General features: G+C 51.1%; 56 protein-coding genes, 1 pseudogene and 2 riboswitches (2 of these 59 cut by a window edge). Of the genes and pseudogenes, 15 read left to right on the forward strand and 42 right to left on the reverse strand.

What is annotated here, in order from left to right; genetic code table 11:
- The 15 genes and pseudogenes from lonB to CHM34_RS05495 all read right to left on the reverse strand — a co-directional run.
- Positions 1-249: the beginning of an ATP-dependent protease LonB gene (lonB, locus tag CHM34_RS05425; RefSeq protein WP_094263597.1), read on the reverse strand. The gene continues 1,431 nt to the left of window position 1, outside the view; only the first 249 of its 1,680 coding nucleotides appear in the window; it begins with the start codon at positions 247-249; its stop codon lies off the left edge, out of view.
- 154 nt (positions 250-403) lie between these two features.
- Positions 404-1,624 carry an alanine racemase gene (locus CHM34_RS05430; protein ID WP_094263598.1) on the reverse strand — a complete coding sequence of 407 codons (1,221 nt, stop codon included), beginning with the start codon at positions 1,622-1,624 and terminating at the stop codon, positions 404-406.
- Between the two features lie 12 nt (positions 1,625-1,636).
- Entirely contained in the window at positions 1,637-2,764 is a 1,128-nt protein-coding gene (locus CHM34_RS05435) for a lipid II:glycine glycyltransferase FemX (protein ID WP_240511891.1), read from the reverse strand.
- A gap of 240 nt (positions 2,765-3,004) precedes the next feature.
- Positions 3,005-4,267: an ATP-dependent protease ATP-binding subunit ClpX gene (gene clpX, locus CHM34_RS05440; RefSeq protein ID WP_094263599.1), complete on the reverse strand. Its 1,263-nt coding sequence runs from the start codon at positions 4,265-4,267 to the stop codon at positions 3,005-3,007.
- Between the two features lie 23 nt (positions 4,268-4,290).
- Positions 4,291-4,896, reverse strand: coding sequence for an ATP-dependent Clp endopeptidase proteolytic subunit ClpP (gene clpP, locus CHM34_RS05445; protein WP_276207682.1), 606 nt, complete (start codon positions 4,894-4,896; stop codon positions 4,291-4,293).
- Positions 4,897-4,977: 81 nt separating this feature from the next.
- Positions 4,978-6,270: a trigger factor gene (tig, locus tag CHM34_RS05450; protein WP_094263600.1), complete on the reverse strand. Its 1,293-nt coding sequence runs from the start codon at positions 6,268-6,270 to the stop codon at positions 4,978-4,980.
- Positions 6,271-6,878: 608 nt separating this feature from the next.
- Positions 6,879-7,397, reverse strand: coding sequence for a metallophosphoesterase family protein (locus CHM34_RS05455; RefSeq protein ID WP_094263601.1), 519 nt, complete (start codon positions 7,395-7,397; stop codon positions 6,879-6,881).
- 31 nt (positions 7,398-7,428) lie between these two features.
- On the reverse strand, positions 7,429-8,067 hold the full coding sequence (locus tag CHM34_RS05460) for an XTP/dITP diphosphatase (protein WP_094263602.1): 639 nt from the start codon (positions 8,065-8,067) through the stop codon (positions 7,429-7,431).
- Positions 8,068-8,083: 16 nt separating this feature from the next.
- Positions 8,084-8,809 (reverse strand): ribonuclease PH, encoded by a 726-nt coding sequence (rph, locus tag CHM34_RS05465; protein ID WP_094263603.1) that lies wholly within the window; start codon positions 8,807-8,809, stop codon positions 8,084-8,086.
- 201 nt (positions 8,810-9,010) lie between these two features.
- The gene (locus tag CHM34_RS05470) at positions 9,011-10,057 is read right to left on the reverse strand and encodes a GerMN domain-containing protein (RefSeq protein ID WP_094263604.1); all 1,047 of its coding nucleotides are present in this window, start codon (positions 10,055-10,057) and stop codon (positions 9,011-9,013) included.
- A 103-nt stretch (positions 10,058-10,160) separates the two neighbouring features.
- Positions 10,161-11,006 carry a glutamate racemase gene (gene racE, locus CHM34_RS05475; protein ID WP_094263605.1) on the reverse strand — a complete coding sequence of 282 codons (846 nt, stop codon included), beginning with the start codon at positions 11,004-11,006 and terminating at the stop codon, positions 10,161-10,163.
- A 195-nt stretch (positions 11,007-11,201) separates the two neighbouring features.
- On the reverse strand, positions 11,202-11,648 hold the full coding sequence (locus CHM34_RS05480) for a MarR family winged helix-turn-helix transcriptional regulator (RefSeq protein WP_094263900.1): 447 nt from the start codon (positions 11,646-11,648) through the stop codon (positions 11,202-11,204).
- 256 nt (positions 11,649-11,904) lie between these two features.
- Positions 11,905-11,994, reverse strand: a pseudogene (locus tag CHM34_RS05485) (helix-turn-helix domain-containing protein); the annotation flags it as partial.
- Positions 11,995-12,313: 319 nt separating this feature from the next.
- Positions 12,314-13,786: a recombinase family protein gene (locus tag CHM34_RS05490; protein ID WP_094263606.1), complete on the reverse strand. Its 1,473-nt coding sequence runs from the start codon at positions 13,784-13,786 to the stop codon at positions 12,314-12,316.
- A 75-nt stretch (positions 13,787-13,861) separates the two neighbouring features.
- On the reverse strand, positions 13,862-14,041 hold the full coding sequence (locus CHM34_RS05495; protein ID WP_094263607.1) for a hypothetical protein: 180 nt from the start codon (positions 14,039-14,041) through the stop codon (positions 13,862-13,864).
- Between the two features lie 615 nt (positions 14,042-14,656).
- Between CHM34_RS05495 and CHM34_RS05500 the strand changes: the two genes are divergently transcribed.
- From CHM34_RS05500 to CHM34_RS05510, 3 genes are all read left to right on the forward strand, one after another.
- Positions 14,657-16,024, forward strand: coding sequence for an amidohydrolase family protein (locus CHM34_RS05500; RefSeq protein ID WP_094263608.1), 1,368 nt, complete (start codon positions 14,657-14,659; stop codon positions 16,022-16,024).
- Positions 16,025-16,181: 157 nt separating this feature from the next.
- Entirely contained in the window at positions 16,182-16,388 is a 207-nt protein-coding gene (locus CHM34_RS18930) for a hypothetical protein (RefSeq protein ID WP_141201634.1), read from the forward strand.
- Between the two features lie 388 nt (positions 16,389-16,776).
- Positions 16,777-17,808, forward strand: a complete 1,032-nt coding sequence (locus CHM34_RS05510; RefSeq protein ID WP_206093752.1) for a zinc-dependent alcohol dehydrogenase family protein — start codon at positions 16,777-16,779, stop codon at positions 17,806-17,808.
- Positions 17,809-18,148: 340 nt separating this feature from the next.
- Here CHM34_RS05510 and CHM34_RS19775 read toward each other — a convergent pair whose 3' ends face one another.
- The 6 genes from CHM34_RS19775 to CHM34_RS05535 all read right to left on the reverse strand — a co-directional run bounded on the left by CHM34_RS19775 (position 18,149) and on the right by CHM34_RS05535 (position 21,073).
- Positions 18,149-18,373 carry a hypothetical protein gene (locus CHM34_RS19775; RefSeq protein ID WP_240511892.1) on the reverse strand — a complete coding sequence of 75 codons (225 nt, stop codon included), beginning with the start codon at positions 18,371-18,373 and terminating at the stop codon, positions 18,149-18,151.
- 48 nt (positions 18,374-18,421) lie between these two features.
- Positions 18,422-18,664, reverse strand: a complete 243-nt coding sequence (locus tag CHM34_RS19780) for a hypothetical protein (RefSeq protein WP_240511893.1) — start codon at positions 18,662-18,664, stop codon at positions 18,422-18,424.
- A 23-nt stretch (positions 18,665-18,687) separates the two neighbouring features.
- On the reverse strand, positions 18,688-19,389 hold the full coding sequence (locus CHM34_RS05520; protein ID WP_094263610.1) for an ABC transporter ATP-binding protein: 702 nt from the start codon (positions 19,387-19,389) through the stop codon (positions 18,688-18,690).
- Entirely contained in the window at positions 19,382-19,774 is a 393-nt protein-coding gene (locus CHM34_RS05525) for a GntR family transcriptional regulator (protein ID WP_094263611.1), read from the reverse strand. Before CHM34_RS05525 ends, CHM34_RS05520 begins: the two co-directional genes overlap by 8 nt.
- 3 nt (positions 19,775-19,777) lie before the next feature.
- Positions 19,778-20,536 (reverse strand): hypothetical protein, encoded by a 759-nt coding sequence (locus CHM34_RS05530; protein ID WP_094263612.1) that lies wholly within the window; start codon positions 20,534-20,536, stop codon positions 19,778-19,780.
- 375 nt (positions 20,537-20,911) lie between these two features.
- Positions 20,912-21,073, reverse strand: a complete 162-nt coding sequence (locus CHM34_RS05535) for a helix-turn-helix domain-containing protein (RefSeq protein WP_094263613.1) — start codon at positions 21,071-21,073, stop codon at positions 20,912-20,914.
- 331 nt (positions 21,074-21,404) lie between these two features.
- Here CHM34_RS05535 and CHM34_RS05540 point away from each other — a divergent pair, with 331 nt between their 5' ends.
- Both CHM34_RS05540 and CHM34_RS05545 read left to right on the forward strand, forming a co-directional pair.
- The gene (locus tag CHM34_RS05540; RefSeq protein WP_094263614.1) at positions 21,405-21,770 is read left to right on the forward strand and encodes a hypothetical protein; all 366 of its coding nucleotides are present in this window, start codon (positions 21,405-21,407) and stop codon (positions 21,768-21,770) included.
- 219 nt (positions 21,771-21,989) lie between these two features.
- Positions 21,990-22,550: a DUF421 domain-containing protein gene (locus CHM34_RS05545; RefSeq protein ID WP_169713605.1), complete on the forward strand. Its 561-nt coding sequence runs from the start codon at positions 21,990-21,992 to the stop codon at positions 22,548-22,550.
- 137 nt (positions 22,551-22,687) lie between these two features.
- Here the strand turns inward: CHM34_RS05545 and CHM34_RS05550 are convergent, their stop codons facing one another.
- Together CHM34_RS05550 and CHM34_RS05555 are read right to left on the reverse strand one after the other, a co-directional pair.
- On the reverse strand, positions 22,688-23,497 hold the full coding sequence (locus tag CHM34_RS05550; RefSeq protein ID WP_094263616.1) for a DUF2935 domain-containing protein: 810 nt from the start codon (positions 23,495-23,497) through the stop codon (positions 22,688-22,690).
- A 74-nt stretch (positions 23,498-23,571) separates the two neighbouring features.
- On the reverse strand, positions 23,572-23,955 hold the full coding sequence (locus CHM34_RS05555) for a hypothetical protein (RefSeq protein WP_094263617.1): 384 nt from the start codon (positions 23,953-23,955) through the stop codon (positions 23,572-23,574).
- Positions 23,956-24,091: 136 nt separating this feature from the next.
- Here CHM34_RS05555 and CHM34_RS05560 point away from each other — a divergent pair, with 136 nt between their 5' ends.
- Positions 24,092-24,757 (forward strand): CAP domain-containing protein, encoded by a 666-nt coding sequence (locus CHM34_RS05560; RefSeq protein WP_094263618.1) that lies wholly within the window; start codon positions 24,092-24,094, stop codon positions 24,755-24,757.
- Here the strand turns inward: CHM34_RS05560 and CHM34_RS05565 are convergent.
- On the reverse strand, positions 24,747-24,947 hold the full coding sequence (locus CHM34_RS05565) for a hypothetical protein (protein WP_094263619.1): 201 nt from the start codon (positions 24,945-24,947) through the stop codon (positions 24,747-24,749). The genes CHM34_RS05560 and CHM34_RS05565 overlap by 11 nt on opposite strands.
- Positions 24,948-24,967: 20 nt before the next feature.
- On the opposite strand from CHM34_RS05565, the gene CHM34_RS05570 reads away from it, so the two are divergent.
- Positions 24,968-25,792 (forward strand): hypothetical protein, encoded by an 825-nt coding sequence (locus CHM34_RS05570; protein WP_141201636.1) that lies wholly within the window; start codon positions 24,968-24,970, stop codon positions 25,790-25,792.
- A 75-nt stretch (positions 25,793-25,867) separates the two neighbouring features.
- Here the strand turns inward: CHM34_RS05570 and CHM34_RS05575 are convergent, their stop codons facing one another.
- Positions 25,868-27,487: a M2 family metallopeptidase gene (locus CHM34_RS05575; protein ID WP_169713606.1), complete on the reverse strand. Its 1,620-nt coding sequence runs from the start codon at positions 27,485-27,487 to the stop codon at positions 25,868-25,870.
- A gap of 148 nt (positions 27,488-27,635) precedes the next feature.
- Here CHM34_RS05575 and CHM34_RS05580 point away from each other — a divergent pair, with 148 nt between their 5' ends.
- From CHM34_RS05580 to CHM34_RS05595, 4 genes are all read left to right on the forward strand, one after another.
- On the forward strand, positions 27,636-27,890 hold the full coding sequence (locus CHM34_RS05580; RefSeq protein ID WP_094263622.1) for a DNA alkylation repair protein: 255 nt from the start codon (positions 27,636-27,638) through the stop codon (positions 27,888-27,890).
- Between the two features lie 177 nt (positions 27,891-28,067).
- Complete coding sequence (locus CHM34_RS05585; RefSeq protein WP_094263902.1) at positions 28,068-29,612, forward strand: fumarate hydratase; 1,545 nt, start codon at positions 28,068-28,070, stop codon at positions 29,610-29,612.
- A gap of 137 nt (positions 29,613-29,749) precedes the next feature.
- Complete coding sequence (locus CHM34_RS05590; protein ID WP_094263623.1) at positions 29,750-31,813, forward strand: penicillin-binding transpeptidase domain-containing protein; 2,064 nt, start codon at positions 29,750-29,752, stop codon at positions 31,811-31,813.
- A gap of 204 nt (positions 31,814-32,017) precedes the next feature.
- Positions 32,018-32,899 (forward strand): DUF1002 domain-containing protein, encoded by an 882-nt coding sequence (locus tag CHM34_RS05595; RefSeq protein ID WP_094263624.1) that lies wholly within the window; start codon positions 32,018-32,020, stop codon positions 32,897-32,899.
- A gap of 137 nt (positions 32,900-33,036) precedes the next feature.
- Here CHM34_RS05595 and sdhB read toward each other — a convergent pair whose 3' ends face one another.
- The 9 genes from sdhB to CHM34_RS05645 form a co-directional block, all read right to left on the reverse strand.
- Positions 33,037-33,807 carry a succinate dehydrogenase iron-sulfur subunit gene (gene sdhB / locus CHM34_RS05600; RefSeq protein WP_094263625.1) on the reverse strand — a complete coding sequence of 257 codons (771 nt, stop codon included), beginning with the start codon at positions 33,805-33,807 and terminating at the stop codon, positions 33,037-33,039.
- Positions 33,804-35,573, reverse strand: coding sequence for a succinate dehydrogenase flavoprotein subunit (gene sdhA, locus CHM34_RS05605; RefSeq protein WP_094263626.1), 1,770 nt, complete (start codon positions 35,571-35,573; stop codon positions 33,804-33,806). Before sdhA ends, sdhB begins: the two co-directional genes overlap by 4 nt.
- 17 nt (positions 35,574-35,590) lie before the next feature.
- A complete protein-coding gene (locus tag CHM34_RS05610) occupies positions 35,591-36,241 on the reverse strand; it encodes a succinate dehydrogenase cytochrome b558 subunit (protein WP_094263627.1) in 651 nt (216 codons plus the stop codon).
- Positions 36,242-36,454: 213 nt separating this feature from the next.
- Positions 36,455-37,558 carry a homoserine O-acetyltransferase MetX gene (gene metX / locus CHM34_RS05615; protein ID WP_094263903.1) on the reverse strand — a complete coding sequence of 368 codons (1,104 nt, stop codon included), beginning with the start codon at positions 37,556-37,558 and terminating at the stop codon, positions 36,455-36,457.
- A gap of 96 nt (positions 37,559-37,654) precedes the next feature.
- A riboswitch (SAM riboswitch) is annotated at positions 37,655-37,770 on the reverse strand.
- A 133-nt stretch (positions 37,771-37,903) separates the two neighbouring features.
- Positions 37,904-38,932: an ABC transporter ATP-binding protein gene (locus CHM34_RS05620; RefSeq protein WP_094263628.1), complete on the reverse strand. Its 1,029-nt coding sequence runs from the start codon at positions 38,930-38,932 to the stop codon at positions 37,904-37,906.
- 18 nt (positions 38,933-38,950) lie between these two features.
- The gene (locus tag CHM34_RS05625; RefSeq protein WP_094263629.1) at positions 38,951-39,871 is read right to left on the reverse strand and encodes an ABC transporter permease; all 921 of its coding nucleotides are present in this window, start codon (positions 39,869-39,871) and stop codon (positions 38,951-38,953) included.
- Between the two features lie 5 nt (positions 39,872-39,876).
- A complete protein-coding gene (locus tag CHM34_RS05630; RefSeq protein WP_094263630.1) occupies positions 39,877-40,806 on the reverse strand; it encodes an ABC transporter permease in 930 nt (309 codons plus the stop codon).
- Positions 40,807-40,888: 82 nt separating this feature from the next.
- On the reverse strand, positions 40,889-42,502 hold the full coding sequence (locus CHM34_RS05635) for a peptide ABC transporter substrate-binding protein (protein WP_094263631.1): 1,614 nt from the start codon (positions 42,500-42,502) through the stop codon (positions 40,889-40,891).
- A gap of 393 nt (positions 42,503-42,895) precedes the next feature.
- Positions 42,896-44,140, reverse strand: a complete 1,245-nt coding sequence (locus CHM34_RS05645) for an aspartate kinase (RefSeq protein ID WP_094263633.1) — start codon at positions 44,138-44,140, stop codon at positions 42,896-42,898.
- A gap of 121 nt (positions 44,141-44,261) precedes the next feature.
- A riboswitch (Lysine riboswitch) is annotated at positions 44,262-44,450 on the reverse strand.
- Positions 44,451-44,946: 496 nt separating this feature from the next.
- On the opposite strand from CHM34_RS05645, the gene CHM34_RS05650 reads away from it, so the two are divergent.
- Positions 44,947-45,195: a twin-arginine translocase TatA/TatE family subunit gene (locus CHM34_RS05650; protein WP_094263634.1), complete on the forward strand. Its 249-nt coding sequence runs from the start codon at positions 44,947-44,949 to the stop codon at positions 45,193-45,195.
- A 68-nt stretch (positions 45,196-45,263) separates the two neighbouring features.
- Here CHM34_RS05650 and mobA read toward each other — a convergent pair whose 3' ends face one another.
- Together mobA and uvrC are read right to left on the reverse strand one after the other, a co-directional pair.
- The gene (mobA, locus tag CHM34_RS05655) at positions 45,264-45,905 is read right to left on the reverse strand and encodes a molybdenum cofactor guanylyltransferase (protein ID WP_169713607.1); all 642 of its coding nucleotides are present in this window, start codon (positions 45,903-45,905) and stop codon (positions 45,264-45,266) included.
- Between the two features lie 5 nt (positions 45,906-45,910).
- Positions 45,911-47,713 carry an excinuclease ABC subunit UvrC gene (gene uvrC, locus CHM34_RS05660; RefSeq protein ID WP_094263636.1) on the reverse strand — a complete coding sequence of 601 codons (1,803 nt, stop codon included), beginning with the start codon at positions 47,711-47,713 and terminating at the stop codon, positions 45,911-45,913.
- Between the two features lie 225 nt (positions 47,714-47,938).
- On the opposite strand from uvrC, the gene CHM34_RS05665 reads away from it, so the two are divergent.
- From CHM34_RS05665 to CHM34_RS05675, 3 genes are all read left to right on the forward strand, one after another.
- Positions 47,939-48,898: a hypothetical protein gene (locus CHM34_RS05665; RefSeq protein WP_094263637.1), complete on the forward strand. Its 960-nt coding sequence runs from the start codon at positions 47,939-47,941 to the stop codon at positions 48,896-48,898.
- A 154-nt stretch (positions 48,899-49,052) separates the two neighbouring features.
- A complete protein-coding gene (locus tag CHM34_RS05670) occupies positions 49,053-50,159 on the forward strand; it encodes a hypothetical protein (protein WP_094263638.1) in 1,107 nt (368 codons plus the stop codon).
- A 150-nt stretch (positions 50,160-50,309) separates the two neighbouring features.
- Entirely contained in the window at positions 50,310-51,230 is a 921-nt protein-coding gene (locus CHM34_RS05675) for a hypothetical protein (RefSeq protein WP_094263639.1), read from the forward strand.
- Between the two features lie 47 nt (positions 51,231-51,277).
- Here CHM34_RS05675 and trxA read toward each other — a convergent pair whose 3' ends face one another.
- The 6 genes from trxA to CHM34_RS05705 all read right to left on the reverse strand — a co-directional run.
- Positions 51,278-51,592, reverse strand: a complete 315-nt coding sequence (gene trxA, locus CHM34_RS05680; RefSeq protein WP_094263640.1) for a thioredoxin — start codon at positions 51,590-51,592, stop codon at positions 51,278-51,280.
- A 179-nt stretch (positions 51,593-51,771) separates the two neighbouring features.
- Positions 51,772-52,755: an electron transfer flavoprotein subunit alpha/FixB family protein gene (locus CHM34_RS05685; RefSeq protein ID WP_094263904.1), complete on the reverse strand. Its 984-nt coding sequence runs from the start codon at positions 52,753-52,755 to the stop codon at positions 51,772-51,774.
- A gap of 22 nt (positions 52,756-52,777) precedes the next feature.
- Positions 52,778-53,548 carry an electron transfer flavoprotein subunit beta/FixA family protein gene (locus tag CHM34_RS05690; RefSeq protein WP_094263641.1) on the reverse strand — a complete coding sequence of 257 codons (771 nt, stop codon included), beginning with the start codon at positions 53,546-53,548 and terminating at the stop codon, positions 52,778-52,780.
- Between the two features lie 46 nt (positions 53,549-53,594).
- On the reverse strand, positions 53,595-54,179 hold the full coding sequence (gene fadR / locus CHM34_RS05695) for a fatty acid metabolism transcriptional regulator FadR (protein WP_094263642.1): 585 nt from the start codon (positions 54,177-54,179) through the stop codon (positions 53,595-53,597).
- Positions 54,180-54,353: 174 nt separating this feature from the next.
- On the reverse strand, positions 54,354-56,072 hold the full coding sequence (locus CHM34_RS05700; RefSeq protein WP_094263643.1) for a long-chain-fatty-acid--CoA ligase: 1,719 nt from the start codon (positions 56,070-56,072) through the stop codon (positions 54,354-54,356).
- Positions 56,073-56,265: 193 nt separating this feature from the next.
- Positions 56,266-57,671, reverse strand: the 3' portion of a protein-coding gene (locus CHM34_RS05705) for a spore germination protein (protein WP_094263905.1). The gene runs 67 nt beyond the window's last position; 1,406 of the gene's 1,473 nt are visible here — the last part of the coding sequence; its start codon lies off the right edge, out of view; it ends in the stop codon at positions 56,266-56,268.

The raw sequence follows: 57,671 nt of genomic DNA on the forward strand, positions 1-57,671 counted from the left end.
CGCTTTCAGCGCCCGAATACCCTCCCTTTGACCCACGATTTCTTCAAAAGAAGAAGGACGGGTTTTCTCCGACAGCGGCTCCGTCAGGGAGACGGTGCGCATTTTTCGGAGTTTATCCATCTCCTTTCGCGATTCGCGATCCACGGCCGACCGGTTAGACTGCTGATTCCGCAGCAGATTCCAGAAATAAAGACCGATGACGACCGAGAAAAAAACCTGGAGTAACATGATGAGCACTGTCCAGTTCATAATATCTCCATTACCTCCCCGTCTTCGGGACACGGAAGGAAATTCACCGCGTCGTATTCTGGGCTTAGTATGACCGGAGGAAATGGGGGATAGTCAGGGACACAAAAAACCCGCCGCTCCCGAAAACGGGCATTCGGCGGGCAAAAATCGAGGATCAGGAAGTGACATCCAGGGTCTTGCCTTTTTCTTCTTGGTTTGGCAGCAAAGCGGCCGCTTCATAATCCGCGGCCTCTTCCTCCTTTTCTTGATCCGAACCCAGTTCGACACATCGATCAAAATGCGCGGTTGTCATGCGCAGTTGAACCTTGAGTTCCTCTCCCGGTTGAGGTGTTTTTGCTCCCTTGGGAAAAAAGAGAACGCTGGTTTGCATATGGGGAGGTTCCGCAAACCAGAGCCGTTTCCCCTGATACGTAAAGGGGCTCAAATGACGATTGGTCAATTGAAGAAGCCAAAACACCGTCAGCTTGGCGCGATCCTTCCACCCCTTCACTGCCGTCGGGGCATCCAGAGCGACTCCGTTAGCGGTGCCGCCGGCGACAATCACCAGCCGCCCGCTTTTTTTGGCCCGGTTCTGCTTATAACCGAAACGCTCTCCTTTCACGACATCCTTCACATCCAGAACCGTTGTTCGCAGACTGAAAAAGGACTTATCGTGAAGCCACAGGTCCGTTCCCAGGCGCATATGAAAACGGATGGACGGGTATTCCTTTCTCAGTTTCCCATACAGATCCGAAGAGATGTGACTGACATACATCCGGTTACAGGGCAGTCCCACTTTCTTGATTTGTTGCACCCAAGCGTGGATGCTCTCTTCTTTGGCCGTCACAGACAGCCCCTCGGTCGGAAAGTGGATCGAATAGCCCGCGATTTCCAGGCGAAGGGAATCCGAGCGGTTCCAATCATCGATCAACGTTTGAACCTTCGATAGTTCTTCCGGCTCAAAACCGTATCGTTTCATTTGGGATTCACATTTGATCAGGATCCGCAGATGAAAAGGTTCACCGCCGTTGTTCCAAATGCTGGACTGCCGCCGACACAGGGAGTCGAAACCCTCAACCAACCGTTTTAATTGGGCTAAATTGCCCACGGTATAGACCCGGCTTTCCGCCATGTCCGCATACTCCGGGGCCGCCAGCACAGGGGTGAGAATCAGCATTTCTTCAAAGGAATACACTCCTTCCAACTCCCGAGCCTCTTCGACGGTCCCGACTGCGACGGTCCGTTTACCCGACCGAATGGCAGCGTCAGCTAAAAATTCATTGCCAAATCCGTAACCGTTCCCCTTGATTACGGGAACATAGTCGGGAAACCGCTCTTCCGTGTTCCGGATATGATCCAACCATTCTCGCCGGTTTAAGTACAGGGTTAGGCTCAATGTTTGAACACCTCAACGTTTTTTCATATACATGTCGAAGGCCCAGTGCAACAGCGGTTGCAGGGGATAATCCCATTCTCCGATCAACTGGCAAGCTTCCCCTCCGAATCCCAGTTTAAACCGGAGCAAACCGTACAAAGGATCCGATTCGTCCAGCGTGTGACTGATCCCGCGAAAATCGTAAGTATGTGCTCCCATGGCGTGAGCATCCTGGATCATTTTCCACTGGATCGCATGATTCGGCATCTTGTTGCGATGTTTGTTGCTACTGGCTCCGTAGAGATACCAAGTGTGCCCGTTGGAGTAGGTGGCGATCGTGGAGGCCAGCAACTCACCTTCGAACCGCGCCATATACAGTTTGATTCGGTCCGGATTCTCCCGGCTCAAAGCATAGTACATCTTTTCGAAATAGGAGAAATTGCGGACGGCAAATTGATCTCGCTCAGCGGTCACCTTTAACAGCTCGTAGAACTCTTTCAGTTCTTCCTCGCCGCCGACAGTCACTTCCACACCCTGCTTGTCCGCTTTCCTCACATTACGCCGCCAATTGGTGTGAAAATCGCCAAACACTTCATCCAGCGTCCGCTCATTGAGGGGCAACCGGAACACATACTGCGGCTGAATCGCGGAGAAACCCCCGTCCTCCTCTTTTTTCTTCCACCCGATGTCCCGGAGTGCTTGCTGAACGTAGTCCGCCTGGCCATCCACTTCATCCGGTCCGAGATCGTTCAACGTTTTCCCTTTCAGTTCATGTTCCCGGATTTGTTTCAAGTATTTTTTGATCGTGGGAGTTTTCCATCGGGCTCGTGTCACCGGAGGCTCCATTTTGACGGAAAAGACATTTTTCTGGCGAAGGAACTCAAAGAGAGGTTCAAACCATTCGCTCAGATTTTTGGATGTCCAATCGATCACCGGGCCTCGGGGTATGTATGCCAAAAACTTGTTCAGGCCGGGAAGTTTTCGATACAAAACAAGCGAACAACCGACCATCTGCCGCTCTTCATTGAACCAACCCAACAGATCGTTCTTCCACTCCGTTTTCACCTCGGCCCAGGAGGGATATTGCATAAAATTACCCAGCGGCTGCTTTTCGATAAAGGATAAATAGTCCTCGCGGGATACGGCTTCCACTTGCATCATGCAAACCACAACTCCACTTCTGCAGTATTCTTTCTTCCGATGATAAGACCCGTCGAAAAAACAACATGATAATGACTGCAAAACTGTAACAACCTTCAACAAACAAAAGCGGAATTCTTCTATTCGCCATTAGTCATTCTACCATAAAACCCCCTGTGTGCGGGTAAAAACCGCTTGTATTCTGAGGGATCGACAAGTTTCAGACAAAAAAAAGCACCCGGTGTCGGGTGCTAAAGCTTTTTAGGCGCTTTCTTCTTTTTTGTCAACGTTGCGCCCTTCCTCGGTCGTCAGGCGCGGAGCCACTTTGTTTTTTACCGTCTCCTCGGTCACCGCGCATTCCGTGACGTCCTCCCTGGAAGGAAGATCAAACATCACATCCAGCATGATCGCTTCAATAATCGCCCTCAAGCCCCTTGCGCCGGTATTTCGATTGATCGCCTCGTCAGCGATCGCCTTGAGAGCGTCAGTTTCGAAGGTGAGATTGACGTTATCCATCTCCAACAACTTCTCGTACTGCTTAACCAGAGCGTTTTTCGGCTCGGTCAAGATCCGTACCAAGGCATCCTGATCCAGGGGCTCCAGGGTGGAGATGACCGGCAAACGTCCGACGAATTCCGGGATCAAGCCGTAGCGCAACAGATCCTCCGGAAGCACCAGTTTCAGGTATTCGCCGGGCTTCAGATCGGCAGTGGTGCTGTCTGTACCAAAGCCGATCACCTTTTTACCGATGCGACGTTTAATGATCTGCTCCAAACCGTCAAAGGCTCCGCCGCAGATAAACAGGATATTGCCGGTATCGATTTGAATAAACTCCTGATGGGGGTGTTTCCGTCCACCTTGAGGCGGAACACTTGCCACAGTCCCCTCCAGGATTTTCAGCAAGGCCTGTTGCACACCTTCGCCGGAAACATCGCGGGTTATCGAGGGGTTTTCCGACTTGCGGGCCACCTTGTCGATCTCATCGATGTAGATAATCCCGCGCTCCGCTTTTTCCACATCATAGTCTGCCGCCTGAATCAGCTTCAGCAGGATGTTTTCCACATCCTCACCCACATAACCGGCCTCTGTGAGAGAAGTGGCATCAGCGATAGCGAAGGGCACGTTAAGAATCTTGGCCATCGTTTGAGCCAGCAGGGTTTTCCCGCTTCCGGTCGGCCCCACCATCACGATGTTCGATTTCTGCAACTCCACGTCTTCCATCTTTTGAGACGAGTTGATCCGTTTGTAGTGGTTATATACAGCCACTGCCAGAGACTTCTTGGCCTGATCCTGGCCGATGACGTATTGGTCGAGGATTTCGTTGATTTCCTGCGGCTTCGGCAGGTTTTCCAGATCGATATCCTCTTCTCCGCCCAGCTCTTCTTCGACAATCTCGTTGCAGAGCTCAATGCATTCATCACAAATATAGACACCGGGACCGGCCACCAACTTGCGCACTTGGTCCTGGGATTTACCACAGAAAGAACACTTCAACTGTCCTTTTTCCTCGTTGAATTTAAACACGCGTCTCACCCCTCTCGAAGGTCTTAACGGGTGATCACTTGATCCACCAAACCGTACTCTTTGGCTTCCTGAGCACCCATGAAATAGTCGCGATCCGCATCGCGTTCAATCTTCTTCAGAGGCTGACCCGTACGCTCGGATAAGATCCGGTAGATTTTTTTCCGGGTCTTTAGAATCCAGTCAGCGTGAATTTCGATATCCGCGGCTTGACCTTTCACTCCACCCAGCGGTTGATGAATCATCACCTCGCTGTTGGGAAGCGCGAAACGTTTTCCTTCGCTTCCGGCCGCCAGCAGGAAAGCACCCATACTGGCAGCCATCCCCACGCAGATCGTGGAGACGTCGGATTTTATGTACTGCATGGTATCGTAAATCGCCATCCCCGCTGTAATCGAACCACCCGGGGAGTTTATGTACAAGTGAATATCCTTTTCCGGATCATCCGCCGCCAAAAAAAGGAGTTGGGCGACTACGACATTGGAAATCGCATCGTTAATCGGGGATCCGATAAAGATGATCCGATCTTTCAGCAGGCGGGAAAAGAGATCAAACGCCCGCTCACCGCGATTGGTCTGTTCAACAACCATGGGAACCAGGTTGGATCCGTATACTCCGTCCGTTTCGTGCACCGTTCGAGAAACCCTCCCTTCAATCTTTTTTAAAAACAAGGCACGCGTGGACACGTGCCTCGTTTTTCCGTCCTATTCTCATTATGCCGCATTTTTACTATTGGATACAAGTAGGTCGATCGTTTTTCGGACCTTTAATTCTTCCTTCATCTGATTGACTCCGCCCTGGGCATTCAGCAGACGACGCACTTCTTCCACATCCCGTTCCATCTGCTCTGCCAACTTTTTCACTTCTTCTTCGACTTCTTCATCGTTGACTTCCACATTTTCCTCAGCGGCGATCGCTTCCAATACCAGGTTGGCTCGAACTTTCTTGCCTGCATCCTCCTGGAACTGTTCGCGGATCTGAGAAGTATCCTGTCCGGTAAACTGGGTGTACTGCTCCAGATTGATCCCCTGCATTTGCAGCTGTTGCTGAAAATGTTGCATCATGTGATCGATTTCGTGTTCCACCATGACATCGGGCACTTCGATTTCCGCGTTTTCGGCCGCTTTTTCCACCAAGGTGTTCCGTTTATAGGACTCTTCCTCATTTTTCTTCTGCTCTTTCAGTTTATTCTCGACATCGCTTTTCAATTCTTCCAGCGTATCGAACTCGCTCACATCCTGAGCAAACTCGTCATCCAGCTCCGGCAATTCCATGCGCTTGATTTCATGTACTTTTACTTTAAAAGTAGCCTCTTTGCCGGCAAGGCTTTCCTCTTGATACTCTTCCGGGAAGGTAACGACGACGTCTTTCTCCTCTTCAGCCTTCATTCCGATCAACTGGTCTTCGAAGCCGGGGATGAATTGGTTGGACCCCACTTCCAGCGTATAACGCTCGGCCTGGCCGCCTTCAAAGGGTTCTCCGTCAATAAACCCTTCAAAGTCCATAATGACACGATCGCCCTTCTCTACTTGGCCGTCTTCCACAGCGATCAGTTGTCCTTGCCGTTCCTGCATCCGTTTCAGCTCGGCATCGATATCTTCATCGGAAACGGAGAAATCCTTCTCGGGAATTTCCAGTTCCTTGTATTGACCCAACTGCACTTCCGGCTTCACTGTCACCGTCGCCTTGAAGATAAAAGGTTTTCCTTTTTCCAGCTGATCAATATCGATCTCCGGCTGATCGACGGGCTCAATCCCCGCTTGTTCTACAGCTTGAGGGTAAGCTTCCGGCAACAGGATATCCAAGGCATCCTGGTACAGGGATTCCACTCCGAAACGCTTCTCAAAGATCGGGCGCGGAACTTTCCCTTTACGGAAACCGGGAACGTTCACGTTCTTAACCACTTTGCGGAACGCTTGATCCAAAGCTTCCCCGAACTGTTCTTCATCTACCTCAACCGTCAGTACCCCGCGGTTTTTTTCGGTCTTTTCCCAACTTGCCTTCATCGGTCTTCCCTCCTGACAAACTCCGTTCATAAATACAGGATGATCGCTTCAACCTGTGAATTCCGAGCATATTACAACCATTTTATTATACCATATGGCATACGCTTTGCAAGGGAGACACCAGCGGAGTCCCTTCAAAACAAAAGCCCCGCCAAGGGGCTCATAAAAAAAGTGTGCAACTCCCTTTGATCTCCGCCTATAGCGAAAAATCGTATGGCGTCCCAGGAGGGATTCGAACCCCCGACCAACGGCTTAGCATACCACTATGACTTTCGTCACCAACCGATGTTGTTTGTGGTCTGGACTATATCTTCACCATCTCAGGTGCGACACGTATAGTCTCTACGGATCCTCACGATCATCCCGGTACAGGGAACCGTAAGTTTCCTCGGTATTACCATCAGCATCACCTGTTAAGGTTTCACCGATACAGTGTCGTCCACTCTGCAGGTTGAGAGTTCCCTGCAGAGGCTCCTTATTTGAAGGCCGTTGCTCTATCCTGCTGAGCTACTGGGACTTGATGCAAGGAGTTGCACGCCTCAGTGCATATCATATTATACCACGAACAGCCTTTGCGTCAAGCGAAAATCCTCGTTTCAGGCGGTTGATCAGACCTCTTTTCCCGGAAGGGTGAAGGTGCCTCCCCTCTCTCTGACGACCTCTCCCTGCGGGTTGTAGAAGGTGACATCCACATCTTTATTCCCCGACCTTTCCAACACGGCATAGGTCGGCTGCGGAAATTCGCGGGGCATGGTGATGCTTCCGGGATTGATCAGGAGAATGTTTCCAGACTGTTCACAGACAGGAACATGAGAGTGACCGAAACAGGCCACCTGGGCTCCGGTTTCTTCAGCGCGATACCGAAGGGGAAGAAAAGAGCTCTTGACCTGGTGTCGGTGACCGTGAGTCACGAAAAAACGAACCCCCTCCTTCTCCCACCAATCCTCCAACGGTTTGTCCTCCCAATCGCAGTTCCCCTGCACCACAGTCATCGGGCGGGAAGGCAACTCCTCGGCATCCGTACTGAAATCGCCGCAATGAATGATATGATCCGCCGCCACTTCTTCCGCGATTCGCTTCAACCGATCACCATCCCCGTGGGAGTCACTGATAATCAGTACACGCATGATGACATCACTCCTCCTTCCAGGGAGAGGATTATCGGGAAAAATCGTACCGTTCACGCAACAGCTGAAGAAGCTTCACTGAAGCCCGGGCTCGATGACTGATCCGGCGTTTCACTTCCGGTCCCGCCTCAGCCATGGTGACTCCCCGATCCGGCAGGAAAAACAATGGATCATAGCCGAACCCGTGCTCTCCCCGAGGAGATACAGCGATTCGGCCGGTACACTCCCCGCGTACCACGCGGGTTTCTTCTCCGGGTACCGCCAGCGCGATGACGCAAATAAAAGAAGCGTTGCGTCGGGATTCCGGGACTCCCTGCAAAGCTTGAAGCAATTTCGCATTGTTTTGGGCATCCGTCGCTCCAGGGCCTGCAAATCTCGCGGAATAAACCCCCGGATCCCCGTTCAGGGCATCTACCGCCAATCCGGAATCGTCGGCGACAACCGGCCGGTTCAATACCCCGGCCACCGTCTCCGCTTTCTTGACAGCATTTCCTTCAAAGGTATCCCGGTCCTCTACGATCTCCGGTATTCCTTCCATTCCTTTCAGTCCCAACACCCGCAGGCCCAGTTCCCCGGACAAGAGAGTATCCAGTTCTGCGACTTTATGATCGTTTCGCGTGGCGATGACCAGGTCCGTCCAAGGCCACGCCTTTTTGATCTTTTGCGGCATTTCGCTCCTCCCCGATTCAATCGCCCATGTCTTGCAGGACTTCTTTTTGGCAGGCGATGAGCCGTTCGGTTCCCCCTTTGGCCAAGTCGAGAAGCTGATTCAGCTCTTCCGGAGAAAAGGGAGAATCCTCACCGGTTCCCTGCACTTCCACATACTTGCCGGTCCCGGTCATGACCACGTTCATGTCCACTTTCGCCCGGGAGTCCTCTTCATAGCACAGATCGAGACTGGGTACACCGTCTACGATACCGACACTGGTCGCCGCCAGGTAGTCCGTCACCGGCATCCGCGGCAGGCTTCCCGCTTTCACCAGCCGGTGAAGAGCGAATACCATCGCGACATAGGCTCCAGTGATAGAAGCGGTTCGGGTCCCGCCATCCGCTTGAATCACATCACAATCCAACCAGACGGTACGCTCCCCCAACCGATCCAACTGTACAACAGAACGAAGGCTTCGCCCGATCAAACGTTGAATTTCCATCGTTCGGCCGCCCACTTTTCCCTTGCTGGACTCCCGAATCGTCCGGGATTGGGTAGCCCGGGGCAACATTGCGTATTCAGCCGTTACCCATCCTTTTCCCGAGCCTCGAAGAAAAGGAGGAACCCGTTCTTCGACAGAGGCGGCACATATGACCTTTGTATCTCCTACACATATGTAGACGGACCCTTCCGCATGTTTCATATAATCCGGGATCATGTCCACTTTTCGAAGTTCGTCAGCTTTTCGTCCGTCCACTCTCACTACGGTCCCCTCCAAAATATAGTGTTCATATTATAACACAGTCTTTTCCGGCAACGCGAGGAATAGCAAAAGAAAAAAGAGGTGCATTCACCTCTTCGAGTGTTCCCATTCACCCACCCGACCAATCACGATTTTCACAGATACGCTGAAAATTCAACCCTTCCTAGCCTCCCTTGAAAAGAGCTTTTTCCTATAACGCTTCTAGAAAGCGACCGGGTTGATCCGCTTGGGACGGGTGACAGGTTTGTCAAACGGGTCTCCCAGCGTTTTGGCAGCGGTTTCCCCTTCTCCTTCAACCGTGATTTTCACCTTTTTGGCACTGGTGTTTTCCGTCAAGGAGAGAACAATCGTGTTTAAGGCGTCCTGGGACGCTTTTTTCTCATCGCTGTACTCCAGAAGTTGCTTTCCGAAATCGGCGACAGCGGTATCCCCCTTGATCTGGACACTGTTTATCTCAGTGGTGTCGACCAGGGCGTTGACCAGATCAGAACCGTGTTGCGGTCCCTTGACTAATTCCGTTAAAGCCGCTTTGGCCACATTTTTTTGTCGGTCAATCATCCGGGTAACCGGAACATAGTATACTTCATCTTCTTCGGTTTGACCCAGAAAATAAAGAGTGACGGGCATGCTTTGGCTGGCTTTCACTCCCTGGGCGATCTCCAGGTTAATTCCGCGATCGCGGGTCAATTCCTGCGCCGGGCTTTTTTTCTTGGGCATGGTCTCCAAGGGGCGGCCATCAACCCATATGTTCACCTTGTTAACCGAATCGAAGCCGGTCACAGCCCAGGTAACAGCGCTCAGAATCTTTTCTTCCATTCCGGGATCATAAGACAAAAACTCCTTGGAAAAATCGATCGTAGCCGTTCCCTTCTGAATATCCAACCCCTTTACTTCCGTTCCTTTCGGCAAAATTCCGCTGAAACCCTCCGGCAGCATCGACTGAGCGGGGCCGCCTTTCACCATGTAGTCCAATGCTTCCTTGGCGATCCCTTCCACTTTGGGAATATTGAGCGCATAGGGGACGACATAGCCCGTATCCGTTAAGAAATAAAGTTCCAAACTCCCTTTTGCGTCAGAAGAATCCGCTTGATCCTTGCTTTTTTCAGACGATTGCTCCTTTTTTTCCGACGATTTCGGCGGAGGATCGATCGGCGACGATTCTTTTCCCTCAGGTCCGAACAGACAACCGGACAATAACAGGAAAAAGAGTAACACTCCGATCATTCCTTTAATGAATCGGTTCCGCATTGTACTCCCTCCCGGGGCAAAGTTCTGGGCTAGTACAATGTATACGAGCCCCGGGAGAAAATATCACTGCTTTTCTCAAGAGAATCGAAGAATCCTAGTCTGGTCAGCCTGCGGTATGGTTGGTCAATGTATCCAAAATCACCTGTTCCACACGTACGGAATGTCCCAGCCAGCTTTCGGCAATCCGCCGAAAGGACTCCGGGGTTCCGCTGGTAAAAAAGTGGTGATCCATCGGTTCCAGGGACTCCATCGTTTGATCCGTCAGCAAGCCTTTATGCTGCAAAACAGTAGACAGCTCCCGGGCCGTCTCTTCGGCGGAGCTGATCAGAGTGACCGACGGACCCATTTCCCGTTGGATCCAGTCGGAAATTAAAGGGTAATGAGTACACCCCATAATCAGGGTATCCAATTCATATTCTTTTAAAGGAAGCAATTCCTTTTTTACAATACTGCGGGCGTGATCCGTATCTCCGCTCCCGCTCTCCACTAAGGGAACCAGCGCGGGACAGGCATGACTCACCACGACCAGGTCCGGATCGATCAGCTTCAATGCCCGATGATACGCTTCGCTCTTGACGGTCCCTTGGGTTCCGATGACACCGATTCGCCCTTGTCGGGAGGCTTTAATCGCCGCCCGGGCTCCCGGTTCAATCACTCCCAGCACCGGAATGGAAAACTGTTGTCGAATCGATTCCAAAGCAACCGCTGTCGCCGTATTGCAGGCGATCACCAATGCCTTCATCGAATACCCTGACAAAAAGTGTACAATTTCAGTCGTGAACTGGCGCACTTCTGCGGGTGTACGAGGGCCGTAGGGACATCGACAGGTGTCACCGAAATAAAGAATTTTCTCCCGGGGAAGTTGCCTTAAGACCTCTTTGGCTACCGTCAACCCCCCTACGCCTGAGTCCAGAATTCCGATTGCGCTTTGCAATGAAAGTGGATTCATAAATTCACGTTAAGCCTCCAGTCTTTCGCCGTCCTGTATCGGGTTGGCAGTGCCTGAGACCCTATGGCATTCATTATATGGCGATCTTCGCAAGAATGCTTATACATGCGGCTATATAGGCGCTATTGTACCAGACGGGAGGCTTGCTGAAAACGATCACTCCATAAAAAATAGCTCCCTTGAAAGCGCAGGGAGCTACTTATTCATTTCCCGGTGTAATAGGGACAGCTGCTTGGCCATCTCCCTCACTTCGCCCTCCGTAAAATGGGACAAAATCTCGGACAAGTAAGCTTGTCTCGCTTCCAACACATCCCGGATGATGGAAGAACCTTTTTCCAAAAGGTGAATTCGAACCACTCGGCGATCGCGGCTGTCCCGAACCCGCTCGACCACTCCGTTTTTCTCCATCCGGTCCACCAGATCGGTCATGGTGCTGCAGGCAAGGTACATCTTTTGGCTTAATTCGCCGATGGTCATATCCCCTTCTTCATTCAGCCACAACAAAGCGGTAAACTGCGGGGGCGTGATCGGAAATTCGGTGAGAAGATCACGCCCCTTACGCTTAATGATGACGCTGATCTCCCGAACGACCCGCTCGATCTCCGTCACCAACTCTTTCGGCAATTTCCCTTTCTCATCCATTCCAACGACTCCTTCAGCGGACTTCGACCCGGAAGCGATTTCACGCTTTTCCGGAGGCTCCCGTAAAAGGGAGCCTCTCTTGAAACATTGGCCGTCTCTTCCTTCCATGGTAACGGATGAGGAGACCGGATACAAGTTTTTCACCCTTTGTTCCCAAATCCACCCGTCTTAAGGGCGGGTTTGCCAAAGGTTGTTTACATTCGCATCGCAAAGGCAAAGAAACCCTACTCAACCGGTAGGGCTGAAAAGGGAAAGGCTAAATCTTCAAATCTCCGAGCCGGACCAACTCTACCACCGCTTGAGACCGTCCCTTAACGTTGAGCTTTTGCATCACGTTTCTGATGTATGTTTATTGCAAACAAATTCGTTCAGTTGTTTTACAAAGCTTCTAGTGCCCCTTCGGCAACTTTGATCTGTTTGATCCCTTGCCGGGGGGTGGTCGGGCTGGTAGGACCGTCTCCGATCTCTTGCAAAAAACGCATAGTGAGACCGGGAAGCGGAGCGACCTTGGCGAAACTTGTGCTCTCCTGAGTGCAAAGGATCGCCTACCACCCTCCCAACTTGGTTACCAGATGGGGCACTAGGACGCTTCACTTCCCGGAGCACAACACCCCATTTCGATGCCCATTGATTGGATAAGCCACAGTCCTATAGGTAAATCCAGGTCAAGCCCAGGGTTTTTCAAATGTGTAATCCACCTCGATCGCACCATCGGGGTCAACCCGGATTTCTTGAATTAAGGTCCGAATGACCTCATACAAATCCTGATTTTGATTTTCGAGAAGTTCAAATGCCTCTTGAATCGACTCAATGTGTTGTTCGGTGTGCTCTTTTCTTTCCAACATAAAAACCTGATCATTCATTCCGCCAATCTGATTATCGATTTCCTTCCTTTTTTCTTCAAACTCCTTCTGATCGATCAGTTGATCCAAATACAGATCCACCAGACTTTTTTTTCGATTTTTCAACTTTTCCTGAGTGCGCTTGAGTTGCTGTAATTCGCGATTTCTTTTATCCTCGAGCTGGTTGCTGAGTTGCAAAGAAACGGCATAACCTTTTTCCTGAACATGATGCAATATCTCCGAACGAAAAGCCTCATAGGTAATGGGCTGATGGTTCACACACCCATCATTTCCACCTCGACGCCACTTACTGCATTTGAAATACTTCCAATGATTCTTGCGGCCGTCCACTCGTTTCCGGAATGATTGCACAATCACCATATTCGATCCACACTCACTGCACTTCGCAATCCCTCGAAACTCATTCCACGGGGTGATCCGTCGTCGCGGGGCGTTATCATCCTTTTGATTGGCCCTTTGCCATTCTGCCCGTGAGATAATGGCGGGATGATGGTCTTTAAAGTAAATCCACTTTTCTCGGGGATTGCGAATTTGTTTCCGTCGACCTTCAACTTTGACCGTTGTATATTGGTTCATAATAAAATCGCCGCAGTAGATGGGATTTTGGATCAATCGTTGGACGGAAGTCACTTGCCACTTATGAATCATCTTGGGCTTGATCCCGCGGTTGTTCAGCTCCTTCATAATCCGCTTATAGCCCCAGCCCTGGCTGTACCAATGGTAGATTCGCCGGACCGTTTCAGCTTCTTCCTCATTGATGACGAGGAAACCATCCTTTTTGTCGTAACCAAAGGGAGTTTTGCCAATATGTTCCCCTCTTCGCACTTTGGCAGCGAGGGCGGCAGACACCCCGGCGGAAAGTGTCCGGCTATATTGAGCAGAGAATAGTGACCAAAGTTCAAAGGCCATGTCATTTTTCCCGGCCTTATGGCTGTCATAACCCTCCTCCACCGATATGATCCGGACATTATGGGAAATAAACACCTCCCGGATTTCCAACGAATCCTTCAGATCCCGCGCCAAGCGACTGATCGACTTAAACACCACCATCTGAATTTCTTTCCGCTTGGCTTTCTCCAGAATAAGCTGAATGGACGGCCTCTCTAAAAATAAAGTCCCGCTGACCCCCTCATCTTTGAACACTTGGTTTTCGTCCCATATATAACCGTTTCGCTCCAACCAATTTCTGCAGATATCGATTTGGTTCTCGACAGAGGAGATTTGTTCATCCCGATCCGTTGAAACCCGAACATAAATAGCGTATTTCGCACTCATATGACCCTCCGTTGGGAAAAGGTCCCTCCATTCATTCAGCTGAACAACCGGCCGTTTATCAATAAAGGACCACCTTTAATAGGTGGCCTTTTCATGATTCTGTTTGTCTTTCGCACTCGTTTTCTTCGCGCAGGTTTCTGGCGTGTCCGTTACACCGAAGTATGGCTCAAGTGCCTCCCGAAACGCTTCCTCAATTTTTTTGGTGCCATAGTTTTCTTCAACAATTCTCAAAACCGTCTTAGCCGGCTTTCTCATGATGACACCACCTCTCCCGTTAACCTATGCACGGTGGACAATTGTACGGCCATTCATCCAGCAAAAAAGACATCCGGTAATTGCCGGATGTCTTGTCAGTCAAACTTTCATCATCATTGTGTCTAACACAGAGAAATGGTTGTAGGTAGCTCGGAACTAACTTCCGATAATGGATATGTACCGGAAGTTAGAAATCCGGCCACAAAAAAACCGCTGAAAGAGCGGTGTTTTTTCATGGCATCGGCGGGATAACGGCTGAAAATGTTGATGAAGAAAATGCGGGATTCAATTGCATGAAGGAAAGTAAGGAGCAAATTAGGTTAGAGATGCTGACTGCATGGTTCTCAAGAGGTGATACCCCGCTTATTGTCGTATGTTTTAGTTTTTGTCAGCCCGTTGACAGATTCATCATTAAATATTACTTTGAGTAAATAACGAATAATCAGTATCTTGGAAACGGTTTTTAAATTTATCGCAATTTTCCATTATGAAAAGCGATCTAGTACTGGATATAATTCAAGCCAAAACAGACTCTATGATGCCATAACATGGCAGGAAAACCAAGATGATTCGGGGGTTCCGGTTGAAAATCAGAATCGCGGAAGGAATGATTTAATGGCTTCGAGAGTGCTCATCAAAAATGGTTGTGTACTCACCGTCGATCAGTCGCTCGGCAATTTCAAGAACGCAGATGTATTCATTGAAGGGGGACAAATTGTTTCAGTCGAACCGAATCTCCATGTTTCCGATTGCGAAATAGTGGATGCTACCGACATGATTGTCATGCCCGGCTTTGTTGATACACATCGACACGTTTGGGAGTCGGTTATTCGCAACGCCGGTGCAGACTGGTCGTTAACCACATACTTGAATCATTTGTACTTCGGCGGATTAGGCGGTACTCTACGGCCAGAGGACGTATACATTGGGAATCTCCTCGGTGCATTGGAAGCACTTGATTCAGGCGTTACTACACTCCTCGACTGGTCTATGATTAATTCCCCGGACCACGCTGACGAGATGATCCGCGGCTTAAAGGAAGCAGGAATCCGAGCGGTGTTCGCACACGGTACACCTTTATTGGAAGCGGAAGCATATTGGTCTAAAGAAAGTCAGTTGAGACATCCGGAGGATTGTGTCCGGGTCAAGGAACAGTACTTTTCTTCAAACGATCAACTTCTGACCATGGGTTTGGCAATCAGGGGACCGGAATTCTCTTCTTGGGAATCAACCCTTCACGATATCCATCTGGCTCGAGAACTGGGAGTTATTTGCTCCATGCATATTGGTTTTGGATCATGGGGTTCCGTTGACCGGTCCATAGAAAAGATGTACAAAGCCAGGCTGTTGGCACCTGACCTAAATTTGGTTCATCTGAACACAATCAGCGACGAGGAATTTAGACTAATTGAGGAGACAGGTGCCTCTGTCTCTGTCACTCCCGAGATTGAAATGATGATGGGACACGGTTATCCGTTTACCGGTAAATTCACTCAATATGGCGGGCGGCCCACAATCGGTGTTGATGTGGTGACCTCTACAGGCGGTGATATGTTTGCTCAAATGAAATTTATGCTGCAAGCGGAACGTGCACGTATAAACCAACGTATTCTTGAGAGCGGTAAAATGCCTGAAACTCTTTCTTTGAAAGCCAAAGAGGTTCTGGAATTTGCGACCATTGATGGTGCTCGGGCTTTGGGGCTGAATTCAAAAGTCGGATCGATCACTCCAGGTAAACAAGCTGATTTAATCCTGATTCGAGCGACGGACCTCAATCTTGCCCCTGTAAACGATCCGATCGGAGCAGTGGTGTTAAGTGCACATGCCGGAAACGTTGACTCGGTATTTGTAGCAGGCAAGGCGATAAAGCGCCACGGTAAATTGCTGGATATTGACTTCGATCAGATTCGGAAACGAGCTGCAAACACGAGGGATTACGTATTCTCAAAATACGGTGAGCCTGAAGGGGTTTGGCCTTTATAAATGATTCCATTTGACCACTAAATGAGACAATCCCCGTTACGGCTATCCCACATTTTCACCTTATATTGTTACTTTTTTAACCGAGAAAAATCGGAATTCACTTTATAAATCCAATCCATACGATGTTTATACCAGATTGAACGGGGTGAAGAATATCGTGACATGGCCAAAACATAGTAATGGCTACAACTATAAAACCATCGGGAAATATGCGGATCGAGTGTTCATCATGACTTATGACTGGCATATACCTCCGTTTACCGGCCCCGAAGCCATCGCCCCTTATCCACGTGTCGCAAAAACCATGAAGTATGCATCATCGGTCATTTCACCTCAAAAATTATATCTTGGTTTATCTATGTAAGGATACGATTGGAATCTAGTGAATAACAAGGGAAGCTCACTTTCACAAATGGAAACCTTTGAACGCGCAGTCGACAAAGGGACTTCCCATCCATATGGATGCTAAATCTTACGCTCCCTTTTATCGTTATACGGATAAAAAAGGGAACCCACATGTTGTTTGGTTTGAAGACGTCAGAAGTTTGGCTGCCAAATTTCAATTGGTAAGAGAAATGAAGTGGAAAGGGATGGGCGGTTGGCAAATGAACTTTCCTTTCCCTCAGGATGAGTCTCTTTTATGGCTCAATTTCAAGCCTCAATAAAAACTTGAGGTGTTATCATGAAAAAAGAGGGAAATAAAAGCTCTGGAGGTCTAGATAAAGTGTGGACGCATCAAGGAGGTACGAACGATGAGCCAACCTGAAGGAACGATGCACTCCTATCGACTGGAGAAAAAGGGGAGTGTGGAAAACCTAAAAATAGGGACAGAAGAGATCCCCGCCCCTCAGCGGGGAGAAGTGCTCGTGCGAGTCAAAGCTTCCTCTTTAAACTACCGGGATCTGGCGATCATCAAGGATGAATACCCTGGAGAAATCCATCCCCACCGTATCCCTTTATCCGATGGTGCAGGGGAAATCGTTGCTGTCGGAGAAGGGGTGCGACGGTTTCAAATAGGGGACCGCGTCGCCGGTAATTTCCACCGCGAATGGTTCGGAGGCCAACGTCCGGATTACATAGAACCCTATGGAACTCACAGTGACGGATGGCTAACCGAGTATAAAGTGATCAACCCCGAGCTGCTCGTCTCCATTCCGGACCATCTCACCTATGAACAAGGAGCGACATTACCTTGTGCCGCTGTAACTGCCTGGTCTGCTCTCCACGGCCCGGAACCTCTATCTCCCGGCGATACCATCTTAACCCTGGGCAGCGGCGGCGTTTCCGTCTTCGCCATCCAATTGGCAAAGTTGCTGGGTTTACATGTAATCGCAACGACTTCTAGTGATCATAAAGCGGAAAAGCTGAAGGAATTAGGTGCTGAAAAAGTAATCAATTATAAGGACACCCCCAACTGGGGCGAAGTAGTCAAAGATTTCACTGGCGGGTACGGCGTCGATCGCGTTGTCGAAGTCGGTGGACCGGGCACACTTCATCAGTCGATTCAAGCAGTCGCTCGAGGCAAAGAAATAGCCTTGATCGGTGTTCTCACCAAAACTGGAGAAAAGGTTGGCTATCACGATCTGTTTTTTAACGCCAACACCCGAACCATCAGCGTCGGAAGTCGTCAAGATTTCGAAGAGATGAATCGCCTCATCGAAGATAAAGGAATGGTTCCCGTCATCGATCACACCTTCCTTTTTGACGAAGCAAAGGAAGCCTTTGAATACATGGAAAAACAGAAGTTTTTCGGAAAAATAGCGATCTCCCACAGCCATTCCTAAAGCAGTTGCCCATCCTTTTCGGGATGGGCCATTTTTATTGCCTATTATCGGAGATTCGCTCAAGTAATAGTGCCAACCGGAAATCCACAAAGTTCATTGAACCAAAGGCGAAGGGAAGATATACAAAAACCCGGTAATGGTAGTGTGATTGGTTTTGATTTTAATTTTTTTCATCGTAAACAATAAAAGCCGATATAACAAAAAAGGGTGAGCCAATCAAAAGAGTCCGTAAGGGGGATCCGACCCTTACGGACTCTTTACACGCTGAAAAAGTGGTTTTTTAACGCTTGGTAAGGCCGACTGTTTCCACTGCAAAATCCATCATACATCGCCTCCTCCATCACACGGATGCACGCCGTTTTTTTCGTTCTCCCCAGGGTTTGAAGACCGACAGCGCAAACATCGCCGCCAAGGAGATGAGCTGAATAATGATCCCGGTCCAAAGCAGTTGACTGTTTACCGTAAACACCGGGTCTTGTGGTGCGTTTATCCCTTCCGCCGTCGTCAGGGTAACGGCTTTGAGTGTCCAGAAATAGATTCCGACGAGACCGACACCGATGGCCACAATGGTCAGAAGTTCCTTGGCAATAATCCAGTAAAACCGGAATAACCCCTACCGGGTCCACACGGAGAGTAACACGCCGGTGACAACCGTCCCGATGGTGGAGGCCCTGACTGTCGTCTTAGCCAGAACGTGCATCGCCGTATAGCAGGCCTTCAGCACTCCTTCTTCCCCGGTGTTGGCCGCAGTGATGCTGAGCAGCAGAAATCCCACCATTGTACCCAGCAGGATCGAGGAAAATATGAGGTGAAGGAGTAATAATCCTCTTTTTTGTTTCATCGACAGCTTCTTCATCCTGATCCCCTTTCCAGTGATGTTCAAAGAAAAGTTTCCTCCATCCAATCGACCAGATTCTCCCCGTGCATACAGCGGATCGTTTCCAGGACATCCGCCCGCACGAGTTTCCCACCTCGTAACGCCACGACCCGATCCAGAACCGGTTCGACCTCTTCCACCTCATGGGTCGAAAGGAGCACCGTCTGCCGGGGAAGATCGATAAAGGTGATCAATCCTTTGAGGATGGACTTCCGGATCATCGGATCCAGACCGGCCAAGGGTTCATCCAGCAGGACCAACGGCACCTGACGGGACAGGGCCATCACCAATTTCAGACGCCCCCGCTCTCCTCTGGAAAGATCCCCCGCCGTCTGTTGCTGATCCAGTTGCATATAGTCGAGCATCTCCCGTGCTTTGTTCTCATCGAAATCGGCAAACACCGTCCGGTAATACCGAACCGTTTCCGTCACGGTGAAAAACGGGTACAATCCTCCTTTTTCCGGCATATAGGCAACTTCCGAAGAACGGCGACGCGCCGCCGGTTTTCCCCTGACAAGAACTTTTCCCCCGTCGGGGTAGAGAAGGCCGGCGATCAGTTTTAGCAGGGTCGTTTTCCCGGCACCATTCGGTCCGATCACCCCGATCACTTCCCCCCGGGGCAGTTCCAGACCGATTTCCGCCGGCGCAGTACGTCCGGAAAAACGCTTTACTACCTGTTCCAACCGCACAATGATGTCATTCATTCGTCGTTCCCCCTTCCGTTTTCCGTCGTTGTAACGCCCGGTTGAGCCCCTCGGATATTTCTTCCGGTGAGAAACCCATTCGTTCCATCTCCCGGATAAAAGTCTCCACCTTCTCCCGCTGAAGCCTCTCCCGCAGTTCGGCCAATCTTTTTTCATCCTCGGTTACGAATGTCCCCAGTCCCCGTCGCACCTCCGCGATTCCCATCCGTTCCATCTCCATATAGACCCGTTTGGCCGTATTGGGATTCACCTCGTATCGTACAGCCAACTCCCTTACGGAAGGCAGCTTATCGCCGGGCTTACGGCCTCCCCGCACGATTTCGCTGCAAATCCGCTCCACAATCTGGTAATAAATCGGAGCTGTCCCGATAAACTTTTCCCCCACCGCCTACACCTCGACTTTCCGGTCCAGCAGCCAACCCGCCAGATAAAACCATACTCCCGTCAAGACCAGCCCGAACAGGAGATCTCCCCCGTAGATCGGCGCCCCAAACAAGTTGTGAAAAACATGAGCAGCCGATGGACCCGTCGCATCCGCAGGCGGAGGCGGCGAAACGGCGTCCACCGCCCCCCAACGGAACCATATATCGTATAATGAGGTGTTCTTAAATTGAACGGTGAGGAATACCATCCCGACAAAGAAAACGGGATAAAGGGCCCACCGCCACCCTTTCAGCCGATTCCCGAATACATGGAACAGGAAATAAACGAGGGCGCCGAGCTCGGCAAAGAAAAGGACCCGCTGAGTAAAAGCTAAAATCAAGATTCCGCCGTTTAAACTTCTCCAACCCGGCACGCCTTCCGTCACCACCCACAACAAGAGCAGGGTCAGGATCCAAGACAGGCAAAACAGCACCCATCCGGCGACAAATTTGGCGGACAACAGCAACCACCCGGATTGCGGGGACTGCATCCAAAGGGGGGCATTCCGTTGTTCCTCATGGAATGAAAGCAACAGATACAGAAGGAGATAAAAGGTATGCCAGGCCAAAAACACGGCCAGAAACAGCTCCGGCAATACGGAACGGTGCAGATGCACCGCATAACCGCTGATCAGTCCGGCGCACAGAAGCAACAGGCCATTGACAATCCAAAACGTTCGCATCAGCCGGAATTCTTTTCGAAACAGATACCACCATACACTCATTTTTGCGGTTAACACTCCATTCATATGGTTTAGTGAGATATCTAGGTGGTACACGGGACCCAAAAAAATGTCCATCAACGGACTGCAAAATAAATCCCAAATGGGAACACCCTCAATTCAAGCATCGGTTTTGTTTACTTGAACGAACGATATCGACAAGATCATGGAGAATACACGGAATCGATGGTCCGATCGTTTCTGATTTCCACTGGATCGTGTACTTGTGTACTATCCACATATTAAACTAGAACACCAAAATAGTCAAAAAATTTTTTATAGGGGTTCCAGGGGTTTCCGTGTCAAAACGCGAAAGAAAAATACCGCATTTTTTACAGATACGAAAACCCTTCTATAGGCATTCCATCCCCATTGTTTTCATAAGGATTGCATCACGTTCGAAATATGATTCCGGACGGTTTTCTCGCTGATGAAGAGCTGTTGTGCAATCTCTTTTGTCGTTTTGTCCTGTACCAGCAGCTCGAAAACCTCCCTCTCCCTGTTCGTCAATAAGGGTTTCCCTTTCTGGTTGCTGGTCAAATGCGCCACCCCTCCTTGCTCGAGCTCTTAGAACATGAGGGTCGGGACTCAGTCAGATTATTGTATGAACGGGCTTATCTCGTGGTGCTGATGACAAAGAAAAATAGGCTGTATCCGCGATTTGGGAAGCATATGGCTCCGGGAAACCCAAGGGGACAATGTTATCTTATGCAACATTCCCAAAGACAGTGAAGAAGTGATTGACGGCTTGCCGTCCCGAATCTCGTTTCGAATGAAAATCAACAGCTTGTCCCCGGTCGGGTCATCGGGTATAAAACCACCCTCGAACATCCAACTTAAACCAGAGACGAGAACAAGAGAGGTGGATGAAGTGAGTCAAAAAAATATCATCGCTTACTTCCGCAGTGAACAAAGGGCAAAAGAAGCGGTCCAGCAGCTGAAGCGAGGAGGATTTGAATCGGTTGATCTCTCACGTTTTTCCCTGACACCGGGAGAAGACGTCAGCGATCTGGACAATCCCATCGCCGAACCGATCTCTTCCCTGGCCACGATCACGGGAGCCCATGTGAGCAGTCGGGATGCCGGAATCCTCGTTTCCGCAGATGTCCATTCCAGTGGAATGGCCGATGGAAGCGAAGAGTGGGGAGCCGAAGATCTTTCCGTCACGGTTATCACCGATGAAGAGCGGTGGGAAGAGGCGGAATCCATTTTAAAACAGGCCGGGGGGAGACTCTGACTGAAAAACCGCTTCCCCGGAAGGAAGCGGTTAAAAAGATCCATGTAAAAAATAGGTGGTCATTAACCACTTGTTTCGGGGATTAGTTAGGGAGTGGAGACGTTGCTGGCTTATATCGGAAAGGTTGTTATTCTTTTTACAGCAACAATTGCTGGACTTCACCTCATGGGAAAGTCCGCTCTTTTAAAAATATCCCCTCACCATTTAGTGGCAATCGTGATGATCGCAACCATAGCGACTCACCCCATGCTCGCCGACGACGGCAAACAGACCCTGCTCGGAGTGTTGTTGATCATCCTGATCCATTGGATTTTCACCAAACTGAGCCTTCATAAGGCGACAAAGCGATTTCTGGTCGGCGATCCCTCCATTTTGGTAAAGCACGGGAAAATCGTAAAGAGAAACCTCCGGCGCAGCGATATCTCCCTGATCGAGCTTCTCGCCCATATCCGTTCCAAAGGTTATCCGGATCTCCGGGATATTCAATACGCCATTCTCGAACCGACCGGGGATCTGACCGTTCTGCCGAAGGATGAGTTGTATCCGGTCACTCCCGAAGTTCTGAATCTCCCGGCGAATAAACGGGACATCGCCCTTTCCCTGGTCGTGGACGGGCAGATTCAGGCACGGAATCTCCAGTTCATCGGCAAAGATGTCCATTGGCTGAAGGAACAATTGCAAAAGAAAGGGTTTCAGGACATTGGAAAGGTGTTTTATGCGGCAACGATGGAGCACCGGGACGATCTTTTTGTCGATGATGGAAAGGGTTATCAAGCCTGAATCCCGATGCATCAGCGAACGTCTCCAAAACCATGGGTGGATGGCAAACCGTTATCGCACTCTCCCCTCTCTGTGGTTCACAGGGGAGGGCATCTCCGGTTTATTTCCCTCTATGACCCACAGGACCATGAACCATTCTACATACCCGTCATTCGTGGCTTGGCCGGATCACAGTCGGGCCGTTTCACCCCGGTGGACTCGGCCAGTTTAATCAGATAGTAACATTCTTCCCTCGCCATATGATCCGCCATTAAAGGCGATAACACTCCCAGTGCCTCATTGTCCATCCTCATTTCCTCCAACTCGCACAAAAACTTTCGAAAGAAGGCCAGTTCCAGTTCCACTTGATGGTTGAACCGTTGTAACGCAGGGAATTCCTTCAGGGAGGTTCGCAGATAGCCGGCCAGTTCAACGGCCTTTAAGTAAAATTGTTCGAAATGGCGGGTGAATTCCGTCCCTTTTTTTCGCAACTGTTTCTCCACCGCATCCAAATGATCGTGGATCGCCCCGGCATGGCCGGCTGCATCCAGCAACCAGACCAAATGGTGATGAATCGGGTGTGATGGAGGTGGAATTCTCCCTTCGACCAGGTAATGAAGAATTCGCAGATATTCCTCCACTTCGTTCACCATATGATTGATAAAAGTGGGGGATAGAGAAATTTTGATCTGACCGACCAAATGCCTTTGAATCAAATGCAGTTTAAAACGGCGGATCTCCCGGGCGTGATGTTTTGCCTGTACAGCCAGGGACCGGAGTTGGGAGGCTTCGGGATGGCGGGCCCGTTCTAACAACTGATCGAACACATGAATAAATGACGCCGCTCTGCGGATTTCCGCATGTTCCGAAGTTGACAAAGAGTCATAGATAAAACGCGCATGATCTCCCAGAACTTGCAGCCAAAAGCGGTGTTCGTACAAAGCGGTATCTTCATAGCCGACATGCAAGGTTTTTCACTCCCCGCAACGGATGATCAACACCTAAGGTATGTGCCGCCGCTCTTCCACATGCAGAGAATGAATCATGTCCCCGTATATAAGACCGGTACTCCCGGCAATTTTTCACGAAACCACCAGCCCGCCTCCGGACGCCTTGTCACAACCCAGGCAACCCCTCGAACATCCAGTCGGGCAACTCCCCATTCATTCCGGCTTAACTGCACCCGGGGATAACCGATTCCAGCAAAGGCGAGTACGGTATCCCCATAACGGAAGCACTCTGTAACACAAATGCGAAGAGGATATCCCCGGGAAGAGCGAAGGAAATGAATCGGTTCAAATCCGATCCGCTTCGATAGGTGACGGGCATCATCCCGTTGAGCGGGGGCTTTCCGGTACTGACGGTCGGGCGACAAGACAGGGAAATGTCTCGCCAAATAAACATATGGAATTCCGTGCAAAAACATCGGTCACCCACTCCCCTATCCATCTCCTAATGAAAGGTAAATTTAACCGATTCCTCCAAATGAGAAACCTCTGCCTCCATTCCTGCGTTGACAAAAGCGTCAAGCCCATACCGACAGGAAAGGAGATGTTTCTAACATGCGCAAAATCCGATACCTTACCATGACTTTGGTTTTTGCCTTATCACTGGGGATTGCCGGAATGGCGCCTCTCGACGCTGTACATGCGGAATCGGAAGCATCCGCCGTGGACCGGATCACCTCCGATTCCATCCTGGAGAACTTTGTACAGTGGATCTTCTCGGAGGAAAAGGAAGTAGAGGAAAAACACACAGAAGAGTCGGTTCAACCGACTCCGGCAGTGAAGCATTCCCCGGACTCTTCCGGTTCTTCAAAGTCTTCCTCCTCGGATCATAAATCCATTCAACCGATCGAACAAAAAGTGGTGGAATTGGTCAATCAGGAACGCTCCAAACGCGGTTTGAAGCCCTTGAAAGCGGACGCCGAGTTGTCCGCAGTCGCCCGGGATAAATCGCAGGATATGGCGGAAAACCATTATTTCTCCCACCAATCCCCGACTTACGGATCCCCCTTCGATATGATGAAGGATTACGGAATTCAGTACCGCACCGCAGGGGAAAATATTGCCGCCGGTCAAACTTCCGCCGAACAAGTGGTTCAAGGATGGATGAACAGCGACGGACATCGCAAGAATATCCTGAATCCGGAATTTACGACGATTGGTGTAGGATACGTTAAAGGTGGTTCCTACGGCCATTACTGGACCCAAATGTTCACCGGGTGATCGGATCCGGTATTCTCCAAGCCCCCCCTCCCGCTCCGGGAGAGGGGGCTTTTTCGATTTCCAGCGCAACGGCTTTTGCATTCAGGAGAACACATGTCTCGTCTCGATCGCTGATGATCAGATACTCCCGGTAGGAATGAGCCAAGCCGATGGAAACATAGCATGTGACAGCAAGACTCTCCGCATTCATAAAAAAAAGCCGTAAGGCATTTGATTCATTCGGTACAGATTCCTCCCATCACTCCAGTTGTATCGACACCATCGAAAAAGGAGGGATTTCAAACGCTTCACCAGCGAACGCACCGCCGACCGCCATCGGCGAAAAGATCGGAGGGACGCCCGCTGAAGGGGATCCCTCTAGACCGGACATGGCCGGTATTGTCCGCTCTTCCTTTGGCACTGACGGAACTGGAACAGGATGAGGTTTTTCCGTCGCTTTCGGCAAACCAGATTTCCAGCTACCTGGACGAATCGATTCGTTTTGGACGGGAATCTGCTGAAGGATATGCCTATGACGGCAACTTGACCCGCTGGATGGACCGGATGATTCACGCCGGAGTCCGTATCCGATTTGCAGACAGAAAAAACGGAAACCATACCGAATGGGTCCGCGCCCAATACCGTCGAAAGCCCCCATCGATCTACATTTATCGATTCTCCTTGGAACAGCTGAAACAATTTTTTCACCGCTCCGGCTACCGTGTTTCGGAGAACGATCTGATCGCTCTTCACCTTTTCCACGAATGGTTCCACCATCTGGAATATTCCCGGCTGGGCCGTACAGATCTTCAACTGCCCAAAGCGGTTAAAAAACGGTGGGGACCTCTCACCCTGAAGCAACCACTCCCCCGTCTTCGGGAAATCGCCGCCCATGCTTTCACTCAGAAGGCAATGGATTTGCCCTGGTTCCCCCTCTGGCTGGATCACTTGCTCCTGCTCTCCGAACAGGGCTGGTCCAAAACGCGCATCCGGGAACACTTTCATCAAATAAAGAATCGATACCGACAGATTATGGAACCGGAAGAAAGGCGATAGTAGAAACTAACTTTTCATAAACGGATGGCCGGCCCCCTCAAGGTGACCGGCCATCCGTTTGGTGTGCGGTAAAAGCTATTTTTTTTCCACTGTGGTCGCTTCGGCATCGACGAACTGTTCCACAAAATAGCGGGGATTCAGTTTTTCCCCGGTAGCCTGTTTTAGCCACTCATTCCAGGGCAAACGGGCTCCAGGCTTAAACAGCCGATCCCGAAGAAACGGTCCGGCTTCTTCCCGTTCTACGAGAGGGTGCGAAGTCTTCAACTCCCGTCGCATGGTCTCCAGAATCTGTGAAGCCATCAATTCCCCCAGAAGATAGTTCTGATAATAAACCGGTGCGACGGCGAGATGGATTTTGGAAGCCCAATCCGGTTGATTCCGGTGCTCCGGACGGGGCAGAAACTGAAACTGTTCCACATAGTCCCACCAGCGTTGGTTTAAATTCCTGTCCGGATCGGTGTAAAGGTCCCGTTCGAAGTAAACCATGACCAGACACCAACGAACAAAGACCAGCATATCCAAGATCGATTGTTTTCGAATCGACTCCCGCACTTCCTTCAGCCGCTCTTCCGGGACACCGGCAATGCACCGCAACCATTCCGGATCTTTACCCAATCGACCCATCAGCATGGCAACCGCTTCCGTCGCTGAAATGTGAGCCGGTTGGCGCAAAAGATATGGGAGATCGCGATCATGGTATTTGTCATAAACTCCGTGTCCCAACTCATGGAGCAACGTGTTCATCCAATAGGCATCAGAACGGAGGTTGCACAGAACCCGGGTATCCCCTGCCCGATCGATATCCATACAAAAAGCGTGCTGGGATTTTCCCTCCCGTTCATACAAATCACTCTGTTCCAGGATAACCGCGACATCCAGCCCGATGCCCCGATAGGTCCGGTCAGCCAAATCCTCCAACTTCTTCTCTTTAAAAAAATCGTCCATATTCGCTTCAAATACTTTGGGAGCTTCCTGAAAAAACGGATCCTCATAATGCCATGGGCGAATCCCTTCCGGCCGCAGGAAATCATACCGCCCGGCTACCGTTTTATCCATCTCCTTCTTCATATCGGAAAAGGGCTGATCGGTTTGCTCCTTCAGCTCTTCCAGCAGAGTGAATAACTCCGATTCATCGATTTCGTTCAGCGAGAGAGACATTTGGTAAAAATCGCGATAACCGAGGGCCTCGGCTGTCTCATTCCGCAAACGGACCAGTCGAAGCAATCGGTCCTTCACCTGAGCCCCCACTTGTTTACTCGCTTTCCACAGATCTTTTCGTTTATAGGTATTGCGTTCACGGCGGAAAGCTTCTTTGATTTCGTTATCGGAAACCTTTTCACCGCGATATTCGGCGCGAAAGTTGACAAAAATGCTCTCAATTTCCGTCTCCAGACGAACCCGCTCTTCAATCTGTTCCGGCTTCATCTGATTTCCGACGAATTCAGCGTATAATAAGTCGATCTGCCGCCGGATCAAAGGGTCCTGCAGAGAAGCGTCCCGCAGCTTCTTCAAGGTTTGAAACCTTTCGGCATCGGCGTATATCGCGAGAAGCTCCTTGACCGATCGTGCATATTCTTCTTCGTATCGTTTTTCCCCGGTTGTAGATGCCTTCCAGTAGGCCTCGGCGGTTTTCCGGTTCAGAGATTGGATTTCAGGCACAATGTCATCTAAAAATGCTTTCGCTTTTTCCTCCATGGATCGCTGCCTCCTCTGCCTTTCTCGTTTTTCTCTTTCTCGAATCACAAGAAAATCTCCTCCTGAACCGCGACGGAATCGATCCGGTCCACCGGTCTGCATGAGTTGTCTCCCGAAGGGCCAATCTAAATCCAGGAGGTGTCTGGCGATGGATCAACCCTACCTTTGCCCCACCTGCGGAACCAACCGAAGCCGATTCAACCTGATCGAACAAGTCGTGCGTTCCGTCAAAAAAGACCCTGTCAGCGGAGAAATCACTGAGCGGGTCAGCGCCTCCGATCCCCTTCAGGCTCCGTACCGAGGCGATCGGTATCGGGTTCAGTGCGGTGTCTGCGGTGTCATCGAACCGGAGGAGCGCTTTATCAAGACCGCTCAGCAAAATGCGGAACAAAACCCCATCTGAGAACACGAAAGAAGGGCCCCGGCCGGGGCTCTTCTCTTTTTTCATCCTGACGGCATGATACAATGGTTATATAATAGGGTCGATCCCTGCGAAGTGACCGCCGAGAAAACGGACCGGTGGATCGGCCTCCGCGTTTTCAGCGGCGGTGTGAGAATCCGCAGCAAAGGAGTTGGACTGATGAAAGCGATAAAAGAAAGCTTACTTCAACTGATTACTGAAACCTCGACCAACCTTCCGCCGGATGTGAGAGAAGCGATCCGAAAAGCCAAAGAAAAGGAAGATGCGGGAACCCGGGCGGCCTTGGCCCTATCCACCATTTCCGACAATATCGGTATGGCTGAAGAAAATGTTTCCCCTATCTGTCAGGACACCGGAATGCCCACCTTTAAGGTGAAAGTTCCTGTCGGGGTCAATCAAATGGAGATCTCCCGCATGATCCGGGAAGCCGTCGTGGAAGCGACTCAAACCGGGAAGCTCCGTCCCAACTCCGTCGACCCCCTGACCGGGGAAAACAGCGGAAACAACCTGGGGGAAGGGGTTCCTGTGATCCATTATGAACAGTGGGAGCTAGACGAAATTGAAGTTCGTCTTATCCTGAAAGGGGGCGGATGCGAAAATAAAAATATCCAGTACAGCCTTCCTTGTGAACTGGAAGGGCTGGGCCGAGCCGGCCGGGATCTGGATGGCATCCGCAAATGCATCCTTCACAGCGTTTACCAAGCCCAAGGCCAGGGGTGCAGCGCCGGTTTCATCGGGGTGGGCATCGGCGGCGACCGGACCACCGGTTATGAGCTGGCTAAAAAACAGCTGTTTCGACGCGCGGACGACACCAACCCCAACGCGGATCTGGCCCGCTTGGAAGATTACATCATGGAAAACGCCAACAAGCTCTCTATCGGGACCATGGGTTTTGGGGGCAATACCACTCTCCTCGGTTGCAAAGTGGGATCGATGCACCGCATTCCCGCCAGCTTTTTCGTCTCTGTCGCTTACAACTGCTGGGCTTTTCGCCGTCAGGGAGTAACGATCGATCCGGAGACAGGTACCATTAAACAATGGCTTTATAAAGACGAACCCCGTACCAAAGAACCGGTGACCGTCACCCCCCCTGCAACAGCAGACCCGGAAAAATCCGGTTCCCGTGAAGTGGTCCTCACTCCTCCCATCAGCGAAGAACAGATTCGCGACTTAAAGGTGGGGGATGTCGTTATCCTGAACGGTGTACTCCACACCGGTCGGGACGCCCTCCACAAATATTTGATGGATCATGACTCCCCGGTTGACCTGCAGGGAAGTGTCCTTTACCACTGCGGCCCGGTCATGCTGAAAGATTCTGACGGCAACTGGCAGGTGAAAGCCGCCGGCCCCACCACCAGTATCCGGGAGGAACCCTATCAATCAGAGATCATCCGCAAATTCGGCATCCGCGCCGTCATCGGCAAGGGAGGAATGGGTCCCACAACCTTGGCGGGATTGAAAGAACACGGTGCCGTCTATCTGAACGCCATCGGCGGTGCCGCCCAGTACTACGCCGATTGTATTACCGATGTAGAAGGAGTTGACTTTCCGGAGTTCGGCATTCCTGAGGCGATGTGGCATTTGAGAGTAAAAAACTTCGCCGCCATCGTCACGATGGACGCCCACGGCAACAGCTTGCATAAAGATGTGGAACAAAATGCACTGGATAAATTGACCAGGTTTAAGGAACCCGTCTTTTCCTGAACCTTGGATCAAACTCCTGTGAAGGCGGTTGGCCAACCGCCTCTTTTTTACTATAAAGATCTTATTCACACCACGAAGAAGAAGGGGTAGAATAAAAAGGGTTAACATGAGAGGAGAACAGAGGTGAGCTTTCCCTTATGAGCGGGCTGAAAGACCGTTTGAAGTCCATCAGAATAAACAAAAAAACCGTTGCCATCATCCTCGGGGGGGCCGCTTTTTTAGCTGCCGCGGGGATCGTCTATTCGTCCACCCAGTCGGGACCAGACTCACAACAAGTGTTGAGCAATTATCTCGATTACTGGGAGCAAAAGGATTATCAGTCGATGTACAGCCTTTTAAGCCGGGAAGCCAAGGAAAACGTGGACAAAAAAACCTTCGTCCAACAACATCGGGACATCGCCAAAGAGATTGAGTTGAAAGAGATTCAACTCAAGATGAAACCGGTCGAAGAAAAGAATGCAGAAACCCTCCCTTTTTCAGTCAAGATGGATTCCGGGCTTGTCGGGGACTTCTCCCTCAACAACAAAGCCCGGATGGTGGAAGATGAAGAAGGGTGGCGGGTCCAATGGACGCCGTCGATGATCTTTCCCGGGATGAAATCCGGAGACCAGGTCAAAGCCGATCGCATCATGACTGGACACCGGGGTGAAATCACTGCTCGGGACGGTAAACCGCTCGCGGTCAACAAGGAGAAAACCGTTGTGGGAATGATCCCGCAACAAGTGAAAGACCCCCGCCAAACCGGTGAGAAATTGGCCGAAGAACTGGATTTAAAACCGGAGACCGTCCAGAAAAAAGTGAAACAGGGAAAAGAGAAAAAACCGGATCAGTGGATCACCCTTCAAACACTGAGTGAAAAAGATAAAAAACGGATTCCGTCACTGCTCAAGATTCCCGGTGTCACCGTTAAAGACGCATCCACCCGCGTTTACCCGGAAAAGGATTTGACCGCCCACCTTACCGGTTATATCCGTCCGATCAAAAAGGAGCAATTGAAAAAACGAAAAGACCAGGGATACCAATCCGGTGATTGGGTCGGGCAGTCCGGTTTGGAAGAAGAACTGGAAAAACAGCTGCGAATCAAGCCCGGATATCGGATTTTAATCACTGATGCCAAAGGACGGCAAAAAGACGTTATCGCAACGACTCCTTCCAAGGACGGTAAAGACTTTCAATTGACCATTGATTTAAAAACACAAAAACAACTGTACCGGGGGATCAAAAAAGACAAGGGAGCCGGAGTGGCCCTCGATCCGGAAACCGGGGAGGTCCTGGGGATGGTCAGTGCTCCCTCCTACGATCCCAACAACTTTATTAACGGGCTGACCCAAAAGGAATGGAAGCGAATTAGCGGGTCCAGCCAACCCCTGGTCAACCGGGCTAAAATCCCTTATTCCCCCGGATCCACGATGAAGCCGCTCACCGCTGCCATCGGACTGGATACCGGAGAAATCACTCCAAAGACCACCTACAATACGGATGAAGGGAAATGGCAAAAAGATTCCAGCTGGGGCGGCTACTATGTCCGGCGCGTGGATAATCCCGGCGGCGGTGTCGATCTGGGAGAAGCTCTGGCCTGGTCCGACAACATCTACTTCGCCCGGGCGGGGCTTAAAATCGGTGGAGAAACCATGATCAAGTACCTGAAAAAATTCGGCTTTGACGATCAGATGGATTTCGTCATGGATGTCAAACCTTCCCAATACTCCAACGATCAAAAATTCAGCAACGAAATCCAACTGGCCGACACTTCCTACGGTCAAGGACAACTTTTGATCAGTCCTCTTCACTTGGCGGCGACCTACACCACCTTTACTAACGACGGAAACATGCTGAAACCGCGGTTAATCAAGGAAAAGAAAAAGGAACCGGAAGTGTGGAAAAAGCATGTTGTCGAACCTAAAGTGGCTAAAAAAGTGTACGACCTGCTGACTGGAGTCGTCAACAAACCCAAAGGATCCGCGAGAGACTTAAAAACCTCCGGTGTTCGCCTGGGTGCCAAAACCGGAACCGCAGAACTGAAAGCCAGCCGGGACAGTAAAGACCAGCGCCAACTGGGTTGGCTCGCCTGGATCGCCGGTCCAAAAAAGGAAAATCCGGATATTGTCGTCGCTGCCATGGTCGATGAAGTTCAGGACCGCGGCGGAAGTCATTACATCTTTCCAGCCGTCAAAAAGATGCTGGAAGAACGTTATCAATAAAAAATCAACAGAGGATACGAAAGCGGGATGCCACGAATGCATCTCGCTTTTTTCATCCCAGACCCTTGTATGCGAATCCCTCCACCTTGAAACGGGGAGGATTTCCAACAGCACCCCTAAAATATTCCTCATTAAAGGAGCGCGGGAAATGAAACATCTTGAACCGCTTCCTCGTCTATATATGGAAGAAGGGGGTTTTCAATCATGGACAAGAAAAAAATTCAATCCATTGCATGGGTGACACTAATCGGATTGTTTGTCTTCAGTTTCACCCTGATACCCGCCACCGTATCAGCGGATGCGGTGACCGGTGAAACAGTGGTTACACTGGGTCAGGATCTGACACCGGAACAGAAGCAATCGATCCTTCAAGAAATGGATGTGGACGACGGTGTCAAACAAATTGAGGTAACCAACGAGGAAGAGCACCAATACCTCGGAAATTATCTCAGTAAAGCCACCATCGGCACCCAGGCGCTTTCCTCCGCCAAGATCACAATGGCGGAAGAAGGAACGGGAATCCAAGTCCAAACCAACAACATTACGACGATTACCGAACAGATGTATACCAATGCGTTGATTACCGCGGGGATCAAAGACGCAAACGTTTATGTGACCGCTCCGGTACGGGTTTCCGGAACCGCCGGCTTGACCGGGATCCTGAAAGCCTTTGAAGCGGCGGCGGATCAAAACATCAGCGAAGAGCAAAAACAAGTCGCCAATGAAGAGATGGTCCGTACATCGGAACTCGGGGAAAAAGTGGGCAAACAAAAAGCGGCTGAGTTTATGAACCGGGTGAAACAGGAAATCGCCGAAAAACAACCTCAAACGGAACAAGAAATCAGGGATATCATCGTCAATGTGGCCGGAGACCTCAATATCAATCTAAACAATCAGGATGTGGACCAGCTGACCCAATTGCTTCAAAAGTTCTCTGAGCTGAACATCGACTGGGATTCTCTCCGCGGGCAACTGAATGAACTGGGTAAAGTTCTGCAATCGGAAGAAGCCCAGGGCTTTTTTGACCGATTGTTGGCGTGGCTGTCTGACCTGCTCCACTCGCTGAAAAACCTTTTTTCCTCTTGAACACGATCTTTCCGCCTAACATATGATCCATCAACACGTGCCTGAGAAAATCCGTTAAAGGGCTGGGTTGAAGCACCCCGCCCTTTTTTCATCCGATATGCAAAAATCCCGCACCATCAGTGCGGGATAAAAGGTTGTCAGATGGACAACCACTTCCGGAAAATATGTTTGGTACCTTCCCTGTTCATCCGTGCAATCGCCGTCGTCAACGGAATGCCTTTTGGACAGGCCTGAACGCAGTTTTGGGAGTTGCCGCATTCCTGCAGCCCGCCGTCTTCCAACAACGACTCCGTCCGTTCTTCCTTGTTCATCGAACCTGTCGGATGGGAGTTGAATAAATCCACTTGCCCCACAGCAAAGGGACCGATGAAATCGGAACGGGAATTCACATTGGGGCACGCCTGCAGACAGACACCGCAAGTCATGCACTTGGAAAGCTCATATCTCCACTGCCGATCCGTTTCCGGCATGCGCGGCCCGGGGCCCAGATCATGGGTCCCATCAATGGGCACCCATGCCTTCACTCGCTTGAGGGCATCAAACATCCGACTGCGATCCACCACCATATCCCGCATCACCGGGAACGTATTCATCGGCTGGACGCGAATCGGCTGTTCCAGTTCATCGATCAGAGTGGAGCAGGCCTGGCGGGGGGTTCCATTGATCACCATGGAACAGGCTCCGCACACTTCTTCCAGGCAGTTGGCTTCCCAGGAAACCGGGGAAACTCTTTCTCCTTTGCTGTTCACCGGGTTACGCTGAATCTCCATCAAGGAGGAGTTTACCGTCATATTGGGACGGTACTCCAGTTCAAACTCCTCGGTGTAGGGTTGGGCATCGGGAGAATCCTGACGCGTGAGGATGAAACGGACGGTTTTCTTGGCTGTTTCCGTTTGTTGCTCACTCATTGTTTCTCCGCCCCCTTCTCCGCTTGTTTCGCTACGTCATAACGGCGTGGACGGGGTTTAATAAGGGAAACGTCCACATCTTCGTATTCAAAGGCGGGGCCGTTATCCGTATATTTAGCCTTGGTGGTTTTCAACCAATCTTCGTCATTCCGGTCCGGGTAATCCGGCTTGTAATGGGCTCCCCGGCTCTCATTCCGATTATAGGCACCGATGGTCATTACGCGGGCCAACTCCAGCATGTTCCACAGCTGGCGTATAAACATGGCCGGCTGATTGCTCCAGCGGCTGGTATCGGTCACGTTGATCCGCTGATAACGCTCCATCAGCTCCTGAATTTTTTCATCGGTTTTCTTCAGTCGATCGTTATAGCGAACCACGGTCACATTATCCGTCATCCACTCGCCCAACTCTTTATGAAGTTTGAACGGATTTTCGTCCCCATCCATCTGCAGGATCTTCTCATACGCTTCCTCTTCCTTTTTCTGCTCGCTTTCAAACACGGAAGAGGGAAGATCCAGGGCTGAGCGGTCCAACCCGCGGATGTATTCCAGGGCGTTGGGACCGGCGTTCATCCCGCCGTAAATGCAGGAGAGGAGCGAATTGGCACCGAGCCGGTTGGCACCGTGGTATTGATACTCACACTCCCCGGCGGCAAACAGACCGGGAATATTGGTCATCTGGTTAAAATCGACCCATAACCCTCCCATGGAATAGTGAACCGCCGGAAAGATCTTCATCGGAACCTTGCGCGGGTCTTCTCCCATGAACTTCTCGTAGATCTCGATGATTCCGCCCAGTTTAATATCCAATTCTTTGGGGTCTTTGTGGGACAGGTCGAGATAGACCATATTCTCCCCGTTCACCCCGAGTTTCTGGTTGACACAGACATCAAAGATGGCCCGCGTGGCGATATCCCGAGGCACCAAGTTTCCGTAGGAAGGGTACATCTCTTCAAGGAAATACCAGGGCTTGCCGTCCTTGTAGGTCCAGACGCGCCCCCCTTCGCCCCGGGCGGACTCGGACATCAACCGCAATTTATCGTCTCCGGGAATCGCTGTCGGATGAACCTGGATAAACTCTCCGTTGGCGTAGTAGGCCCCTTGCTGATAAACGGCACTGGCCGCCGTACCCGTGTTGATCATGGAATTGGTCGACTTGCCGAAGATGATCCCCGGACCTCCGGTCGCCAAGATCACGGCATCGGCGGGAAACGATTGGATCTCCATACTCCGTCGATCCTGGGCTACAATCCCCCGGCAACGTCCTTCGTCGTCCTGAACGATGGAAGTGAACTCCCAGTGTTCATACTTTGTCACATTGCCGGCGACTTCCCAGCGACGCACCTGCTCATCCAGAGCGTAAAGCAATTGTTGACCGGTGGTCGCACCCGCAAAGGCCGTCCGGTGGTGCTTGGTTCCGCCGAAACGGCGAAAATCCAGCAATCCTTCCGGAGTCCGATTAAACGGGACTCCCATTCGGTCCATCAGGTAAATAATCCCCGGCGCAGCTTCACACATGGCTTTCACCGGCGGTTGGTTGGCCAGGAAGTCTCCCCCGTAAATCGTGTCATCAAAGTGTTCCCAGGGGGAATCCCCTTCCCCTTTGGTATTTACCGCACCATTGATACCGCCCTGGGCACAGACCGAGTGCGATCGACGGACAGGAACGATAGAAAAGAGATCGACGTCGGCTCCCGCCTCGGCCACTTTGACCGTAGCCATCAGACCGGCAAGGCCGCCGCCTACAATAATGACTTTTTCCTTCATTTTTGGAGTGCCCCCTTTTAGCGTTGAGCCAGCTGTTCCGTAAAGCTAGGATCGGCAAATGCGAATAGGGCGCTGATTCCCAAATAGGATACCAGAACGAATACAACGGCCCACACCACAGTGGAAGCCCGCTGAGCGCGGGGGCCGACGGTAATTCCCCAGCTGACCAGGAACGACCACATCCCGTTGCTGAAATGAAAGACCGCCGCAATAACCCCGATTAAGTAAAGAATAAAGTACAGGTCATTGGACAGAATATCCGCCGTTCGATGGGCGAGTTCCCTGGAAGTGTCGTTATACAGCGCAACCTGGATTCGTGTTTGCCACACGTGGATGGTAACGAAAATCAGGGTAATGACCCCGGTCGCTCGTTGCAGCATAAACATGATGTTGCGAAAGGTGCTGAAATTGCCGACATTGTTTTTCGAAGTGAAAGCGATGTACAATCCATAAATACCGTGATACAGGAGAGGCAGGAAAATAAAGAAAATCTCCAAAACAACCAGGAACGGAATGTTCCAAATCCATTCTACCTGCTCCTGAAAAGCCTTAGCTCCGTCGACTGCGTAACGATTGGTCCATAAATGCTCAAGCAAAAAAAAGCCGACTGGGATCACACCCAGCAGGGAGTGCAACCGTCGATTAAAAAAACTACGGTTCTCGCTCATCTTTTGCCCCCCATTAATCGAATGATATCCCCTATTATGGTTAGCGTTTTACCTTCTTTCCAAAGGTTAACCGGCAATAAGCCGGCATTCTCGAGAGAATTTTTAGATCCTGTGGAAAGAAGTATCGAACCTGCTGACGTTTTTATTGTACTCCCAACCCTGACAAAGCGTCAAGTTAGGCGGTTCAGCCGCTTCAGCCAGTCCATTCTTTCGTCACAACAGATCTTTCGAAAGAAACGATTCGATTTCCCTTCCGGTCTGCTTAAAATCCACCAAAAAAGCATCATGACCATATTCCGAGGAAATTTCCACCAAACGGCTGCTCTTATTCATGCGGAATAACCCATCGTGGAGTTCTCTCTGCTGTTGGATGGGAAACAACATATCTTCCCGAATGCCGATCACCAGCACAGGGGATTGAATCAACCGCAACGCCTTTTCCTTGCCTCCGCGGCCTCTCCCGATATCGTGGGTGTCCATCGCTTTCAGTAGACGGAGATAGGTATTGGCATCAAACCGGTTGACTAGTTTGCGTCCCTGATAGCGAAGGTAGCTTTCGATTTGGAAGACGGACTCCGAACTCCGTTGGGAACCGCCGTAATCCTGGAGGTTCCGGCTGAACCGTTTCTCGAACAGTTCAGCTGTGCGGTATGTAATCATCCCCATCATGCGGGCTATCGACAATCCCTTGACCGGGCCCGGGCCCGGATAGTAATCCCCTTCGCAAAAATCCGGATCCGACAGGATCGCTTGACGGCCCACATCGTTATAGGCGATCGCCGTCGGGGACAGAGCGGCGGCAGTGGCAATGGGGATCAGCTTGCCCACCCGATCGGGATACAACACGCCCCATTCCAACACCATCATTCCACCCATTGAGCCCCCGATCACCGCATGCAGTGAAGACACTCCCAACCGATCCAGACAGAGACGTTGCACATGAACCATATCCCGAATGGTGATGAAAGGGAATTGGGAACCGTATGGCTGTCCCGTCGCCGGGTTGACCGACGACGGTCCCGTGGTTCCGTCGCACCCTCCCAGTACATTCATCGTGATCACAAAATACCGGTTCGTATCGATATAGCCGCCGGGACCGATTAAACCGTCCCACCAGCCCGAATCCCCCTCTTTGCCCACAGCATGGGAATCTCCGGTCAGGGCATGGCAAACCAATACGGCGTTATCCTTTTCCGGAGTCAGTGTACCGACTGTCTCCACCGCCACTTCCACCGTTTCAATGCGTTGTCCGGACTCCGGTGTATACGAACCGATCGGAACCACTTGTTTTTGGGACGTTCTTACGGTAAGCGGCATCCATTTTTCCTCCTTCTCCACGGATGTCACAACAAAAAACCCCTCTTCAAGATGCGAAGAGGGGTTTTTCAGTCGCTATCAGCCGACTAACGCCTCTTCTCATCTTCCAGGACCTGATCGTCCTGCAGGAATTGGCACCTTTCTCTCTTTCAAGGAAGAGAGGGGTTGCCGCGGCATCATCAGGCCAGTCCTTCCGCCGCTCTGGATAAGAAGATATCCGGTCTGTATGGAATTGTTGTTATCATATGACGTTTCAAACAAACTGTCAAGGGGGATCGGACTCGGGTTACCGCTGGATCGGGTTACTTCTCTGAAAAAGCATGTGCCGGGGAGTTTCCGTCTTTTTTACTTGGACCCGATATGGACTTTCACATTGTTGTTTTCTCCGCTGACTGACGGAGCCTGTGGATGTTCCAGCCAGCAAGATACGCGATGAGAATCGGAAACCTCCGTTTCTTCCGGCATTTCTTCATGACAAATATGCATCGCATGGGGACAACGGTCGGCGAAGGGACAACCCTTCGGCGGATCAAACAGATCCGGAGGCGACCCGGGAATCGGGTGCAACTCCACATCCTGCTGCCAGTCCAAGCGAGGCATGGACCCCATCAAACCCCAGGTGTAGGGATGGCGGGATCGGTTGAAGATCTCCTCCACCCGGCCGGTCTCTACGACTTTGCCTCCGTACATAACAGCGACCCGCTCGGCGCTTTCCGCCACAACACCCAAATCGTGTGTAATCAGGATAATCGCCGTTTCTGTCTTGTGCTGAAGTTCCTTCATCAGCTCCAGGATTTGCGCTTGGATCGTCACATCGAGGGCTGTCGTCGGTTCGTCGGCGATCAGGATTTTCGGGTTGCAAGCCAGAGCGATAGCGATCATTGCACGCTGCCGCATACCGCCGCTGAACTGATGAGGATATTGGTTCACCCGCTTTTCCGGCAAGGGAATCCCCACTAGGCGGAGCATTTCCACGGCACGCTTCTTCGCATCGGAGAGATTCATCTTCTGATGCCACTTCAATCCCTCCATGATCTGCTTTCCCACTGTCATGGTCGGATTGAGAGAAGTCATCGGGTCCTGAAAAATCATCCCGATTTCCGAACCGCGGAGCCTGAACATATCCCGCTGGGAAACCTTGGTCAAGTCTTTTTCTTCAAAAAGGATTTCACCCTGCTTGATTTTACCCGGGGGCGAAGGAATCAACCGCATCACAGACTGGGCCGTAACACTTTTTCCGCTTCCGGATTCCCCTACGATCGCCAGCGTTTCCCCTTTTTCCAGATGCAGATCGACTCCCCGCACCGCATGAACTTCTCCGGCATAGGTCTGAAACGATACATGCAAATTATTGATTTCCAATACGTTTTTCATCGGCCTCTCCTCCCTTCTTTACTTCCTCATCTTCGGATCCAAAGCATCCCGCAAACCGTCACCCAAAGCGTTAAACGCCAGCAGGGTCAAGCTCAGGAAGAAAGCCGGGAAAAAGAGGCGCCACCACTCATCGGATAAAACCACGACCAGGGCGTCATTGATCATCGTTCCCCAGCTGGCGACGGGGGCTTGCACTCCGAGACCGAGAAAGCTCAGGAACGCTTCGGCAAAAATGGCATTGGGAACGGTAAACGTCAGCATCACGATAATCGGACCCAACGTGTTGGGAATCAAATGCTTGCTCATCAACCAATCCGTGCTGGCCCCCAGTGTCTGGGACGCCATGACATATTCCTGCTCTTTTAACTGCAGTACCTGGCCGCGGACCAGACGGGCCATATTGAGCCACCCAGTCGCAGTGAGGGCGATAATAATCGTCAAGACCCCCGGTCCCATCACGACAAGCAGCAAAATCACCACCAGCAGATAAGGGAGTCCCCATAAAACATCGACAATCCGCATCATCACTTCGTCGGTGCGACCGCCCCGATAACCGGAGATCCCTCCATAAATCACCCCGATGATCAAATCGATCAAGGCGGCCACCACACCGATGGTCAAGGAGATCCGGGCCCCGTACCAGGTACGGACAAACACATCCCGGCCCAGTTCATCCGTCCCGAACCAGTGCCCCCCGGAAGGGGAAATATTTTTCCCGTCGCCCAGGTCCTGCTCGTAGTAAGTGTAAGGCTGCATAAAAGGACCCGCGATCGCCATGGCGACCAACAAAATAATCATGAACAACCCGGCCATCGCCAGCTTGTTCTGCTTCAATCGATTCCAGACATCCTGCCAGTAAGTGAGGCTGGGACGCCGCAGTGTTTCTATATCAACAGCTCGCTTCGGAGCCCGTTCGAATTTTTCAGCCGGTATCGCCATCCCGATCACGCCTCCTTTTTACCGAGTTTAATGCGAGGATCAATGTAACCGTAGGCCAAATCGACGAGAAAGTTCATCAGGATCAAAAAGGCGGAGAAAAAGATGGTCGCACCCATGATCACCGGATAATCCCGGTTGATGATGCTTTCGACAAAGTATTTGCCGATCCCCGGGATGGAAAAGATCTTCTCAACCACGAAACTGCCGGTCAGAATCGCCGCGGTCAAGGGACCGATCAGGGTGATGACGGGAATGATCGCGTTACGCAAAGTATGAAAGCTGATCACCCGGATTGGCGGCAATCCCTTGGCCCGGGCAGTGCGAATATAATCCTGTCCCAGTACCTCCAGCATGCTGGAGCGCATCAGGCGCGTCACCAGGGCCAGCGGAGTAAAAGCGAGGGCGATCGAAGGCAGGATGGTCTGATCGAAATTTCCCCAGCCGGCGATAGGGAGAAGTTCCCAATTCAACCCAAAATATTTTTGGAAAAGGGGAGCGATGACGAAGTTCGGGATGGACAGGCCGATCACCGCCAATACCATCAGGCTGTAGTCCGACATTCTGTTTTGCCGGAGTGCGGCTACGGTTCCCATCAAAATCCCGGCAAAGATCGCCAAAATCATCGCCTGTGCCCCCAGCTGGGCGGAAACGGGGAAGCCGTCCGCCAGCATGTCATTCACCGAACGGTTCACATTTTTGATAGAGAAACCCAAATCGCCGTGAATCAGGTTATTCATATAGACGACATACTGCATCGGGAGCGGCTTGTCCAATCCATACTGCGCCTTGAGATTTTCCAGGGTGCTCTCCGGCAGCTTCTTCTCCGAGGTGAAAGGATCTCCGGGAATGGAGTTCATCAAGATAAAAGTGAGCGTGGATATCAACCAAAGCGTGATCAACATGATCAATAAACGTTTACCGATATATCGAAGCATGGACTCCACCTCCTCTGTCTGGATCAGACATGGGAAAGTCACCCCAAGAAGGGGTGACCATTTCTCATCCCTTGAATCAGGCTTACTCCTCGGTCAGGTACGCTTCTCGGAAGTCAAAGCTGGCGTCTTTTTTATAAATCACATTTTTCACGTGATCTTTTTGCAGGATGAACTCCGTGTAAAAGTAAATGGGAATGATCGGCATTTCTTCCATCAGGATTTCTTCCGCTTCATGCATTAACTTCGACCGTTTCTTCTGATCATTCGTCGACTTGGCTTTCTCGATCAGCTCGTCGTATTCCTCATTGTGCCAGTTGGCTTTGTTTTGATCGGACTCCGTCGTGTACATGTCGAGATAGGTCATCGGATCGATGTAGTCCGGAAGCCACCCCTGACGGGACATCTGAAAGTCTCCGTTACTTTGCTTCTCCAGAAAGACCTTCCACTCGGAGTTTTGCAGCTTCACATCGACATCCAAGTGTTTTTTCCACATCTGTTGAAGGGCTTCAGCGATTTTCTTGTGGCTGTCATCGGTATTGTAATCCAGGGTGATCTCAGGGAGTTTATCGATTCCCTCTTCTTCCATTCCCTCTTCCAGAAGTTCCTTGGCTTTCTCCGGCTGGGCGGAGGATTTTTGATATTGACCGTGCTGTTTCACCCATTCCTCACCGTTGGCAGGATCCGGCATCCCCCAGGGAACCCATCCGTTGGAAGGAGCTTCTCCTCCCTGGGTTACATCCTCCACGATCTTTTTCCTGTCGATGGCCAGAGCGAAGGCTTTGCGGATTTTCTTATTGTCGAAGGGCTCTTCCTCAAGGTTAAAGATATAAGAGTAACTGCCCAATTTCTTCTTGGTTTCCACTTCGCCCTTTTCCACCAATTCAGGAATCAAATCCACGGGAAGCGAATTCTTATCGCCGTAATCCAACTTTCCGGATTTAAAGAGCTGGTAGGCGGTCTGCTCCTCCTGGTTGAAGGGTACGTTGATTTTGGACAGTTTCACCTTGTCAGCATTCCAGTAGTCTTCATTCTTTTTCAGTTCGATTTTGGAGTCATGCTCCCAAACATCCAACGTAAAAGCACCGTTGCCGACATAGGTGTCCGCGTTTGCCGCCCATTTCCCGTTCTCTTCCACTACATCCTTGTTCACCGGCAACAAGGTGTAGAAAGCGGTCAAGGAAATAAAATACGGAGTCGGCTGTTTCAGTTCCACTTTCAGCGTCTTATCATCGACGGCATCCACACCGACTTCGTCCGCCTCGGCTTCACCGGCGTTGTATTCTTCGCCGTTTTTCAAATAAAACAACTGGTACGCATAGATCGCTCCGGTATCCGGGTTGAGCACCCGCTTCCAGGCGTATTCGAAGTCCTCCGCTGTCACCGGATCGCCGTTGGACCATGTGGCGTCCCTCAGGTGGAACGTGATTTCTTTTCCGTCATCACTCACCTCCCACTCCTTGGCGATCCCCGGCTTCGGATTCCCGTCCTTATCGATGTTGACCAGCCCTTCCAGCACATGGCGAAGAATATGACCGGACTGGGAATCCTGCGCCTTGGCCGGATCCAAGCTGGGCGGTTCACTGACAATCATACCGATATCGAGTACCTGATCGTCGGATGCTTGACTGGAGCCGCCGCCGCACGCCGCCAGAAAAACCATGCTTAAGACGGTGAAAGCGGCTACAAGTTGAGTCATCCTCCTCTTACTTCTCATCATTCAAAACCCCCTTGAAGAAAAGTGAGCTCGGTCACCGAAGTTCCATCCCGGTTCCCTTTATGGTTACAGCCTCTTTGCAGATAAAAGAACCGGACTATACGAAATAAAATTGACAAGAGCTGTCCGGGAACGCAGACTTTTTGAAATCCGGAATATATCCGGAAGAGAGATTCCTTCGGACCTTTAGAAATTTCGTCCAACTTTTTATCTCCTTCAGAAGCCATAACCTATGCCCATTTTACTATATTCCTCTTTTCTTAAAAAAATCCTTCCTACCGGGACCATTTTTTCTCCATTTTTCGACCGGAAATAAAAACCTGAAAAGGACTTTTGTCCTTTTCAGGTTTATTCCTGACAAATATTGATCTTTTTCTAGGAAGAAGCCCCGACCAGTGTCTGTTCTTCCACATCGAGGCCAAAAACGGAATGAAGCTCCCGAACTGCCTTCTCTGCCTGGTTTTTGGCAATCGCACAGGAGATTTTGATCTCCGAGGTGGAAACCATTCGGATTCGAATCCCGGCTTCGCTTAAAGAAGTAAACATTTTGGCGGCCACTCCCGGATGGGTGACCATCCCCGCACCGACAGCAGAAACTTTGGCCAATCCGGTTTCGGAGACCACTTCCAGGTACTTCAGCTCTTCCCCATGGTCTTCAATCACCTTCTCAGCCTGCTCCCACTCTTCTTCATGGACGCTGAAAGCCACATCGATCCGATCATTGTCGTGATCGCTGGTCACAATCATATCCACGTTGATATGGGCCTCCGCCAACACTCCGAACAAAGTTGTCAGCGCGCGAGTCTGATTGGGCAGCCCCAGAACTTTGATCCGTGCAACCTGCAAATCGTGGGCAATTCCTCGTACATTCAGTTCTTCTTCCATATTGGCAGCCTCCTTGACCCAGGTTCCTTCTTCATCGACAAAGCTGGACCGAACCACCAGAGGCACCCGATGGGTCATCGCGCACTCGACGGAACGCGGGTGAAGAACCCCCGCCCCCAGGTTGGCCAATTCCAGCATTTCTTCGTAGGAAATCTCCTTCAGCTTGCCCGCCTGGGGAGCCATTCTCGGATCGGCTGTAAAAACGCCGGTGACATCGGTGAATATCTCGCACCGGTCCGCCTCCAATGCCGCCGCCAATGCTACAGCCGTGGTATCGGAGCCGCCCCGGCCAAGGGTCGTAATTTCTCCGTCGGAAGACACTCCCTGAAATCCGGCGACGACGACGATTTCGCCCTGGTCCAAAGATTGACGAACGCGTTGGGTATCGATTTCTTCAATCCGTGCTTTTCCGTGAATCGGATCAGTTTGAATTCCGGCTTGCCAACCGGTCATCGGACGGGCTTTTAAGCCCCTCTCCATCAAAGCCATCGATAAGAGAGCGATCGACACCTGTTCGCCGGTCGTCAATAATACATCCATCTCTCTTTGGGGAGGTGGATCACTCATCTGGCGGGCCAGGGAAACCAGCTCATCGGTGGTTTTTCCCATCGCCGACACGGTGACCACGCATTGATCCCCGTCGGCATGGGATTTGGCAATTCGTTCAGCCACCTTCCGAATGCGTTCCACACTGCCGACCGAGGTTCCGCCAAACTTCTGTACGACTAGTCCCATTTGTCCGTGTGATCTCCTCTCCTGTTTTCGAATAAGAATTTCCCCATGGATAAGAAAAGGCCACAGCGGGAAGTTCCAGCTGTCGCCCTAACCATCGGCACGTACCAGCCTCACTTGTTCCCGGTGAAATAGTGCTCCACAGAAAACATCCAAGTTTCTCCGTGACAGTCCCGCTCCTGTTCGGCAACGGGTCCAGCTCCTCCCCCAGCGGTAAAGGGAAAGAACTTCGGCGAACGCCCCTTTCCCCGCCGGTCTTCGGAACCGCACCTCCCGGTGGCTACTGATGGTCATCCGCTCCTCTAATCACTCGTGCTCGTGAGGTATTCAATTGTTAAGTACCTTTTATATGGGAAAACAGGCTCGATCGATCCAGCAACCTTCTCGCCGTTCCCCCATTTTTATTGTCTCTGATGTTATCATACCGTATATGGATGAACAACAGCCTTCAACCGCTTCCTGAAGTCCCTCGTCATCCTGAAAAGCCCCGCATCAAACATGCGAAAACCATGCTCTACATTCCTCCACTTCTCTGGAAACTCCTTGCGGATGAGCTCTTTTCGCGATTACCGATACCCCTTTAGGATCGACTGCAACTTGGCGGCGATCGGATATTCCATGTCCCTCCTCGCCCCTGTTTATTGATTAAGACATCGGGACTGTGTTTCCAAAAAAAGCTGAACACTCTCGACATAAAACCTTAACTTGCAGTCCCCTGCTGAAAAAGTATAATGGGGGTATACAGAGAACGTAAACGAAGGCTTGGTCGGAAAAACCCGACGGGCCCCCTTTGCAAGGGAGTGAACCCTATGACTCAAATCGGTATCCCGGGTTTCATCCTGATCGTGCTGGTCGCCCTGATCCTGTTCGGTCCCGGCAAACTTCCGGAACTGGGACGGGCTGCCGGTCGCACTTTGCGGGAATTTAAGGACTCGGTCTCCGGCATCACCGACGACCGCAACAGCGACGAAAAGGGCCATACGACGGAATCCAAGTCCGAGGAGGCATCCGGGCAGGAATCCGATCTGCATAAAACCCACGGAGAGGTCAAACGGTGAAGACCGCTTTCCGTAAAAAAACCGGCCGACCGGGCCCAACCCGGTCGGCCGACTTTCGTTCAAAAGCGTTATTCGCCCGATTTTTCACGTACCTCCCGGTGCCCCGTTTCCTCCGATTGCTCGACGAAACTTAGCGCTCGAGACCATTCCCGGGGCCGGTTCATATTGAAAAGGGCCCGATCAGGATTGGCGCAGGACTCCATCTCCTCCCTGTCCACATAACCGACACGAAGTTCCTGTAAAAAATCGGTCACTCGCCGTTCCCGGCAGTACAGCCGACGTTCCAGAACCGGAAGACAACGGCGTTGATAAACAGCAAAAAGGGGATGAGTCCGTTCCCCGTCCTGAGGAACCACCGCATCCACTCCTTCCGATCGGGAAAAAAGAAGCCGGGCCAATTCAGGGGAGGCAAAAGGCATATCACAGGCGACAACCAGATTGGGACCGCAGGTGGATACCGACAACCCGGCATGAATTCCGGCCAAGGGACCTTGACCCGGATAACGGTCGGAAACAACGGGAATCCCCCGAGTTTCACAGGATAAACCCGCGCCGGCAACGATGACCGGGTTTCCGATCCCTTTCAACCGGCGCAAGATACGACAACCCATCGATTCCCCCTTGAACGGCAGGAGGAATTTATCCCGCCCCATCCGACGGGATTCCCCCCCGGCCAGGAGGATCACTCCCCTTTCCGGGTTCTTCTCCACTCTCATCAACCCCCCGGGTCGCCGGTTTCTTTCCAATCCTGTTGCAAACGGGTTAAGATTTCCCGAGCCAACTTGTCACCGATTCCCGCTTTGCGGTATTCCTCCACTTTCGCTTGACGCATCTTCTCCACAGATCCGAAGTGCTTATACAACATCTGTTTCCGCTTTGGACCCACTCCGGGGATATCGTCCAGCACGGATCGGACCATCGCTTTACCCCGGGTTTGCCGGTGGAAGGTAACGGCGAAGCGGTGCACCTCCTCCTGGATCCGCTGAAGCAGGTAAAACTCCTGACTGCCCCGCCGAAGGGCGATTTCCTCGGGCGAATCCCCGAATAGCAGGCTGGCAGTCCGGTGACGGTCATCCTTGACCAGCCCGGCCACGGGGATAAACAGACCCAACTCATTTTCCAACACGTCGACAGCGCTGGACATCTGACCCCGTCCTCCGTCAACGATGACCAATTCCGGCAAAGGCAGATCTTCCTTTAATACCCGAGTGTAACGGCGGCGGATCACTTCCCGCATCGTCTCAAAATCATCCGGCTTGTCCACTGACCGAATTTTAAACTTCCGGTATTCTTTCTTCTCCGGAGCACCGTCAATGAACGTCACCATGGCCGATACCGGATCCGCTCCCTGGATGTTGGAGTTGTCAAAAGCCTCGATCCGTTTGGGATAGCCGATTTCCAAGGCTTCCCCGAGACGGCGGGTGGCTTCGATCGTCCTCCCTTTATCCCGTTCCATCAGCTTGAAACGCTCTTCCAAAGCAATTCGGGCGTTTTGCTCCGCCATTTGCAACAATCGTTTTTTCAGTCCCCGTTGAGGGACGCGAACCTGTACCCCGCTCAGCCATTGATCGATCAAATCGACATCCGCATTGTCGGGGAGGTTGATCTCCTTGGGCAAGGCTGGTTTTTCGTGGTAAAACTGGGCCACGTAGGAGGTAAAGTCCTCTTCTTCTTTCCCGTAATGGGGAAAAACGGCCACATCCCGTTCCATCAGCTTACCCTGACGCACGAAAAAGGCCTGAACGCACATGATTCCCTTGTCCGCCGCATAACCGAAAACATCCCGGTCGATACGGTCATTCAGGGTGATGTTTTGCTTCACCATCACCGCCTCAATGTGCTTAATCAGATCCCTGAGTTCCTTGGCCCGTTCAAAGTTGAGCTCCTCTGCGGCTTTCTCCATTTTTCGCCTCAGGTCTTTTTGTACTTCCTGGTACCCGCCGTTTAAAAAACGGATGATATTTCGGATCATCTCATCATACTGGGTCGGATCGACATCGAATTCACAGGGAGCCAAGCACTGTCCCATGTGATAATACAGACAAACCCGCTTCGGAAGGGTTCGACACTTGCGAAGCGGATACAGTTTATCCAACAGCTTTTTGGTCTCCTGTGCCGCCAATGCGTTGGGATAAGGACCGAAATAACGGGATCCGTCCCGTTTGACATTCCGGGTGACCTCCAAACGCGGATGCTCTTCCTTGGTCAAACGGATATAAGGGTAGGATTTGTCATCCTTCATCAACACGTTGTAATATGGTCGATGCCGTTTGATCAGGTTGGCTTCCAATATCAGCGCCTCGGTGGCACTTTCAGTTACGATATATTCAAAGTCAACGATATCGGCAACCATCCGTTGGGTCTTTCCGTCATGACTGCCGGTAAAATACGAACGAACCCGGCTGCGAAGGTTTTTCGCCTTACCGACATATATGGTTTTCCCACGGATGTCCTTCATCAGATAACAGCCCGGTCGATCCGGAAGGAGAGAGAGTTTCTCCCGGATTCCTTCGTTCATATCCACTTCCTCCTTACCCCTTATGTTACCACAGAACGGCTACATTTGTACCCGGCTTCCCTTTGACGAAGCCGGTATACTTAAAAATCCCCCTCTCCTGAAACGCCAGAAAAGGGGAAGGCGTTAAAAGAGCTGGTCGCATCCAATCCGTAAGAAGCGCTTGTCCCCTCTCCCGCGAAAGGATACGATGGATTTATAAAAACAATGATCATGGGAGGGATCTGTTTGGGGGAGTCCATCCAACTGCTTAATCGCCACGGAATGAAGCTGTGGCTCGGTTCCTTGATCGGCGGACTGGTGGTTCTCATTTTTTTACTGATACCGCACTTATTTATCGGAATGGTGCTGCGTTCCGAAATATCCGCCCTGCGGGGAATCATCAAAGATCTGGCTTCGTCGCCCGACCGCTTTCAGCAGCTCGGGACAGAAGCCGGTCGACTGCTGAACCTCTTCCACACCGGAGGAACGGTCGTTATTACCTACTTCGCTCTGGTCCTTCTGATCACCTTATTGGTCCATGTTTTCTATACTGCCGGTTTTGTCGGCAGTCTGCGCAATGCCGCGTTAGAAGGGAGCGTCTCTCCGGGCCATTTTTTTTCTTATGGAATCCGGTATATGCTCCGCCTTCTGCTTCTTTTCCTGCTTCAAGGGGTAACGGTGCTTGTGCTGGCCGTCCCGGCCGCAATCAGCATTCTTTTGGTCCAAGGTCAGCCGACCTGGGTCATGATCGCCTTTTCTGCAGTCGGAGGAGCTCTTCTCTTGCTGAACAGCATCGCCTTCAGTCATTCCCTGATCGTGATGTTCGCAGAAGAAATGGGGGCCTTTCGTTCCTATGCCTATGGCTTTAAAGTGATTTTTGTCCGCTTGGTACCCGCTTTGGTTTCCATCCTCGGATCCGCCCTTTTCGGGGTTCTGGGAATGGCGGGGGTGATCTTGCTCTCTCTTTTTCCCTGGCTTCTTCTGCAGATCTTTGATGACGGGGCTGTCGCTCTACTCGTCGGAGCCACCTTCGGGGCCATTCTCTTTTGGCTGTTGGTTGTCTTTCCTCCGATGCTTTCCTTCGGGCTTTTGTTCACCCGGTACTTCACTCACATTCAAAACCGTCTATTCCCTGAGGATGACCAGGAACCGGTCCTTGTCACACCAACGATCGACGACGGGGAAGCCGGAAACCGATCCGGATAATCCGACCCCGTGCAGAAAGCGGCGCAGAAGAGAGGATTTCTTCTGCGCTTTTTTTGGAGTGGAAAAGAAGAAATCATTTTTTCTGAAACCACGAACCTTTCAAATCGTATATAGTAGTATGGAGAATTACCATCGATTGATAGGAGGCAGTCGGATGAGTACATACTTCAGCTTACTGAAGAAAAACGGATTAAAAATGTGGGGCACGTTTTTGTTGGGTCACGTGATTACGAATACGGTTTTCTTTATTTTTTATTTGCTCTGGTATTTGATCGGTCTGATCTTTGTTTTCGGGGGCCTTGCCACCATGAACGTGTCATCGCTTTCCCCGGAGGAACTGGAATCAGCAATGGCACCCGGCGCCATCATTTTCGCTGTCATATGGTTTGTGATCCTCATGCTTTTTTCGGGCTTCACTTCATCTTTTCAAGTCGCCGGCAGTTACGGCATGGTAAATGAAGCGGTTTTGGACGGAACCACTTATTTCAATACGTTTTTTACTGCCGGCTTTCGCTACATGTTCAAGTTGTTCGGTCAATTCGTCCTGATCATGCTGTTGATGATCCCGATCTCCCTGCCCATCATCGTCTTGGAAGTGATTTTCTTTCTGATCGGCAATACCGACCTCACCCCCTTGGCCCTGATCCTGGAGGGCCTCATCGGTATCATTATTTACCCGTTGTTTTTCCTGGCGGTTTTATTCGCTCCGATCATTCTGACAGCGGAAAACAAGGGTCCCTGGAAGTCCATCAAAATCTCCTTCCGCCTTTTTATCAAGTCCTTTGGAAAAGTTTTTGTTACGGCTTTATCCATGTTGGCGGCTTTTATTCCGTATGGGATCTTCGGTTTTCTGATGGTTTTGCTGTTCCTGCCGGCAGATGGAGCCGACGAGTCTGTAATGGCCGGTCTGATTCTCATCTCCATCCTTCTCTATCTCTTGATGCTTGTCTCTTTCCCTTTCTTTCAGGCCGCTGCAATGATCGCCGCCTCTCTGCGTTACAAAATGTACCTGCGCCCGATGGTGGTACCGGAGGAATATCATAATCACAACGGCTTCGGTGATGGCAACGGAGGTTGGAACGACTCGGTTTCACCACAGCCGGAACCCATTCAGCCGAATCCGGCTGACCAGCCGTATCCCGAGCAATCGGACCGTCCCGAACCGCAACAGCCGGATCAGCCTCAACAGGCACCGGAACAACCGGAACAGCCTCAATCTCCTCGTTACCCGCAGTTCCCCACAGATCCGAGCATCAAGTAGGGACAGGGGTGAAAAACGACGAATTCCGGCAGGCTCCGGAATTCGTCGTTTTGTTTTCTTGAAAAAGGGCGTGATTTTGAAACTTCTTCCCGCCCCTGTTCGTATATATCCATATCGTCTCAATCATCCATCATCCGGGAGGTTACACAAATGAGCACTTATTTCAGGTTATTGGGCAGATACGGCTTTCCCCTCTGGGGAACCTTGTTGCTGGGAACGATCCTATTCTTTCTTATGTATATCATGGCCACTCTTCTCTTTTATTTGGTGTGCTTCTTGTTCTTACTCATCGCCGGCGGTAGTGCCGCCGCCATGGAGTCGGCTGTTACGGATCCCGACATGTTGGCCGCCACCTTCGGTCCGGTTGCAGTCATCGGCCTTATTCTGCTTTTTATCCTCTATTATGTGTCCCTCTTTTTCATCATGTCTTTTCATATGGCCGGCAGTCACGGTATGATCAACCAAGTCGCCCTGGATGAAACTTTTTCTCTGAAAACCTATTTTATCACTGGATTTCTCTATTTTTGGAAAATGTCTTTACAATTTCTTCTCATCTCGATCTTTTTCATTCCAGTCGTCCTTGTCTTAGCGATGATGAGAATCTTTTTGATCCCCTTTGAGGGTACGCCCTTATTTGATACCCTGACAACCATCATTCTGATCGGTTTTCTGGTCGTTTACCTTTTCTACCTGTTGGCCGTCCTGTTCGCCCCGACGATTCTGACGGTGGAAAATATGGGCCCCTGGAAATCTCTGAAGCATTCTTTCCGTCTCTTCTTCAAATCCTTCGGCAAGGTGTTTGTCACCGGAGTATTCACTTTGGTTCCTTATCTTCTGTATATCGGCGTCTTCACCTTGGCGATCGCTCTCTTAGGGCCTGCAGGTGACTCACCCAGTGGGTTGAAAATCCTGAGTATCTTTTTGTTCTTGTTCCTGTTTGGGCTGATCTTTCCGTTGATTCAGGCGGCGATGATGTTGGTGCCCGCTTTGCGCTATAAGATGCACTTTCGTCATTGGGTCGCTCCGCCCTCTTCCGAATCCGCGACAGAACCCGGAATCCAATCGAACTAGAAGCGTTGTAAAAAACCCGCGCTAAAAAAGCGCGGGTTTCGTGTCCGTTACATGTGCGGTTGGATCCACTCCATCAACTGTTCTTTGGGTTGAAAGCCGTGGAGTTTATCCACCATTTCGCCGTCTTTGAAGACCATCAGGGTCGGGATGCTCATCACGCCGTACTGACCGGCGGTATCCGGATTGTCATCCACATTCACTTTGGCGATCTTCAGCTTGTCGCCCACTTCCTGATCTATTTCTTCCAGCACCGGGGCGATCATTTTGCAAGGACCGCACCAGGGGGCCCAGAAGTCGACCAGCACGGTGTCGGAGGCGACTTCTTGTTTAAAGTTTTGATCGGTAACATCCACAATCGCCATGTTCGCTTCTTCCTCCTTCGCTTGAACAGATATCCTCAGTATACCACTGGGGGCTTGGAACTTCCAAGCGTTTCGGTTGCCGAAACGCTTCTGCCCATTATATACCCCTAGGGTGTATCGATCAAACAGGCGGCGGAAAATTTCCGCCGCCTGTTTTTTCCGTTTTTCTATTTCATTGTTTATTGCTCTACCAACACTTTTTTAAACTCCTCCGTCAGCATCGGGACCACTTCAAATAGATCGCCGACAATGCCGTAGTCCGCCACGCTGAAGATGCTGGCCTCGGGATCTTTGTTGATGGCTACGATGACTTTGGAGTTGGACATGCCGGCCAGATGCTGAATCGCTCCCGAGATCCCGCAAGCGATGTACAAATCCGGGGTGACCACTTTCCCGGTTTGCCCGATCTGCAACGCGTAATCACAATAGCCGGCATCACAAGCTCCCCGGGAGGCTCCGACTGCTCCGCCCAATACATCGGCCAGCTCCTGCAAGGGTTTGAAGCCGTCCTCGCTTTTGACGCCTCGGCCACCGGAAACAACGACCCGTGCTTCGGAGAGATCCACCCCGTCAGTGGTCTTTCGGACGACCTCCTTGACCAGGGTACGAATGGCATCCTCAGCGAACGTCACCTCCAACTCCTCCACCACAGCGGAACGACTCGTATCCGCTTCCAAGACGGGGATGTTATTGGGACGCAGAGTAGCGAACACAGTCCCTTCCCGAACACTTTTTTTGACAAAGGCCTTCCCGGCATAAATCGGACGGGTGAAGACCATCTTGCCGTCGACAACCTCCACCTCGGTGCAGTCGGAGATCAGCCCCAGCTCCAACCGGGCCGCGATTCGCGGGCTTACATCCCGGCCGACAGCCGTGTGTCCGGTGAGGATCACATCGGGATTCACTTTTTCGATGACTTGCTTAAAAGCCTGAAAATAAGCATCTGTAGTATAGGAATCCAACCGGGTGTCGGAGACGGTCACGACTTGGTCCGCACCATGGTGGGACAGTTGCTCCACCGTTTCCTTCCTTTTGCTTCCAAAAACCGTCGCCGTCACCACTCCGCCGTCTGCGACGCGGGAAGCGGCAGCCAGACATTCCAGAGCGACATTGCGCAATTCACCGTCACGGATATCAGCCAGTACGAGTACATTTTTGCTCACAGCCACCATTCCTCCTCGTCCCTTAAATCACTTTGGCTTCGCTTTGGAGCCGTTGAACCAGTTCTTTGACTTGTTCGTCCAACTCCCCTTCGAGGATTTTCCCCGCTTCTTTTTCCGGCGGCAGGAAGACTTCCAAGGTTTCTGTTTTCCCTTCCAGATCCTCTTCGTCTAAATCCAGATCATCGAGGTCCAATTGTTCCAGCGGCTTCTTTTTCGCCTTCATGATTCCGGGCAGAGACGGATAACGCGGATCGTTCAGCCCCTGTTGAGCTGTCACCAGGATCGGAAGCTTGGATTGGATATACTCCACATCCCCTTCCACATCTTTCTCCGCCTCGACCGACTCGCCGTCGATCGTCAATTTTGTAATGGTGGAAATATGGGGGATTTCCAATAATTCCGCCAATCGGGGGCCCACTTGCGCCGATCCGTCGTCAATCGCCATATATCCGCCCAGGATGATGTCGAAATCCAGATCCTTAATCACAGCGGCCAACACGCGGGCGATGGAGTATTCGTCCGCGTTTTCCAAATCTTCATCGTCCACGATGATTCCCTTATCCGCCCCCATCGCCATCGCGGTGCGAAGAGCCTGTTCCGCCCGATCGGGTCCGACGGTGATCACCGTCACTTCGCCCCCGTGTTCATCACGAAGGCGGATCGCTTCCTCCACAGCGTATTCGTCATAGGGGTTGATGACGAACTCGACCCCGTCATCACTGATCTGTCCGTCTTCGATGACAATCCGCTCTTCGGTGTCAAAGGTTTGTTTCAGGCACACCAGAATATCCATTTCACCGGTTCCTCCTTCGGTCGATCTCTTTTGCTAAGGATTCATCCTATTTTCCAACCCCGCCCAAAAACAATCGCAGGATCGGATCGACCTGATCCATCAAGCTGTACTTGCAATCTTTCATGATCCAGGATGTCACCGTTTCGTCGATGGTCCCGAAGATCATCCTGCGGGCGGTACGGCTGTCAAAATCACTGCGGAACAGTTGTTGCTCCACTCCCGATTGGATCACTTGATCAATCACTTCCAGGTACTTCTTCAGGATCAGTCCGATCTTCTTCCGGACCTCCGGATTGGACTGCCGCAATTCGATCTGGGTCACGATCGCCAGCTGATGATCGTTTTCCAAATACGCCAAGTGGAGCCGGATCAGTTCCCGTAACTGTTCCACCGGTGATGAAATTTTATCCAGGGCGGTTTCCACATCGGAAATGAAAGAGCCCATTTTCTCATTGAACAAGGAGATGAGAACATCATCCTTGTTCTCAAAGTACAGATAAATCGTGCCGTCCGCTACATTCGCCTCGCGGGCGATTTTCGAAACTTGTGCTTGATGGTAGCCGTATTTGGCGATCACGCGGACTGCCGCATCAATAATCGCTTCGTATTTTTCCCCGGTACGCTTCGCCATCGTCTTTTTTCCCTTCCTGAGTTGATTGCTTCCAATAATGAATGACCATTCATTCAACTCCTAGTGTATTCGATCATCCCCACCTGTGTCAATGTTATCGATGATGGGAACGACAGCTTTGAAAGCGCATCCAACTTCCATTATAACGTAAAATCGGAAGAGCACAATATTCAGCTATTTCTCTTTCCCAGCGGCCTGGAGCTCCTCTTCTTCGCTCTGGACCTTTTTTCGCTCTTCTTCCGCCAGTACTCGGCGCAATACTTTGCCCACCGTTGTCTTAGGCAGTTCGTCCCGGAATTCGTACAACCGGGGAACCTTGAAATTGGCCAGCTTCTCACGGCAATATACCTGTAATTCCTCTTCGGTCAGGGAATGGTCCGGCTTCAAAACAACAAACGCTTTAACCGTCTCTCCCCGATAGGGGTCGGGAACACCAACCACCGCCGCTTCCTGCACTCCCGGATGATCGTAAAGGACTTCCTCCACTTCCCGGGGGTAAATATTAAACCCGCCGGCGATGATCATATCCTTTTGCCGATCCATGATATAAAAATATCCTTCTTCATCCATCGTTCCGATATCTCCGGTATGGAGCCAACCGTCCCGGATTGTCTTTGACGTCTCCTCTTCCTGGTTCCAATACCCTTTCATCACTTGAGGACCGCGTACCTGAAGCACGCCCATCTCCCCTTCCGCCACCTCTTCTCCGGTGGAAGGATCCACAATGCGGCAATCGGTATCCGGCCAGGGAAGGCCGATGCTACCGTTTTTGCGCCGGTCCCAGATCGGATTGGCATGAGTGACCGGAGAGCTCTCCGTCAAGCCGTAGCCTTCCACCAGACGGCCGCCGATCCGTTTTTCAAACTCCTCCTGAACCATCAGGGGAAGCGGAGCCGACCCGCTCAGACAGGCATGAATCGAAGACAGATCATATTCGGAAATTTTCGGATGGTTAATCAGAGCCACGTAAATCGTCGGTGCTCCGGGAAACAGAGTCGGTCTTTCCTTTTGAATCAGTTTCAGAGTCTCCTCTGCATCAAAGCGGGGCATGAGAATCATCGTAGCCGCCAGATAAACGGAGTAGTTCATCATGACAGTCATCCCGTAGACGTGGAACAAAGGGACAATTCCCAGAGATTTTTCCTGCCCCCGTTTTCCTTTATACATCCAGGCATTGCACTGAATCACGTTCACCAGAATGTTGCGATGGGTCAGCATCGCCCCTTTGGGAAGCCCTGTCGTTCCCCCTGTATACTGAAGCAAAGCCACTTCATCCAAGGAATCAACTTGAGACGGCACAGGTTCAGAAAGCGCTTTCTTGAGGAGTTGAGAAAAAGAATGGATTCCTTCTCCATAGGGAATATCGATATCCATGCCCTCTTTTTTCACTTTCAACGGATATAGCCAGTTTTTTGGAAAGGGTAAATAGTCCTTGATAGAAGTGACGATCACCTGCTTCACTGAGGTAGAGGTCTTCACTTTGGCCACCTGATGGTACACCTGATCCAGGCAGATCACCGTTTCTGCCCCGGAATCCTTCAACTGATGCTCCAATTCCCGTTCCTTATACATCGGATTGGTTTGGACCACGATCCCGCCCAACAAAAGTACGGCATAATAAGAAATCACGGACTGCGGAGAATTGGGAAGCATAATCGATACCCGTTCCCCCTTTTGGACTCCCAACTCCCGCAGCGATTGAGCCAGCCTGTATACATCCTCCAACAGTTGACGATAAGTCATCCTCTTCCCCATAAAATGGATCGCTTCAAGATCCGGGAAATCCGCTGCCGCCTTTTCCAAGTAATAAGTAATCGGTACATCGGGATACTCCAAGGTCGCAGGAATCGACTCCGGATAGTGACGGAACCACACCTTTTCTTTCTCTGCCATTGAAATGCCCCTCCTTATTGAATGACTGTTCATTCATTATGCGGCAACAAAATACTTATCGTCGCTTTTTTTGTATTTTATCGAACTTTCCGCTGTTTTTAAAGCTTCCCGTAACAAAAAATGCGCGATTTCCCTTTACCGCAGGTCAACGGTGGGAAATTCGCGCTTTGGTCATTCAGGGTTCTTACGCATTCTAACCTTCTCCCCGATCCGGATCATTAGGAGAGAGAACACGGGGTCTTTTCTTTTTCATCGGCATCGGCGAGCGAACCAAAACGTCCAATAGAGCCCCGGTATTTAAAGGCAATAACGGCCAAAGGTACGGAGTGTTCAAAGTACGAGTCGTCGCCAGCACCATAAACCAAATCACCGTCCCGACAATGAGACCGGTCACTTGGAAAAGAGCCGTCAACACCAACAGAAACATCCGAACCAACCGATTGGCCAAGCTCATCTCATAACTGGGAGTTGCATAGGTTCCGGTGACACTGGCGGCCAGATACAGAATCACCTCCGGGGTGAACATTCCCGCTTGCACAGCTGTTTCCCCCAGCAAGACAGCGGCGATCAAACCCAATGCCGTCGCCAGGGGTGAAGGAGTATGGATCGAAGCCATCCGCAGGATTTCCACCCCTGCTTCGGCTAAAACGATCTGCAAGAAAAGCGGAACTTCACCCGGATTTTTCGGACCGATAAAATGCAGTTGCTCCGGAAGCAGTTCCGGCTGAATCACCAACAGGTACCACAAAGGTAAAAGAAAGATGGAAGCGAACATCGCCGCAAACCGGACCCAACGCAGACTGGCCCCGACGGCGGGCTTCTGCCGATACTCTTCCGCATGCTGAACATGATGAAAAAACGTGGTGGGAGTGATCATTACACTGGGAGAGGTGTCGACGTAAATCAACACATGCCCTTCGAGCAGATGTACCGCCGCCACATCGGGGCGCTCCGTATACCGGACCATGGGATAAGGGTTCCAGTGCTTGCCGATGATAAATTCCTCCAAGCTTTTTTCCGCCATCGGCAAGCCGTCCGTCTCGATATTCTTCAAAGAATTACGCAGGGTTTCCACCAAATCAGGATCCGCTACATCTTCCAGATAGGAGATACAGACATCCGTTTTCGATCGCTTTCCCACCTCATGATACTCCATGCGGAGAGAAGGATCCCGCAACCGGCGTCGCGTGAGAGCGGTGTTGAAAACCAACGTTTCCACAAAACCGTCTCTGGCACCCCGCACGACCCGCTCCACATCCGGTTCATCGGGGTTGCGGGCCGGGTAGGTCCGGGCATCGATTACAACCGCTTTCTCCGCTCCATCCACCAGCAGGACCAAGGGGCCCGAAAGAACGGAGGTCACGATCTGATCGATGGAGTCCGTAGTTTCCACTTCCAGATACCCGATATAGGTATGAAGAAGCTTTCCTATCGTGTCGGGAACTAAGTCTTCGCGTTCCAGCCTTCCCAAGTACTCCATCACCCGGTTCATGATTTCATCCTTGGCAAAGCCATCCACAAAATACAGGGCAAATTTCTTACCGCCGTAGGTCAGTCTCCGCCCGACCACATCAAAGCTTTTATCCACTCCCAGAACCC

Origin of the sequence: Paludifilum halophilum, assembly GCF_002245355.1 — a bacterium.
GTDB lineage: Bacteria > Bacillota > Bacilli > Thermoactinomycetales > DSM-45169 > Paludifilum > Paludifilum halophilum.

Coding starts and splice junctions, on each gene's coding strand:
- CHM34_RS05435 (WP_240511891.1), bottom strand. CDS start 2,764: ATGATGCAAGTGGAAGCCGTATCCCGCGAGGACTATTTATCCTTTATC.
- tig (WP_094263600.1), bottom strand. CDS start 6,270: ATGAAGGCAAGTTGGGAAAAGACCGAAAAAAACCGCGGGGTACTGACG.
- CHM34_RS05455 (WP_094263601.1), bottom strand. CDS start 7,397: ATGCGTGTACTGATTATCAGTGACTCCCACGGGGATGGTGATCGGTTG.
- CHM34_RS05460 (WP_094263602.1), bottom strand. CDS start 8,067: ATGCCGCAAAAGATCAAAAAGGCGTGGCCTTGGACGGACCTGGTCATC.
- CHM34_RS05470 (WP_094263604.1), bottom strand. CDS start 10,057: ATGCGGAACCGATTCATTAAAGGAATGATCGGAGTGTTACTCTTTTTC.
- racE (WP_094263605.1), bottom strand. CDS start 11,006: ATGAATCCACTTTCATTGCAAAGCGCAATCGGAATTCTGGACTCAGGC.
- CHM34_RS05480 (WP_094263900.1), bottom strand. CDS start 11,648: ATGGATGAGAAAGGGAAATTGCCGAAAGAGTTGGTGACGGAGATCGAG.
- CHM34_RS05490 (WP_094263606.1), bottom strand. CDS start 13,786: ATGAGTGCGAAATACGCTATTTATGTTCGGGTTTCAACGGATCGGGAT.
- CHM34_RS05495 (WP_094263607.1), bottom strand. CDS start 14,041: ATGAGAAAGCCGGCTAAGACGGTTTTGAGAATTGTTGAAGAAAACTAT.
- CHM34_RS05500 (WP_094263608.1), top strand. CDS start 14,657: ATGGCTTCGAGAGTGCTCATCAAAAATGGTTGTGTACTCACCGTCGAT.
- CHM34_RS05510 (WP_206093752.1), top strand. CDS start 16,777: ATGAGCCAACCTGAAGGAACGATGCACTCCTATCGACTGGAGAAAAAG.
- CHM34_RS19780 (WP_240511893.1), bottom strand. CDS start 18,664: ATGAAGAAGCTGTCGATGAAACAAAAAAGAGGATTATTACTCCTTCAC.
- CHM34_RS05520 (WP_094263610.1), bottom strand. CDS start 19,389: ATGAATGACATCATTGTGCGGTTGGAACAGGTAGTAAAGCGTTTTTCC.
- CHM34_RS05530 (WP_094263612.1), bottom strand. CDS start 20,536: ATGAGTGTATGGTGGTATCTGTTTCGAAAAGAATTCCGGCTGATGCGA.
- CHM34_RS05545 (WP_169713605.1), top strand. CDS start 21,990: ATGATCGCAACCATAGCGACTCACCCCATGCTCGCCGACGACGGCAAA.
- CHM34_RS05555 (WP_094263617.1), bottom strand. CDS start 23,955: ATGTTTTTGCACGGAATTCCATATGTTTATTTGGCGAGACATTTCCCT.
- CHM34_RS05560 (WP_094263618.1), top strand. CDS start 24,092: ATGCGCAAAATCCGATACCTTACCATGACTTTGGTTTTTGCCTTATCA.
- CHM34_RS05565 (WP_094263619.1), bottom strand. CDS start 24,947: ATGAATGCGGAGAGTCTTGCTGTCACATGCTATGTTTCCATCGGCTTG.
- CHM34_RS05575 (WP_169713606.1), bottom strand. CDS start 27,487: ATGGAGGAAAAAGCGAAAGCATTTTTAGATGACATTGTGCCTGAAATC.
- CHM34_RS05580 (WP_094263622.1), top strand. CDS start 27,636: ATGGATCAACCCTACCTTTGCCCCACCTGCGGAACCAACCGAAGCCGA.
- CHM34_RS05585 (WP_094263902.1), top strand. CDS start 28,068: ATGAAAGCGATAAAAGAAAGCTTACTTCAACTGATTACTGAAACCTCG.
- CHM34_RS05590 (WP_094263623.1), top strand. CDS start 29,750: ATGAGCGGGCTGAAAGACCGTTTGAAGTCCATCAGAATAAACAAAAAA.
- CHM34_RS05595 (WP_094263624.1), top strand. CDS start 32,018: ATGGACAAGAAAAAAATTCAATCCATTGCATGGGTGACACTAATCGGA.
- sdhB (WP_094263625.1), bottom strand. CDS start 33,807: ATGAGTGAGCAACAAACGGAAACAGCCAAGAAAACCGTCCGTTTCATC.
- sdhA (WP_094263626.1), bottom strand. CDS start 35,573: ATGAAGGAAAAAGTCATTATTGTAGGCGGCGGCCTTGCCGGTCTGATG.
- CHM34_RS05610 (WP_094263627.1), bottom strand. CDS start 36,241: ATGAGCGAGAACCGTAGTTTTTTTAATCGACGGTTGCACTCCCTGCTG.
- metX (WP_094263903.1), bottom strand. CDS start 37,558: ATGCCGCTTACCGTAAGAACGTCCCAAAAACAAGTGGTTCCGATCGGT.
- CHM34_RS05620 (WP_094263628.1), bottom strand. CDS start 38,932: ATGAAAAACGTATTGGAAATCAATAATTTGCATGTATCGTTTCAGACC.
- CHM34_RS05625 (WP_094263629.1), bottom strand. CDS start 39,871: ATGGCGATACCGGCTGAAAAATTCGAACGGGCTCCGAAGCGAGCTGTT.
- CHM34_RS05630 (WP_094263630.1), bottom strand. CDS start 40,806: ATGCTTCGATATATCGGTAAACGTTTATTGATCATGTTGATCACGCTT.
- CHM34_RS05635 (WP_094263631.1), bottom strand. CDS start 42,502: ATGACTCAACTTGTAGCCGCTTTCACCGTCTTAAGCATGGTTTTTCTG.
- CHM34_RS05645 (WP_094263633.1), bottom strand. CDS start 44,140: ATGGGACTAGTCGTACAGAAGTTTGGCGGAACCTCGGTCGGCAGTGTG.
- CHM34_RS05650 (WP_094263634.1), top strand. CDS start 44,947: ATGACTCAAATCGGTATCCCGGGTTTCATCCTGATCGTGCTGGTCGCC.
- uvrC (WP_094263636.1), bottom strand. CDS start 47,713: ATGAACGAAGGAATCCGGGAGAAACTCTCTCTCCTTCCGGATCGACCG.
- CHM34_RS05670 (WP_094263638.1), top strand. CDS start 49,053: ATGAGTACATACTTCAGCTTACTGAAGAAAAACGGATTAAAAATGTGG.
- CHM34_RS05675 (WP_094263639.1), top strand. CDS start 50,310: ATGAGCACTTATTTCAGGTTATTGGGCAGATACGGCTTTCCCCTCTGG.
- trxA (WP_094263640.1), bottom strand. CDS start 51,592: ATGGCGATTGTGGATGTTACCGATCAAAACTTTAAACAAGAAGTCGCC.
- CHM34_RS05690 (WP_094263641.1), bottom strand. CDS start 53,548: ATGGATATTCTGGTGTGCCTGAAACAAACCTTTGACACCGAAGAGCGG.
- fadR (WP_094263642.1), bottom strand. CDS start 54,179: ATGGCGAAGCGTACCGGGGAAAAATACGAAGCGATTATTGATGCGGCA.
- CHM34_RS05700 (WP_094263643.1), bottom strand. CDS start 56,072: ATGGCAGAGAAAGAAAAGGTGTGGTTCCGTCACTATCCGGAGTCGATT.